This is a genomic window from uncultured Altererythrobacter sp. (assembly GCF_913057185.1).
Lineage (GTDB): Bacteria > Pseudomonadota > Alphaproteobacteria > Sphingomonadales > Sphingomonadaceae > Erythrobacter > Erythrobacter rubellus.
In genome coordinates this window covers 1,189,985-1,244,228 of record NZ_CAJXNK010000001.1, presented here as the reverse complement: position 1 = coordinate 1,244,228, position 54,244 = coordinate 1,189,985, and the positions used below count along the sequence as shown (strand labels likewise).

The following is a 54,244-nucleotide window of genomic DNA, read 5'->3' as shown; positions in this document are numbered from 1 at the left end:
GGCGTGTTCGGATCGCTGATGTCGACCCCGATCATCAATCCGCCGCAGAGCGCTGTGCTGGGCCTGCACCGGATCGAAGACCGCCCCGTCGCGGTCAACGGCCAGGTCGTGATCAAGCCGATGATGTATATCGCGCTGAGCTATGACCACCGCCTGATCGACGGCCGCGAAGCGGTGACCGCACTCAAGATCATCAAGGAAGCGATCGAAGATCCGACACGGATGCTGATCGACCTTTAAGGAATACCCCCAATGGCTGACCATTCTTACGATTACGATGTCCTGATTATCGGCGCTGGCCCGAGTGGCTATGTCGCAGCAATTCGCGCGGCGCAGCTGGGCCTGAAAGTGGCTTGTGCGGAAGGCCGCGCCACACTGGGCGGAACATGCCTGAACGTGGGTTGCATCCCATCAAAAGCGATGCTGCATGCGTCCGAGTTCTATGATGCGGCCGCCAATGGCACTATGGCCAGCATGGGCGTAGACGTGACCCCGAAACTCAACCTTGGAAAAATGCACGAACAGCGGATCGATGCGGTCGATGGTCTGACCAAGGGCATCGAGTTCCTGTTCAAGAAGAACAAGGTCGACTGGAAAAAGGGCTACGCCACGTTCCAGGACGCGCACACGGTAAAAGTCGGCGACGAAACCGTAACCGCCAAAGACATCGTGATTGCCACCGGTTCTTCGGTCACTCCACTGCCGGGTGTAGAGGTCGACAATGACAAGCAAGTCGTGGTCGATTCCACTGGTGCGCTCGAGCTCGCTAAAGTTCCGAAGAAAATGGTCGTCATCGGTGGCGGTGTGATTGGGCTAGAGCTTGGCTCTGTGTGGCGCCGTTTGGGTGCAGAAGTGACTTGTGTGGAATTCCTCGACCAGATCCTGCCCGGAATGGACGGCGATATTCGCAAGGAAGCAAACAAGATCTTCAAGAAGCAAGGGATCGAGTTCAAGCTTTCGACCAAGGTCACTGGCGTATCCGTGAAAGGCAAGAAAGCGACACTGACGCTTGAGCCAGCTGCAGGCGGCGATGAAGAGAAGCTGGAGGCTGATTGCGTGCTGGTGTCGATCGGTCGCAAGCCCAATACCGATAGTTTGGGTCTTGAGAACATCGGTCTGGAAACCAACCAGCGCGGTCAAATCGAAACCGATCACTCCTTCCGGACATCAATCGAGGGCGTGTGGGCGATTGGTGACGTGATTCCCGGCCCGATGCTGGCGCATAAGGCCGAAGATGAAGGCATCGCAGTAGCTGAGAACATCGCGGGTGAGACCGGCATCGTGAACCACGATGTGATCCCGAGCGTAGTCTACACCTGGCCCGAGATCGCCGGTGTTGGACTGACAACCGAGCAAGCCATCGAAAAGGCATGTGGCGACAAGGCCAAAGTCAAAGTCGGCAAGTTCCCAATGATGGCAAACAGCCGCGCGAAAACCAATCACGAGCCTGACGGCTTCGTAAAGGTCATCGCCGATGCAGAAACCGACCGCGTTCTAGGCGTGTGGTCTATCGCCAGCGTTGCCGGCACAATGATTGCCGAAGCTGGCATCGCGATGGAGTTTGGCGCAACATCAGAAGACATCGCCTATACCTGCCATGCGCACCCAACCCATGCTGAGGCGATGAAAGAAGCGGCGATGGCGGTGCAAGGCAAGCCGATCCACATTTGATCGGCTTCGACTATTCGACGCCGAACCGCTGGAAGAAATCCTTACCATTGGCGTCGGGTATTTCTGCGGTGATGCCACATTCGCCTTGCTCAAGCTCGAGTGCAAAATAGCCCGTCGTGCCTTGGGACATGTGATGGATACCTCCGACAAATTTCGCTGCGACAGACGTTTTCTAGCCGCCGGCAGGGAAGAAATCCAGCCACCGCAAGTCGCCAATCCAAATATTGCGACTACCAAAGCCATTGAACGCATCGTTTGCCCCACCCCAAGGTTCATCGACCCGGAAATCATGGTAATTGTGCCTTTGTGCCTCGTCACAACTAGCAATTCGCGTTTGATCAGCCCCTTTCCTCTCCCTAAGAAGCGAGCTGGGAGAGGGAGAATTGTGTGGCCTATCCGAAATTGACCGACAAGCCGGGCGCGCTGGAGACTGCGGCACGCATCCGCAAAGGCGAGATTTCACCGCATGAAGCCGTCGAAGATGCGATTGCGCGGATTGAACATCTCGACGCTCATATCAATGCCATTGCCGTATGCGATTTCGAGCGCGCGATTGCGACCGCCAAGGCTATGGATCGCGATGACCCCAGCGAGCATCAGCCGCTGTTCGGCGTGCCTATGACGATTAAGGAAAGTTTTGATATCGCTGGCCTTCCCACCACGTGGGGGCACAAGTCGCACGAGGATTATGTTGCGCGACGAGATGCCAAGATCGTACGCCAACTCAAGGCGGCAGGCGTGGTCTTTCTGGGCAAAACCAATGTGCCGATCGACCTGAGTGACTGGCAAAGCTTCAACGAAGTCTACGGCCGCACCAATAACCCGCACAATCACGATCGTTCCCCTGGTGGATCATCGGGCGGTTCAGCCGCAGCGGTCGCAAGCGGAATGGTACCGATCGAGTACGGCACAGACATTGGCGGCTCTGTGCGGGTGCCAGCGCATTTTTGCGGCGTCTGGGGCCACAAGACCAGCTGGGGTCTGGTCAGCAAGCATGGCCATGATCACCCGCTGATGGCAGGCAAAGACGCGCATGATGGCGCGCTTTCGATTGCAGGGCCGCTGGCGCGCAATCCCGATGACATCGAGATTATCTTGCGCCTGACAGCAGAATTCCCGCTGTTTGAACGCCAGAAGCCGCTCAAGTCATGCCGCATTCTTGCGATCCTTGATCACCCTGACAGCCCCTTGGATGACAGCGTACGCGGACCGATGGAAGCGGCTTTGAGCGCTCTCGAAGCGGCGGGCGTGCAGATCGACCGGACGAGCGATCTCATCCCCGACCTCGCAGCACAGCAAGCGGATTATCTGCGCATGCTCAATGTCGCGATGGCGCGCGGAGCCCCCTCGCCCGATGGTAAACGCGCGACAGCAACCGACTGGTTCGACCTGCTAGATCTGCAAGCGCGCAACGAATTGGCATGGGCGCATCTGTTTGAAAGCTATGACTTTGTGCTCGCGCCCCCTACCCCTGTATTGGCAGTCCCGCATCGCGACGAAGCAGTTTTTCGCGGCGACATTGACATCAATGGCGAAGCTCATCCGGCCTCTGGCGGGCTAGCCTGGGCGGGTCTCGCGACCTTCCCCAATCTGCCCGCTACCGTGCTGCCCATTGGTTCAGGCTCATATCTCGGTGCAGAGCTGCCATGCGGGATGCAAGTCATGGGGCGGCGTTGGGGCGATCTGGATTGCGTCGCCGCCGCGCGTGAAATCGACACACTTTTGAACGGATAAGCAGTGCCTAAACTGACGATGCTTAAATTTGCCAGGTGGCATATCTGGCTTGGCTGGCTGGTGGATTTTCCCACGCTGATGTGGATGGTGACAGGCCTCTACATGGCGGCCAAGCCGATCGAGGAAGTGCGCGGCAATCACTTGCGTGTAGAGCAAGCGGTCCAGCCGCTGGTACTGCCAGGAAGCGCGCTGGCGAGTGCAGAATTTCCGATCCGCGAAATGCGCGCCGTGATGCAGGATGGCCGCGCCGTGGCGATCCTTACCGGCATGGATGGCAGCACACGCCGGGTCGATATTCAAAGCGGGGCGGCCTTGCCCGCGCTGTCCGCCAATGATGCCCGATTGATTGTGGCCGAACAGATCAAGGGAGGCGACCAGATACGCAGCGTGACTGCGTTCGATGCCGACAATGTCCCGTTCGATTTCCGTCGCGAAATGCCCGTTTGGCAGGTCGCACTGGAAGATGGCGCGCATATCTATATCGGGCGCGATACCGGCCAGATCGAGGCCGTACGCACGCGTTGGTGGCGCGGGTTCGATTTCATGTGGGGCCTGCACATCATGGATTTGAGGACTCGCGAAGATACCAGCCATCCGATCCTGATCCTGTTTGCCGCTCTGGGTGTGATCGGTGCGCTGCTTGGCTGCATTCTGATGTTCCGCCGCCGCAAAGCGAAGGTCTTAGCCGCGTGAACGGCGCTGAAGTGCTCACCCCGGTACTCGATGTGCTCGATATTCTCGGCCTTGCCATTTTTGCGCTGACCGGCGCGTTGCTTGCCGCCAAGCTCAAGCAGACATTCGTTACGCTGGCCTTCTTTGCGTTGGTGACAGGAGTAGGCGGCGGCACCGTACGTGATCTGTTGATCGGCGCGCCGGTGTTCTGGATGACTGACCCGTGGGTCGCGCCGATATGCCTCGGCACTGCTTTGATCGCGTGGTTTACACCCACGCGCTGGTGGGAAGGCAAATTACTCGATTATGCCGATGGCGCGGGTCTTACGGCCTATGCAGTGCTCGGCAGCGCAAAGGCGCTGTCATACGGCATCCCGCCCGTACCGGCTGCACTTATGGGGATCATCACCGGCTGCGTGGGCGGAATTATTCGCGATGTTGTTGCAGGCAGGCCGTCAATCATCATGCGGCCAGAGCTATATGTGACTGCAGCCGCAGCCACCGCAGCTCTAACCGTTGGCGGCATGGCCACGGGTATCGACAACCCCATCGTATGGGGCACGGCATGGATAGCAGGCTTCGCGCTGCGCAGCGCGGCGATCCGATGGCAAATCGCGCTTCCATCCTATGACGAGACGGAAAGCACGACAGATTAGGTTGGCTTAGGTCGCGGGCGCTTGTGCCATTGCATAGCGATCGTCCGAGGGGCTTTCCTCTAGATCGCCATCCACCGGGCCACCGGGATAGGCCGGAACCTGCTGAGAGCGAAGCTCTGCATCGGGATCGACCTGTTCTTCGCGTTCTACTTGCGCCCAGGCCGTGCGATAGCGATCATCGCTAAACTGGTTGTCGCGCACCTGACGTGGTCGAGCAGAGCCAGAGCGATCTTGCGCCGCAAAGCTGTCGCCATAGTTCACGTTCTCGATCCTGCCGTCCGCGCCGATCGTGCAAGTGAAGCGGTCACCGTTGAAAATAGTACCGGTTACACGCCAACCTTCACCAGTCCGATCCACGCTTTCAACTTCGTCTACGCGGACGTCGCGCTCGATTTCCGCCAGGCATTGATCAACCGCGCCATCGATGCCGCGCCCGCTGCCAGACGAACGGCGCGTATCGCGGCGATCATCACGATCACGGCGATAGTCATTGCGGTCCTCGCGATAGTCACGATAGCGCTCGTTGCGTTCGCGGCGCTCTGAATTCGATGCAGCATTGGCAATGGCCGCGATACCACCGATGATCAGCACGCCTGCCAGCACATCACCCGCATCAACGCGGTGGCGATGGCGGTAGCCACGATAACGGTAGCGGCGGTGATGCTCGGCAGTCATCGCGTCCGCGCTGAAAACATCGAACTGCGGCAATTCAGAATGCACCGCTGGTGCAATAGCGGGAATGTCTGCGGCCGCGACTGGTGCTGTCATTAAAGATACTGCGGCAAGCGTGCCGGAAGCGACCGCAAGCTTTACAAATTGGGCCATTATGGTCCCTCCTGCTGTATGCGCCCACCAAACGCGTCGAATCTATGACGAAGAGCTAGGCGGCCCAGGCTTAGCAAAGCCTGAACCGCCCAGTCTGGTGGAGGTTGGAGTCATTCCCGATCAATCGAGGTAGCGTAGACCGCGGTAATTGATGCCGACTACCCGACCGCGCTGAATCTCACATTTGAAACGTCCCTGATCAAGATTCTGGCCGCGATGGTTGTAGGCATATCCGCGATCATCATAGCGGTTGCGATCCCGGTACCGGTCGCCGCGATAACCGCCGCGTCCCTCATCAACCACCAGGCGCCCACGAATTTCCCAACCGCGACGCTCACGATCGACATCGCGGATCTCGGTTACATCGGCGAACCGGTAACCCGCCCGGCGTGCATCGCGCTCTACGGCATTGATACATTTTTGGATCGCACGCTCTGGGTTGCCCTGCGGGCGGTAATCGCGGTCATGATAGCGATAGTTGTCGCGATAGCGGTTATTGTTGTTCGAGCCGCCGAGGATGGCTGCAAGGCCACCAATGATCAGCGCACCGGCGATCACATCGCCTGCATCAATCTTGTCGTCGCGGTTTTTCGCTTGCGCTGGAGCCGCGCCGGCCAATGCCAGTGCGCCCACGGCTGCAGTTGCGATCCCACCCTTCGCGAATGCTTGTGTTGTCTTGCTCATTTGAGGTTCTCCTCATCTGGGCCGTGGCGGGATTGCCTCGGCTGTGATGAGAGAACTAAATGATTCGGGGTGATGGCTCGCTGAACTGGCGTGTCAGCGATTGTTCAGAAAAGTCCTATTTTTCCTGAACAATCGCCAATCCAGTGAAATGCGCAAGGAAAGCAAGCACATCTGCGCCTTCAGCAATCACCTTATCGGTCGGTTTACCCGCCCCATGCCCCGCGCGCGTCTCGATCCGGATCAGCTGCGGCTTGTCGCCCAGTTCAGCTGCTTGCAGCGCTGCGGCGTATTTGAAGCTGTGCCCCGGAACCACGCGATCGTCGGTATCAGCCGTAGTCACAAGGACCGCCGGATAGTCCACTCCATCACGCACGTTGTGATAAGGTGAATAGCTGCGCAGGATACGCCAATCCTCTTCGCGGTCGGGATAGCCATAGTCATCGACCCAGTATCGGCCCGCGGTAAACCGATCGAAACGCAGCATGTCCATCACCCCCACAGCTGCGTGTGCGGCATCGAACAGATCAGGACGCTGATTAGTCACGGCGGCCACCAACAAGCCGCCATTGGAGCGCCCTTCGATCGCCAGGCCGTTCGGCGTGGTGTATCCATTGGATTTCAGGAATTCGCCAGCCGCGATAAAATCATCGAATACATTCTGTTTGTTCGCACGGCGACCGGCATCGTGCCATTCCTTGCCATATTCGCCCCCGCCGCGAATGTTGGCGAGCACGAACACGCCGCCCGCTTCCAACCATGCCATGCGGGTGGCATTGAATCCCGGCGTGATCGAGATATCGAATCCGCCATAGCCATAAAGCAGGGTTGGCGCGGCCTCTCCGCTCTCGGCCAGCTGCTTCTTGCGCACGATGAACATCGGAATGCGCGTGCCGTCTTTTGAAGCATAGAATTTCTGCTCGATGGCATAATCTTCAGGCACGAAGGTCAAATCGGGGCTGGCAAAAGCCTCGGTCTCACCGGTTTCCAAATTCAAGCGATAGATCGAATCCGGACGGTTGAAGCTTTCAAAGCTGTAAAATGTTTCGGGATCACCGGGGGATCCGCCAAATCCGCTTGCGGTACCGAGCCCCGCCAATTCGATCGCACTGGCGCCCTCCCCCTTCAGATCGAGCACAACCGCACGGCTCGCGGCGTCGCGCAGATATTCGACCACCAGTTTGGTACCGACAATGGAAGCGCCAGAGATCGGCTCATCCGTTTCCGGCACAACCAGCCGCCATTCAGGCGCGCGAGCATCCGGATCGATCGAAACGATGCGGAACTTGGGCGCATCGTGATTAGTGGTGAAGTACAACGTCCCATCAAGCGAGGCGATCAGTGACCAGCTATTTTCGAAGCCGGTTACCAATGGCAATGCAGTCCAGCGATCGCGCCCGCGCCTTTTCAGATCGATCAGATGTACTTCATAGACATCATCCGTGCCGAGCGAACTGGTCATCGTGGCCCAGCGCCCGTCATGCGTCGTGCGCGCTGAATGCCCGCGCTCCGGATGATCGGGCGTTGCAAACACCTGCCTGTCATCGCTTTGCTCGGTGCCAATGGCGTGGAAATAGACCGCCTGATTGTAATTGAGCGCCTGGAAATCCTGCCCCTTTTCCGGTTCGGGAAAACGCGAATAGAGAAAGCCTTCGTTGCCAACCCAGGCGATGCCGGTGAATTTGGCCCAGCGGATTTCATCGCCCAGTTGCTCGCCGGTCGCGACATCGATCACGCGAATAATGCGCCAGTCGGTTCCGCCGTCCTGCACGCTGTAAGCGAGCAGCGAGCCATCTGGCGAAGGCTCCCACCCGGCCAGCGCTGTCGCGCCATCATCCGCCCATGCATTAGGATCGATCAGCAGGCGCCGCTCGCCATCGATGCCGGTCTGCACGTAAAGCTGAGACTGGTTCTGCAGCCCGGAATTGCGTGTGTAGAAGTAGTTATCGCCCGCCTTTTCCGGAATTCCAAACCGTTCGAAGTCCATCAGCCCGGCAATCCGCTGCGCAAACCAGTCACGGTTGTCGAGCCGGTTCAGGAACGCATCGGTAACTTCGTTCTGACGTTCAACCCACAGCGCGACTTCAGGGTTGTTGCGAACATCATCTTCGAGCCAGCGATAGGGGTCTGCAACTTCCTCGCCGAAGAACGTCTCGGTCAGATCCTGCGCATAGGTTTCGGGATATTCGGAAACAGTAGGTGTGCCTGCGGCAAGCGGTGCAGCAATAAGGCCGGCTGTAGCTGCCAGCAGTATCGGGCGGATCATTTTCGGTTTACTCCGGTGGGTGCGACCAGGGGTGTCAGGAAAATCTAACTAGGTTGCGCCGCTAATCAAGCGTCGCCAGCACATCGAGCGTAAAGGCTGCAATATCGAAACGATAGCCGGCCGGATCTTCGCCTCGGCGAACGATCACGACGTTGCGGCTGGGCACGATCACGACATACTGACCGCGATTGCCGAGCGCTGCAAATGCATCATCCGGAATGCCATCCTGCTTGTTTAGCAGCCACCAACCGGCGCCATAGCCAAGCGGGCCATCCGGCTGGGGGCCGCTGGGATCGGATACATACTGCCGCCAGTTTTCAGGCAACAGGCGCTCACCATCAGGCAGAGCGCCGTTGTTTAGGTATAGCTGGCCGAGCTTCGCCAGATCGCGAGCGGTCGACCAGACCTGGCTGGAAAGCACATAATTGCCCCGATGGTCGGTCTCAGCAACCGTGTGGTGCATCCCGACCCTCTCGAAGAAGTCCATTGGCCGATAGTAAGACAGATATGACTGGATCGCCTTCACAGCCATCAACGTGTCATTGTTGGCATAGCGATAGACAGTGCCTGGTTTATGCACGAGCGGCCAATGGGTCGCGCTTTCATCCACAGTGGCTCCGCCCCAGTAAAGCAGATCAGTCCTGTTACCGGGCGTGTCTGAATAACGCCCCGAGGCCATGCGCAGCATATGGTCGATCGTTATCGTCCGCCGAGGATCGTCTTGCGTGCGCCAATAAGCCAGCCCGACCGGTTGATCGACCGTTACGTCATCGGCTTGCACCGCCCAACCGACTAGCGTCGCAGCGATAGACTTGGCCACCGACCAGGTGCGCTGCGGGGTCGCAGCGTTGAAACCCTCTGCGTAACGCTCAAGCGCAATGTCGCCATTCTGTACGACCAGGACCGATGTAGTGCGGCTGCCCTCGCCATAGGTCCCGTCGAACGCCTTTGCGCCGAGTTCGCCTGGCAATCCGTTGACGGACACACTGTCAGGAAAGGACCAGCCCGATTCTGAGCTGGAATTGCGCATGCGAAGCGGCTCTCGTGTCTCCAACTCGGGGGAGTCAATGGGCATCAGGTCGCAGCCGAAGCGCGGCTGATGGCGCGCGGTACGCGGACCCATGTCATCGGCCCAAGTGACGCGCACTTGATCAACCGTTCCGGATTCGGGCGTGCGGATGATCTCATAGGGCAAATCGCGCACGATATCATTCAGCGGCGCCTGTATGCCTGTCAGCTCCCACTCGTGGACGCTTTCGGGTGTTCGCATGGTGCCGTTGGCCTCTGCATTCGCGATCGCGCTGCACAGGAACAGAGCTTTGTAACCAGCAGCCAGCGCCCGGTCATAGCGAGCGTCGAGTTGTTCCTGCGCGCCTTGCGCAACGGCTGGGGTTGCGAGGGGAATGGCAGCGAGTAGCGCGAGAGCGCCGAGAGATGTGCGGATCATGCGCGCCACCCTAGCCCGGCGCGGATAAAAGAAAAGGGCCGATGGATCGCTCCACCGGCCCGATCGCTTGCTGCGGTTAAACTAAGGTCGCGCCATACTTGCTTCTTCCATCACCTCGAGGTGGGGAATGCCGCCGGACGAGCATTCCCGAGACCGGCCATCAATCCCGATCCTGCCCGAAACTCGCTTGCGATTGTTCGAGAAATACTTGGACGTCACTACGTCAACGGGCTCCCAGAACTCGAGGGAGATCAGCACCTCTTCTTGCGACAGCCGTGTCGATGCGACAACGCGCGCCTGAAACTCGTGCCCCATGTACCGGCCAGCAACATGTTGTCCGGCCTGAAAACGATCGGGTGTATGCAGGTTTCTGGCCTGTGCAGCCGCAGTGTTCCAATCGAAGAAACCATAACGACGCGCGATCAATTCCAGCGCGCGCGAATGCGAGACATGGCGCCCCTGCGTTTGTTTGATGGAGCGGTATCGCCGCGCCAGCACCTTCATATTCGCCAGATTGGGAAGGTGTTGCGAAATCATATCAATCTCCTGCTCTCAAGCCGATTACGATGGAGTCCGCATTGCCATCCCGGCTAGCCTGAAGATGAGTTGTGATATCGTGAGAGTGTTCACCCTGGCTTGCGCCCGCGGACGGCAGGCCGCTCTCAGCCTTGGGCGCCTGTTATGGGAAAGGTTGAAGTGTGTCAAACACATCAAAAAAGGGCCGGAAGGTTACCCTTCCAGCCCTTGCTTGTTCGGATATGAAGTCGCTTACGCTACTTCCATGTCTTCTTCGTTCTGGACCGGACCAGAGTCCTGGCCCTTCGCGTCTTCGTCACGCTCGACAAACTCGATGATCGCCATTTGCGCAGCGTCGCTGCCGCGATAGCCGGCCTTGATGATGCGCGTGTAACCGCCTTCACGGTCGCTGTAGCGCTCTGCCAGAGTGTCAAACAGCTTCTTCAGCTGGGTTTCGTCCTGCAGACGGCTCATCGCCAGGCGACGGTTCGACAGGCCGCCACGCTTTGCCAGCGTGATCAGCTTCTCGACGTAAGGACGCAGTTCCTTCGCCTTTGGCAATGTGGTCTGGATCTGCTCGTGCTTGATCAGAGCCGCTGCCATGTTGCGGAACAGGGCCGTACGGTGGCCCGATTTACGGCTCAGCTTACGCTGTGAAATTCCGTGACGCATTGTTTATCTCTTTCTGGCTGACCCCTCCGGGCGGAAAACCGGTTCCGACTTTTCCTGAGGGGATCAGCGCTTCGTTCGTAATGGGCCCGTGCAAGGTAGCCCGTTCCTGGTGGCAAGTTGTGGCCGCCACCTTCGCCAATCTTAGCCGAGAAGTTCCTGTTCGAGCTTCTTGGCCATTTCTTCGATGTTCTCTGGTGGCCAGCCCGGGATATCCATGCCGAGGCGCAGACCCATGCTGGAGAGCACTTCCTTGATCTCATTGAGCGACTTGCGGCCGAAGTTCGGCGTACGCAGCATCTCGGCTTCGGTCTTCTGGACCAGATCGCCAATGTAGATGATGTTGTCGTTCTTGAGGCAGTTAGCCGAACGAACCGACAGTTCAAGCTCGTCAACCTTCTTGAGAAGGTAGCGGTTAAGCTGGTTCGCATCGTCTTCTTGCGGAGTCGCTGCCTGACCGATCATTGCGGCCTGTGGCTGCGGAATGCCGTCTTCGAAGTGTACGAACAGCGTCAGCTGATCCTGCAGGATGCGCGCCGCGTAAGCGATCGCATCTTCAGGGGTGACTGTGCCGTCGGTTTCGATGGTGAGGCTGAGCTTGTCATAGTCCAGCTCTTGGCCAACACGTGCGTTCTCAACCTTGTAGCTCACCTGGCGAACCGGTGAATACAGGCTGTCGACCGGGATCAGGCCGATCGGCGCATCTGCCGGGCGATTGGCAATTGCGGGCGAATAGCCCTTACCTACGTCAGCGGTCAGCTCCATGTTGAGCGTTGCGCCTTCGTCCAAGTGACAGATCACTAGATCTTTGTTCATGACTTCAATGTCGCCGGAAACAGCGATATCGCCGGCTTTCACTTCAGCTGGGCCGGTTGCAGAAAGCTGCAGACGCTTGGCGCCTTCGCCTTCCATCTTCAATGCGATCTGCTTCACGTTCAGAACGATGTCGGTCACGTCTTCGCGAACACCCGCAAGCGAGCTGAACTCGTGCAGAACGTTCTCGATCTTGATCGATGTGATCGCGGCACCTTGAAGCGAGCTCAGAAGGACGCGACGCAGCGCGTTACCGAGTGTAAGACCGAAACCACGCTCCAGCGGTTCTGCAACGAAAGTCGCCTTGCGACCTTTGTCTCCGCCTTCTTTGATCTCGAGAGTGTTGGGCTTCTTAAGTTCCTGCCAGTTCTTCATATTGACGGACATGGATTTCCCCTAATTCGCTAAGCAGCGTTTTCAAATGCGGACTGGACCGGAGCGCTGGTTATAGCGCGTCCGGTCCGAAACTCTGTTTGGGCGGCCCGAAAGCCGCCAATCAGCAACGGATCAGACGCGGCGACGCTTCGACGGCCGCACACCATTGTGCGGGATCGGCGTCACGTCCCTGATCGATGTGATGTTGAAACCGACAGCGGCGAGACCGCGCAGCGCGCTCTCACGACCCGAGCCCGGGCCCTTCACTTCGACTTCCAACGTACGCACACCGTGCTCGGCAGCTTTCTTGCCGGCATCGTCCGCAGCAACCTGTGCAGCATATGGTGTCGACTTACGGCTACCCTTGAAGCCCATCATGCCTGCGCTGGACCAGCTGATAGCATTGCCCTGTGCGTCGGTGATGGTGATCATGGTGTTGTTGAAGCTGGCGTTGATATGCGCAACGCCGCTGCTGATATTCTTTTTGTCACGGCGCCTGATTTTGACGGGTTCGCGTGCCATGGTTCGTATTCCTCTTTATTCGTCCAAAGAAGGGAAAAGCATCTCGGGTCCGAAGACCGCGATCCGCTTACTTCTTCTTACCGGCGATCGGCTTCGCCTTACCCTTGCGGGTGCGGGCGTTGGTGTGGGTACGCTGGCCGCGAACGGGCAGCTGGTTACGGTGACGAAGACCGCGATATGAACGCAGGTCCATCAGGCGCTTGATGTTCATCGCGGTATTGCGACGTAGGTCGCCTTCCACGGTGTAATCAGCGTCGATCGTCTCACGAATACGCAGAACTTCTTCATCAGAAAGATCCTGCACACGTTTGGTGTGATCGATGCCCAGCTTGTCAGTAATCTGGACGGCCGTTGTGCGGCCAATTCCGTGAATATATGTCAGCGCGATAATCACGCGCTTGTTTGTGGGGATGTTCACCCCGGCAATACGAGCCACTTACTTCTCCATGCTCCACAGGGCCAAGACAGAACAGTCCGCCTCCCTATCTCATCGCTACAAATCGACATGCGCAAACCTGAGCAAGCTGACGCTTAAACGGCAAAAAGCCCGATAGGGGCGCATTCGTCTGCCGCCTGCCGGACTTATTTCGAACATGTCGAATGATGAGCGCGCTTAATGTGATTCTGTTGAGTCGTCAACAGGCAAGCACGCGCAAACGACAACGCAGCCTTATATGGGCCCTCATCGCTAAATTTCAACCTCATACCAGCTAGCACCCGATATCCAAAATCGGCAATCCGCTAGCTTGGTGAAAACTAGTTGTCGCTGAGATCGCTGAAGGCTTCATCGACCGACGGACGGGGCTCCCCGCCGTCAACTTCAGGGGCGGATTCTTCAACCGGAGCCCCTTCAGCTTCAGGTTCGACATCTTCCGACGGAGCGTCCGGCACATCAAGACGGCCCAGCAAATCGGCGAGACCATTCAGCTGCTGCGTCATGACACCGTCCACCGCGATCGAGATCACCGGCACTTCATAGCGCATGAAACCGCCCACGATGTATTCCCAGACGATCTGCGTGCCATTCTCGGCCTCGCTGATCACTACCGTCAAAACGCCGCCAGCCGGCTCGCTCTGGAGCGGGCCCAGTCCGCCGCGCATGCGCAGCGCCCTTTCGGGAAAGGCCTGTACCACGCGCATATGCTCGACGCTGCCTTCCAGCGTCACACGGTCTGCATCGACATCTTCAGGAATCCGTTCGCAAAAGCACCCGCCCGCTTGCGGCTTGAGCGTCATATTCGCTGCATCGCCCGACCAGGTATGCGCATCGTTCCACCATTTGCCTGGAGAGATCAGGGCGAGCCAGACTTCCATCGGGGTGGCATCAACCACCGCACTGTCTCGCGTGACAAATCCGTCGTCGCTGCTCGCGACAACTTCCGCTTGCGCAGCGCCAGACACTGCAAGCCATGCCGCACCGGCGAAAACAGTCAGGAATCTCATGGTGGCCCTCTCCTCTTGGACTTTGGTCTAAGCAACCACGGCCTCAAGGGAAAGGACTATTCGCCGCGCGGGGCTTTAGCCAAGGATCGCGTCGATCTTTGCAGTTAATTCGTCGATGGACGCCATGCCATCAACCCGCCGCACAATGCCGCGCGCTTCATAGCCGGGCAGGATCGGCGCGGTCTTGGCCCGATATTCCTGCATCCGCGTACGCACGGTTTCCTCATTGTCATCCGGTCGGCGCTTGAACTCGGTGGAACCGCAAGTGTCGCACACGCCTTCTTTCGAGGGTGGATTTGCTGTGTCGTGATACAGCGCGCCGCAATTGGCGCAGCTGAAACGGCCCGTGATACGCTCTACCAGAGCATCCACATCGACCTCGAGCTCGATCACATAGTCCAGCGTGCGGCCATGCTTGGTCAGCAGCTCATCCAGGCTTTCCGCCTGCGCTTCAGTGCGCGGATATCCGTCAAAGATTGCGCCGGTTGCATCGTCCAGCTCAGCCAATTCGGCATCGATCAGGTCAGAGACGATCTCGTCCGAGACCAGCTCGCCTGCATCCATAACCGCCTTGGCCTTGATGCCCACCGGGGTCTGCGCCTTGACCGCTTCGCGCAGCATATCTCCGGTGGAGAGCTGCTTCATCCCGCGATTGGCGACAAGGCGGCCGCTTTGGGTGCCTTTACCAGCGCCCGGAGGGCCAAGAAGAATAATGTTCACTGGTCGCCTACCCCCGAATGAAAAGCTTAGCGCTTACGGCCCTTCAACTTGGCCTTCTTGATAAGATCGCCATACTGGTGTGCCAACAGGTGGGATTGCACCTGGCTGATCGTATCCACTGTCACATTGACCACAATCAACAGACTGGTGCCGCCAAGGAACAGCGGAATGCCTGTCTGCGCGATCATATATTCCGGAACCACACAGACCGCGGTGAGATAGATTGCGCCCACCACAGTGATACGGGTTAGCACATAGTCGAGATAATCCGCGGTGCGTTTGCCCGGGCGGATACCCGGAATGAAGCCGCCGTTTTTCTTCAGATTGTCTGCCGTCTCTTCCGGGTTGAACACAACCGCTGTGTAGAAGAACGCGAAGAACATGATCAGAATAGCATAGAGCGTCATGTAGAGCGGCTGGCCATGCTGCAGATACTGCACGATCGACTGGATTGTCTGGCCACCGGTGCTTGTAGGATCAAGCGAATTGCCCGCGAACTGAGTAATCGTCAGCGGCAGCAAGAGCAGCGAGCTGGCGAAAATCGGCGGGATAACGCCGGCTGTGTTGAGCTTGAGCGGCAAGTGAGAGCTGTCCGCTTGCATCATGCCGCGCTGCGTCGCACGTTTCGGATACTGGATCAGCAGGCGGCGCTGTGCGCGCTCAACGAAGCTGATCATGAGGATAAGCACAACGACCATCACGATAAAGCCGATGATGACGCCTGGCGCAATGGAACCGGTGCGGCCGCCTTCGAACAGGTTCGAGGTAAACATCGGGAACTGCGCCACGATGCCAGCCATAATGATCAGCGAAACGCCATTGCCAATACCGCGACTGGTGATCTGTTCACCCAGCCACAGCAGGAACATCGTGCCGCCGACAAGGCTGATCACAGCGCCAACACGGAACATATAGCCCGGATCGACCACAGCCTGCAGACCAGCAGAGTTAGCAAAGCTTTCCAGGCCCGCAGCCAGGAACCAGCCCTGGATCGAACACAGGAACACTGTGCCATAGCGCGTGTATTGGTTCAGCTTCTGGCGACCAGTCGTACCCTCTTTCTTGAGGGCTGCGAGCGTCGGGTGGAGCGCAGATGCCATCTGCACCACAATCGAAGCGGTAATGTAAGGCATGACTCCAAGCGCGATCAGGCTCATCCGCTCCAGGCTGCCGCCTGTGAACATGTTGAACATGTCCAGAATGCCGCCCTGGGTCTGCTCTGCAAGCTGTGACAGCGCCAACGGGTTGATACCCGGCAGCGGCACGAAGCTCAAAAAGCGGAACACGATGAGCGCGCCGAGCGTGAACCAGATGCGCTGACGCAACTCGGTGGCTTTGGAGAAATTGGCGAGGTTTAGATTGCTCGCAATGCTGTCGGCGCGTGATGCCATTGTATCAGATCAATCCTGGTCTTGCGCCGGCCCGTGTCCGGCTCAGATAGCTCAGAACGGTTAGATAGGGAGCGGATGGCCCAATGTCGAACCCCCGCTCCCCAATTTATTTGATTACTTGGCCTTCGCCGCCTTGTTGGCTTCGTGGCGGGCAGCCTTTTTCTCGTGCTCGGGCTGAGCCGCAGCGATCACTTCGACGCTGCCACCAGCCTTTTCAACCGCTGCAATCGCACCTTTGGTGGCACCAGCAACGATGAATTTCGCCTTGGCCTTGATCTCGCCTTTGCCGAGCAGACGAACACCGTCCTTGCCACCACGCACGAGGCCAGCAGCACGAAGCGCTTCTTCAGTAATGTCTTTTTTGCCGTCGAGCTTCTTCGCGTCGATGAACTTCTGAACCATGCCGATATTCACTTCAGCAAAGTCCTTGCCAAACGGGTTGTTGAACCCGCGCTTTGGCAAACGCATGTGCAGCGGCATCTGGCCGCCTTCAAAGCCCTTGATCGCTACGCCAGAACGGCTCTTCTGACCCTTTTGGCCACGACCAGAGGTCTTGCCTTTGCCAGAGCCGATGCCACGGCCAACACGCATGCGGCCCTTGCGGGCGCCTTCGTTGTCACGGATGTCGTTGAGTTTCATTGTTGCACTCGCTTTCGCTTTCTATGCCCCGATCCGGGGTTCGCGCTAAAAAAGTGACCCCCGCCGAAGCAGGGTCACGTGATTGGTTTAGTCGACCACTTCAACCAGATGCGGGATCTTGGCGATCGCGCCGCGAACTTCAGGGGTATCCTGACGCTCTACGACCTTGTGCATCTTGTTAAGCCCAAGACCGATCAGGATCTTGCGCTGGCTTTCCGGACGACGGATCGGCGAACCGATCTGCTTGATTTTTACGGTTTTCTTGGCAGCCATTGATCTTACTCCACAACTGCAGCAGCGTCAGCTTCTGCTTCCGCTTCGGTAGCGCCACCACGGCCAAGCAGGTCTGCAACCTTCTTGCCACGACGCTGAGCCACAGACTTCGGCGAAGACTGGTTGGTCAGCGCATCGAATGTAGCGCGAATCATGTTGTACGGGTTCGACGTACCGACGGATTTGGTCACAACGTCTGCAACGCCCAGGCTTTCGAACACAGCACGCATCGGACCACCGGCGATGATGCCAGTACCCGGAGGCGCCGTACGAACGGTTACCTTGCCGGCACCGAAACGGCCCTTGCCGTCGTGGTGCAGCGTGCGGCCTTCTTTCAAAGGAACGCGAACCATCTTCTTGCGCGCAGCAGCCGAAGCTTTCGAAATTGCCTCTGGAACTTCGCGAGCCTTGCCGTGGCCGAAGCCGACGCGGCCCGATCCGTCACCCACAACAACCAATGCTGCGAAACCGAAGCGCTTACCGCCCTTCACTGTTTTCGACACGCGGTTGATGTGAACCAGCTTCTCAATGATGCCGTCATCTTCTTCTTCGCGGCGTCCACCACGACGGTTGTCACGGCCGCCACGGCCACGATTTCCGCCATCACGGTTGCCGCCACGACCGCGACCGCGCCCTTGACGCTGGTCATCAGCAACAGGAGCCGCTTCTTCAGCAGGAGCCGCTTCTTCAACAGGAGCCGCTTCTTCAACAGGAGCCGCTTCTTCAGCAGGAGCAGCTTCTTCAGCAGGAGCAGCTTCTTCAGCAGGAGCAGCTTCTTCCGTCGCTGCTTCTACCTTGGTTTCTTCAGCAGCCGCGGTTTCTTCAACCTTCGGTGCTTCAGTTTCGGCTTCTGGTGTTTTCTTTTCGTCAGCCATCATCAGAACTCCAGCCCGCCTTCGCGAGCGGCATCAGCCAACGCTTTCACGCGGCCGTGGAAAAGGAAACCGCCGCGATCGAACACGACAGTCGTTACGCCAGCCTTCTTGGCAGCAGCTGCAATGTCCTTGCCAACCTTTGTGGCGGCATCGACATTGGCACCTGAAGCCTTCGCACCGAGCGTCGAAGCGGCAGCAAGCGTCTTGCCGTCTGCATCATCGATGATCTGCGCGTAGATATGCTTGCCGGTGCGGTGCACGGACAGGCGCGGCTTACCACCAGCACGGCTGCGAAGCGCGGTGCGCACGCGGCGGCGGCGGCGTTCAAAGAGAGAAAGCTTTGCCATCTTACTTCTTCTTCCCTTCCTTACGGAAGACATACTCGCCCTGGTACTTGATACCCTTGCCCTTGTAAGGCTCGGGCTTGCGCCAGCGGCGGATTTCAGCGGCGAGCTGGCCAACGGCCTGCTTGTCCATTCCGCTTACAATCACAGTTGTCTGATCAGGTGTCTTCACGTCGATGCCTTCTGGCACGTCGATGTCGACATCGTGGCTGAAACCGAGCTGCAGCTTGAGCTTGTTGCCCTGCGCCTGAGCACGATAACCGACACCTGAAATTTCAAGTGTCTTGGTGAAACCGTCGGTCACACCTTCAACCAGGTTCGATACCAGCGTGCGATGCATGCCCCAGAAAGAGCGCGCCTGCTTGGTGTCGTTGGCCGGGTTGACCTGGATCTCTTCACCTTCGACCTTGTAGTCGATCAGGTCACTGAGACCCATGGAAAGGGTGCCTTTCGGGCCCTTCACGGTCATCGTACCGTTTTCGATGGTAGCCGTTACGCCGCTAGGGATCGCAACCGCTTTCTTACCAATACGGCTCATTAGAACACCTCCGCCAGCACTTCGCCACCGACGTTCTCGTTGCGAGCTTCGCTGTCCGAAAGCACGCCGCGAGGGGTCGAAACGATGGTGATACCAAGGCCGTTGCGCACAGTCGGAAGCTCTTTCGAACCCGAATAAACGCGGCGGCCAGGCTTGGAGACACGAGCGACATGCTTGATAGCCGGTTCACCCTCGAAATATTTCAGTTCGATCCGCAGCGCAGGGTGTTTGCCAGATGCGTCTTCGCTGTAGCCACGGATGTAGCCTTCACGCTGAAGCACTTCGAGCACATTCGCACGCAGCTTTGACGCAGGTGACAGGACAGAGTCCTTCTTCGCCTGCTGGCCGTTGCGGATACGGGTGAGCATATCACCCAATGGATCGGTCATTGCCATTGTCTAATTCCTCACCAGCTCGACTTGGTCAGACCAGGGATCATGCCCCGGTTGCCGAGTTGACGCAGTTCGATACGGTTGATGCCGAACTTACGGTAATAGCCGCGTGGGCGGCCGGTGGTGGCGCAGCGGTTGCGGACCCGGGTCGGGTTCGCATTGCGCGGGATTTCCGCCATCTTCAGACGTGCAATCAGACGTTCGCTCTCATCGAGAGACTCGTCCGCAGCAATCGCCTTAAGCTTGGCGTACTTGTTTGCGTACTTCTGAACGAGCTTCTTGCGCTTCTCGTTCTTGTTGATGGAACTCAGTTTCGCCATTGGACTTAAGCTCTCCTAAGCGGCTTACGCCGCTTCCTTATCTTCATCTGATGCTTCGGCGGGGAAAGGGAAGCCAAACAGCTTCAGCAATTCACGTGCTTCGTCATCGGTTTTTGCGGTAGTGGTGACGATGATATCCATGCCACGCACCTTTTCGATTTGATCATAGCTGATCTCAGGGAACACGATCTGTTCCTTGAGGCCCATTGCATAGTTGCCACGGCCATCGAATGACTTCGGGTTCAGACCACGAAAGTCACGAATGCGAGGCATTGCAACAGTCACCAGACGATCCATGAATTCGTACATACGGTCACGGCGCAGGGTTACCTTGCAACCGATCGGCATGCCTTCGCGCAGCTTGAACTGAGCGATCGACTTCTTGGCTTTAGTGATGACCGGCTTCTGGCCGGCGATCAGCGCCATTTCCTCAGCAGCGATCGTTACCTTCTTCTTGTCCTGGCTTGCTTCGCCCACACCCATGTTGAGTGTGACTTTCTCAAGCTTCGGAACTTCAAGACGATTCCTGTAACCGAACTTCTCGGTCATCGCCTTGACGATCTGGTCTTCGAACTTCTGCTTTAGACGAGGAGTGTAATCAGCCATCGATGGTCTCCCCACTCTTTACGGCAACGCGCACTTTGGAACCGTCCTTCTTCACATCGAAGCGGACGCGGGTGGGCTTGCCATCCTTCGGATCAGCCACTGCAACCTTGCTGATGTGCATCGGAGCCTCACGGCGCTCAATGCCACCTTGCGGGTTGGCCTGGCTCGGTTTGCGGTGACGGGTTGCGACATTCATGCCTTCAACCACGACTTTGCCTTCCTTTGGCATGACTTGAGTGACCGTACCGGTCTTACCCTTGTCCTTGCCAGACAGAACGACAACGCTGTCACCCTTCTTGATCTTTGCAGCACCCATCACAGCACCTCCGGCGCAAGCGAGATGATCTTCATGAAGCCGCGGCCACGCAGTTCACGAACAACTGGGCCAAAGATACGGGTGCCAATTGGCTCTTCGCTCTTGTTCACGAGCACTGCAGCGTTGCTGTCAAAGCGGATCACGCTGCCGTCTTTGCGGCGCACTTCCTTCTTTGTTCGCACGATCACTGCGCGGTGCACGTCGCCCTTCTTAACTTTGGCACGTGGTTGGGCTTCCTTAACGGAAACCACGATCACGTCTCCGACACTCGCAGTGCGACGCTTTGAGCCACCCAGTACTTTAATGCACTGGACGCGCTTTGCGCCGCTATTGTCTGCGACGTCGAGATTGGACTGCATCTGGATCATTGATCCGGTTCCTTCTCTTGGCTTGTTGGGACGCCCGATACCAACCGGGGCTCAACAGTTCCTTCGTCTAACTCAGTTACCGGCGGCTTCGACTTCGAGGTCAGCTTCCACTGCCTGAGTTCCACCAGCCACAACCCGATCCTTCACGGTCCAGGTCTTGGTTTTCGAAATCGGCTTGGTCTCTTCAATGCGGACCACGTCACCAATCGCGTATTCGTTGTTTTCGTCGTGAGCGTGATACTTCTTCGAACGACGGATGATCTTCCCGTAAAGCGGGTGCTTCACCTTGCGTTCGACCAGTACGGTCACGGTTTTGTCGGTCTTGTCGGAGGTGACAGATCCGATCAGGATACGTTTCGGCATGGTCTACTCCTTAAGCCTTCACAGCCGCAGCTGCGCGCTCGTTTTGCAGCGTTTTGATCTGAGCGATCGAACGGCGCACTTCCCGAACCCGAGCAGGACGCTCGAGTTGGTTGGTGGCAGCCTGAAAACGCAGGTTAAACTGTTCGCGCTTCAGCTCGGTCAGTTCAGCGGAAAGCTGATCATCAGTCTTAGTGCGCAGATCTTCTACCTTGCTCATTTGTCGCCTCCCAGGTGAGAGGTATCACCCAGACGGGCAACAACCTTGGTTTTGATCGGCAGTTTCATCGCAGCGCGTTCAAATGCGAGCGCAGCCAGCGGGCCAGGTACACCGTCGAGTTCGAACAGGATACGGCCCGGCTTTACGCGCGCAGCCCAGTATTCAACTGAACCCTTACCTTTACCCTGACGGACCTCGGCAGGCTTCTTCGAAACCGGCACGTCCGGGAATACACGGATCCAGAGACGGCCCTGACGCTTCATCGCACGGGTAATCGCACGACGCGCAGCTTCGATCTGGCGTGCAGTGATACGCTCTGGCTCAAGTGCCTTGAGACCATAAGAGCCGAAGTTCAGCGTAGTGCCACCCTTTGCGTCGCCCTTGATCCGGCCCTTGAAAGCCTTGCGGTATTTGGATTTCTTCGGTTGCAACATTGTCTGTCTCTATCTTCCAATCAGCGCGGCGCCATCAACGAGCGGGGCGCACGCCGGAAGTCTGAGCTTCCATCATCAAACGGTCTTGCGCAGTCGGATCATGTGCCAGGATCTCGCCTTTGAAGATCCAGACCTTGATACCGATGATGCCATAAGCAGTCAGCGCTTCGGTTTCGGCGTAGTCGATGTTGGCACGCAGCGTGTGCAGCGGAACGCGGCCTTCGCGGTACCATTCAACGCGGGCGATTTCCGCACCGCCCAAACGACCACCACAGGTGATCTTGATGCCTTCTGCACCAAGACGCAGAGCCGACTGAACCGCACGCTTCATAGCGCGACGGAAAGCGACACGGCGGATCAGCTGGTCAGCGATACCTTGTGCAACAAGCTTCGCGTCGATTTCCGGCTTGCGGATTTCAACGATGTTCAGCTTCACTTCGCTATCAGTCATCGATGCAAGCTTCGAACGAAGCTTCTCGATGTCTGCGCCTTTCTTGCCGATGATCACGCCTGGGCGTGCAGCATAGATAGAAACGCGGCAAAGTTTCGCCGGACGCTCGATCACCACCTTCGAAATCGCAGCCTGTGGCACGGTTTCGAAGATGTATTTGCGGATCTCGATGTCTTCCTTGAGAAGCTTCGCATAGTCACGCCCTTCAGCGTACCAGCGACTGTCCCAGGTGCGGTTGATCTGCAGGCGCAGACCGATCGGATTGCTCTTCTGGCCCATCTTACGCCTCTTCCTCGTCGTGCTCGCGAACCACGATGCGCAGCTTGCTGAACGGCTTCAGGATACGGGTCGACTTGCCGCGGCCACGTGTGTGGAAACGCTTCATCGTAATCGACTTGCCCACTGAAGCCTCGGCAACGACCAACGCGTCGACGTCGAGATTATGGTTGTTTTCCGCATTGGCAATCGCCGAAGCGAGCACCTTGCTGGCGTCACGCGCCATCGCCTTCTTGGAGAAGGAGAGGATGTTCAAAGCCTCTTCGGCCTTTTTGCCGCGGATCAGCTGTGCAACGAGGTTCAGCTTCTGCGCCGAACCACGGATCGTGGTGCCGACAGCCAATGCCTCGTTATCACCAACACGGCGCGGTGATTTTGCCTTGCCCATTAGCGCTTACCCTTCTTGTCGGCAGCATGGCCGGGGAATGTGCGCGTCGGCGCGAATTCACCAAGCTTGTGGCCAACCATCTCTTCCGAAACAGAGACGGGAATGAACTTGTGCCCGTTGTAGACATTGAATGTCAGACCAACGAACTGCGGGAGAATGGTCGAGCGACGCGACCAGGTCTTGATCGGCTTGCTGTTGCTCGCCTCTTGTGCGTCCTCCGCCTTCTTCAGAAGGCTGAGTTCGACAAACGGACCTTTCCAGACGGAACGTGCCATGTGTCCTTACCTCTTCTTCTTGGCGTGGCGCGAACGGATGATCATCTTGTCCGTCTGCTTGTTGTTACGAGTGCGAGCACCCTTGGTCGGCTTGCCCCAAGGGGTAACCGGGTGACGGCCACCTGAGGTACGGCCTTCGCCACCGCCGTGTGGGTGATCGACCGGGTTCTTCGCAACACCACGTGTGAGAGGGCGCTTGCCCTTCCAGCGTGTGCGACCGGCTTTCGCAAAGTTCTGGTTCTGGTTGTCGGGGTTAGACACCGCGCCAACCGTGCCCATGCAATCGCTGCGAATGTAACGCTGTTCGCCAGAGTTCAAACGAACGATCACCATGCCGCGGTCACGGCCAACCAGCTGAACGTAAGCGCCAGCAGAGCGAGCGATCTGACCGCCCTTGCCCGGCTTCATCTCTACGTTGTGGCAGATCGTGCCAACCGGCATCTGACCCAGAAGCATGGCATTGCCTGGCTTCGTGTCGGTCTTTTCGCCAGCAATGATGGTGTCACCAACAGCAACACGCTGCGGACAGATGATGTATGCCTGCTCACCGTCTTCATATTTGAGAAGCGCGATGAAAGCCGTACGGTTCGGGTCATACTCGATCCGCTCGACAGTCGCAGGAACATCCCACTTACGACGCTTGAAGTCGATAAAGCGGTACTTCTGCTTGTGACCACCGCCGATGCCACGCGACGTGACATGACCTTTGTTGTTACGGCCACCGGTCTTGCGCTTGCCTTCTGTCAGCGACTTGACCGGCTTGCCTTTGTACAGGCCGGACTTGTCGACAAGAATCAGGCCGCGGCGCGCGGGGCTTGTCGGTTTGTAGTTCTTGAGTGCCATGATCCGCCTCAGATACCGCTAGTGATATCGATCATTTCACCCTCGGCGAGGGTGACGATCGCTTTTTTCACGTCATTGCGCTTGTAAGGTTTACCCTTCCAGCGCTTGGTCTTGCCTTTGACGTTGATGGTGTTCACGTTCACGACTTTCTTGTCGTAGATCGCTTCAACCGCCTCTTTGATCTGTGGCTTCGTCGCATCGCCCGAAACCTTGAAAACAACAGCGTTGTTCTCGGAAGCCATCGTGGACTTCTCGGTGATGTGCGGAGCCAGGATCACGTCATAGTGACGCGCATCGATTTCTTGCTTTTTAGCCATTGAAGCGCGCCTCCAGCTTTTCGACCGCTTCCTTGGTCAGGACAAGCGTGTCGTGGTTGAGAATGTCATAGACGTTCGCACCCATCGCCGGCATCACGTTGACACCCGGCAGGTTGCCTGCGGCTTTCTTGAAGCCTTCGTCTACGCTTTCGCCGTCGATCACGAGGACCTTGCCGTTCCAGCCAGCCTTGTCGAAGTGACCTTTAAGCACCTTGGTCTTGGCATCCTTGAGCGAAAGGTTGTCAACAACCACCAGGCCGTCTTTCGCCTTGCTCGACAGAGCCATTTTCAGGCCAAGCGAACGGATCTTCTTGTTCAGCGACTGATCGAAATCACGCTTGCGAGCACCGTGCGCTTTACCACCACCGATGAAGATAGGCGCGCCGCGGTCACCGTGACGTGCACCACCTGAACCTTTTTGCGGGCCAAACTTCTTGCCAGTGCGTGCAATGTCTGAACGCTCACGCGTCGGACGTGCGGTGGCACGGCGGTTTTCCAGCTGCCAGGTGACCACGCGGTGCAGAATGTCTGCGCGCGGCTCTACACCGAACACATCCTTATTCAGTTCTACGTCGCCAGCTGCCTTGCCGTCGATTTTCTGGACCTTCACCTTCATGGCTTAGCCCTCCTTATTTTCGTCGCTGGAAGGCGCATCGCCTACAGCTGCCGGAGTTTCAGCAGGTGCTTCCGCTGGAGCCCCAGCCGGAGCCGCTGCTTCTTCTGCTGCCACTGCATCAACCTGTTGCTCTTCAACTGCCGGAGCTTCTGCTTCCGGAGCCGGTGCATTCGTGTCGATGATAGCGCCCGGGAACGGAAGATCGTCTGGCAGAGCCAGCTTCACAGCGTCACGGACCAGCAACCAGCCATTCTTCGAACCAGGGACCGAACCCTTCACGAAGATGAGACCACGATCAGCGTCGGTGCGAACCACTTCGAGGTTCTGCTGCGTCCGCTGACGGTCACCCATGTGACCAGCCATCTTCTTGCCCTTGAACACGCGGCCCGGATCCTGACGGTTACCCGTCGAACCGTGCGAACGGTGAGAGAGCGAGACACCGTGCGTTGCACGAAGACCACCGAAGCCCCAGCGCTTCATGGCGCCAGCAAAACCCTTACCCTGGGTATGCCCGGTGATGTCGACCTTTTGGCCAGCCACAAAATGCTCTGCGCTGATTGTGGCGCCGACCGGTACAAGACCGTCTTCGCTCTCAACGCGGAACTCGGCAACGCGCTTCTTCAGACCGACTTGGGCCTTCGCGAAGTGCTCGCGCTGCGGCTTGGCTACATTTTTCTGTTTCGCTTCACCTGCACCCAGCTGAACAGCAAAATAGCCGTCCGTTTCTGCGGTGCGGTGTGAGACAACCTGACAGTCTTCCAAAGACAGAACAGTCACAGGTACGTGACGTCCGTCCTCCTGGAACAGGCGGGTCATCCCGACTTTCTTTGCGATCACGCCTGTGCGCATCGTCAAAACTCCTAACACAGAGGCACAACGGGCCCATCCCGAGGTGCTTGTCAGCCCAAATTGTTGTGCATCGCCCCGTCCGGGCTGAGTGCCACCCATGCCGGTTGGCTCGGGAAGCTAGACGGGGGACGCAGACCCGGACATGTCCGGCGGTATCCCAATGTCTTGCTGATACGCCCATCAGTCTGGGCAGATCAGCGGGGCCGTTGGAGCCCCGAATTTCTCGGTGGGTTTAAGGTCCCTACCGACGGACCCGGATCAGATGGCTTAAGCCAGTTTGATCTCTACGTTTACGCCAGCGGCCAGATCGAGCTTCATCAGCGCGTCGACCGTCTGTGCGTTCGGCTGCACGATGTCGAGCAACCGCTTGTAAGTGCGCACCTCGAACTGCTCGCGCGACTTCTTGTCGACGTGCGGGCCACGGTTCACGGTGAACTTCTCGATACGCGTCGGCATGGGAATGGGGCCACGAATAAGAGCACCCGTACGACGTGCTGTTTCTGCAATCTCGCCAGTTGCCTGGTCAAGAACGCGGTGGTCGAACGCCTTAAGGCGAATACGGATATTCTGTGCTTCCATTACCTATACCAATGCGAAAGAGCCAAAGAGGTGTTTCCACCTCTCAAAACAAAAAAGGCCCGCCCTGCTTCCGCTTCCTTCCGCAGGCGACCTCTACAATTTTCGTTACAACGGAAACGAATCTCCGTTGGAGTTGGCAGGCCTATATCGGGAGCACAGGATTCTGGCAACCCCGAATGCCCTAAAATTATGCCTGCCGATCAACCCTGTTCCCCGCAGGTGCGGTGAAAAGGGCCTTTCATAAATTAGGGGCCGGATCACTTTCGCGATCCAGCCCCCGAATTTGCTAAGCTCCTTTAATGGAGCAGCGGCTTACTTGGTGATCTTGGCTACAACGCCTGAACCAACAGTACGGCCACCTTCGCGGATAGCGAAACGCAGACCTTCGTCCATAGCGATCGGTGCGATCAGCTTGACGTTGATCGATACGTTATCGCCAGGCATGACCATTTCAGTGCCTTCAGGAAGGATCACTTCGCCGGTCACGTCAGTTGTACGGAAGTAGAACTGCGGACGGTAGTTCGCGAAGAACGGCGTGTGACGGCCACCCTCGTCTTTCGAGAGAACGTAAACTTCTGCAGAGAACTCGGTGTGCGGGTTCACAGAACCTGGCTTCGCCAGAACCTGGCCACGCTCAACTTCTTCACGGCCAACGCCGCGGATCAGCGCACCGATGTTGTCGCCAGCTTCACCGCGATCAAGCAGCTTACGGAACATTTCAACGCCGGTAACAGTCGTCTTCGTGGTGTCCTTGATACCAACGATTTCAACTTCGTCGCCAACGTTCACAACGCCGGTCTCAACGCGGCCGGTAACAACCGTACCACGACCAGAGATCGAGAACACGTCTTCGATCGGCATCAGGAAGTCCTGATCAACCGGACGGTCGGGCTGCGGGATGTGCTCGTCAACGGCCTTCATCAGCTCGAGGATCGAGTTCTTGCCGATTTCGTCGTCACGACCTTCGAGAGCCGCCAGAGCCGAACCCTTGACGATTGCGATATTGTCGCCGTCAAAGTCGTACGCGCTCAGCAATTCGCGAATCTCCAGTTCGACGAGTTCGAGGATTTCCTCGTCGTCAACCTGGTCAACCTTGTTCATGTATACAACCAGAGCTGGCACGCCGACCTGACGAGCAAGCAGGATGTGCTCACGCGTTTGCGGCATCGGGCCGTCAGCTGCGTTCACAACCAGGATCGCGCCGTCCATCTGCGCAGCACCGGTGATCATGTTCTTAACATAGTCAGCGTGACCTGGGCAGTCGACGTGTGCGTAGTGACGAGCTTCGGTTTCGTATTCGACGTGTGCGGTCGAGATAGTGATGCCGCGCTCGCGCTCTTCGGGGGCTTTGTCGATGTTTGCAAAATCGACTGCTGCACCGCCGTAAGATTCAGCCATCACCTTGGTGATTGCCGCTGTCAGCGTGGTTTTGCCGTGGTCAACGTGGCCGATGGTGCCGATGTTGCAGTGCGGCTTATTGCGCTCAAATTTTTCCTTAGCCATTTCTCAAATAACCTCTGCTAAAATTGAATTTCTGCGGGAGAAGGCGGCACCCGCTGAATCAGGCGCCGCCCCTAGACTGTGTCGCTCGCTTACGCAAGCTTCTCCTTGACTTCCTGTGCAACACTTGCCGGAACTTCGTCATAGTGGCTGAACTGCATCGTGTACTGGGCGCGGCCCTGTGTGAACGAACGCAGCTCGTTGACGTAACCGAACATGTTGGCCAGCGGCACGAATGCTTCAACCGCCTGCGCGTTGCCGCGAGTGTCGGTTCCCTGGATCTGACCACGGCGGCTGTTCAAGTCGCCGATTACATCCCCGAGGTAGTCTTCCGGTGTCACGACTTCAACCTTCATGACCGGCTCAAGCAGCTTGATACCGGCCTTACTGGCCACTTCGCGCATTGCACCGCGTCCGCAGATTTCGAACGCGATCGCCGAAGAGTCGACATCGTGGTAAGCACCATCGGTCAGGCGGATCGTGAAGTCGATGATCGGGAAGCCGACCAGGTGACCACTTTCAGCTTGCTCGCGCATACCCTTCTCAAGAGCCGGGATATATTCGCGCGGGATGTTACCGCCCTTGATCTCGTCTTCGAACAGGATGCCCTGGCCGCGTTCACCCGGGGTGACGACAACCTTGGCACGACCGAACTGACCGGAACCACCCGACTGTTTCTTGTGAGTGTAGTCAACTTCGACTTCACGGCCGAGCGATTCACGATAGGCCACCTGCGGTGCACCAACGTTGGCCTCAACCTTGAATTCGCGCTTCATGCGGTCAACAAGAATGTCGAGGTGAAGTTCGCCCATGCCCTTGATGATCGTCTGACCGCTTTCGTGGTCAGTCGTCACGCGGAAGCTTGGATCTTCAGCAGCCAGACGGTTGAGCGCTACGCCCATCTTTTCCTGGTCAGCCTTCGTCTTCGGTTCCACCGACAGTTCGATCACCGGTTCCGGGAACTCCATCCGCTCAAGAATGATCGGCTTGGATGAATCGCACAGCGTGTCACCGGTTGTGGTGTCCTTCATGCCGGCAAGCGCCACGATGTCGCCTGCAAACGCTTCCTCGATATCTTCGCGATTGTTGGAGTGCATCAGCAGCATACGGCCGATCTTTTCCTTCTTGTCCTTAACACTGTTGAGGACTGTGCCCTTGGAGAGCTTGCCGGAATAGATGCGGGTGAAGGTCAGCGAGCCAACGAATGGATCGTTCATGATCTTGAACGCCAGTGCCGAGAATGGCGCGTTATCATCCGACGGACGTGATTCTTCGACATCACTGTCAGGCAGAACGCCCTTGATCGCAGGAACATCGAGCGGCGAAGGCATGTAGTCAACCACTGCGTCGAGCAGCGGCTGTACGCCCTTGTTCTTGAACGCCGAACCACACAGAACCGGAACGAATGCACGGTCCATAGTGCCCTTGCGGATAAGGCGCTTCAGCGTTGCCGCGTCAGGCTCGTTGCCCTCAAGGTAAGCTTCCATCACGTCATCGTCCTGCTCGACCGCAGTTTCGACGAGCTTTTCGCGATACTCAGCAGCCTTGTCAGCAAGATCGGCAGGAATTTCGACGAATTCGTACTTCGCGCCCAGATCTTCGGCCTGCCATACGATGCCGCGCATGTTGACGAGGTCTACGACACCCTTGAGATCGCTTTCCGCGCCGATCGGCAGGTAAAGCACCAGCGGGTTCGCACCCAGACGATCGATGATCGACTGTACGCAGTAATAAAAGTCTGCGCCGGTACGGTCGAGCTTGTTGATGAAACACATCCGCGGAACGCCGTATTTGTCAGCCTGACGCCATACGGTTTCGGATTGCGGCTCAACGCCGGCAACACCGTCAAACACAGCCACTGCACCGTCGAGCACGCGCAGCGAACGTTCAACTTCAATCGTGAAGTCAACGTGGCCTGGTGTGTCGATGATGTTGATGCGGTGCTTCGGCATGTTTGCGCGCAGCGCTTCCGGGTCCGACATCGGATCCATGGTCGCATCTTCGGCGGTCCAGAACGTAGTCGTCGCAGCAGACGTGATCGTGATGCCGCGCTCCTGCTCCTGCTCCATCCAGTCCATCGTCGCAGCGCCATCATGCACTTCGCCGATCTTGTAAGACTTGCCGGTGTAGTAAAGGATACGTTCGGTAGTCGTGGTTTTACCAGCATCGATGTGGGCCATGATGCCGATATTGCGGTAACGCTCTAGCGGATACTCGCGTGCCATTTTCAATTCTCCATCAGGGGCTCAGCCCCTTGAACTAGTGTTACCAGCGGTAATGCGAGAACGCGCGGTTGGCATCAGCCATACGGTGCGTATCTTCACGTTTTTTGACAGCATTGCCGCGGTTGTTCGCAGCATCCATCAGCTCACCCGACAGGCGCGCTGCCATAGTGGTTTCCGCACGGCCGCGAGCCGCACCGATCAACCAGCGGATCGCGAGAGCCTGAGCGCGCTCGGGGCGCACTTCAACCGGAACCTGATACGTTGCACCACCAACACGGCGGCTACGCACTTCGACCTGCGGAGCGACGTTGTTGAGCGCTTCGTGGAACAGCTGAACCGGATCGGCTTTCGCCTTGGTTTCAACGGTTTCCAGTGCGCCATAAACGATACGCTCTGCAGTGGACTTCTTACCGTCCAGCATGAGGTTGTTCATGAACTTCGACAAAACCTGATCACCAAACTTGGGATCTGGAAGGATAACCCGCTTTTCGGGTCTACGACGACGTGACATTTTCTCTAAACTCCTTCGGAGTGCGGGTCAGGCATCCGCCCGCCCCTTGCGGCACCGGCCCTCTCCCCCGCCCTTCCACCCGGGAAATATCCCTGGGGGTGGACCGTCGCGGGAGAAGACCGTCGCCGCGCCTAAATTACTTCGGCCGCTTCGCGCCGTATTTCGAACGGCTCTGCTTACGGTCCTTAACACCCTGCGTGTCGAGCACGCCGCGCAGCACGTGGTAACGCACACCGGGAAGGTCGCGCACACGGCCACCACGGATCAGGACAACACTGTGCTCTTGCAGGTTGTGGCCTTCGCCCGGGATGTAGCTGATGACTTCACGCTGGTTGGTCAGGCGCACCTTGGCAACCTTACGCAGAGCGGAGTTCGGCTTCTTCGGCGTCGTGGTATAGACGCGGGTGCAAACACCGCGCTTCTGCGGGTTCTGCTCCATCGCAGGGACCTTTGACTTGGCCTTCTGCGGGGTGCGGCCCTTGCGGACCAGCTGGTTAATAGTAGGCATATGTACCCTTCGTTACTCGTTGCGCGCCCCATCCGGGCGGGCGGATTGTTTCTGTCACCTCATCCGGGCGTAAAAGTGGTGACCACTTTTACATGATGAGGTTCCAACCGGTTCCCACTTTTGCTGATGGGAGAGCGGCATATAGCCACAAGCCCAGGCGCGAGGTCGAAACAATTTGACAGTTCGATCAGAAGATGAAGGGGATGCAGTGCCGTGGAAAGTCGCAAGCGCCGCTGGTTCAGCGGGCTGGCGAGTACCACGAGACTGAAAACGCTCCACCCTTTGGCCAAAGCCGCCGGATTACTTTGCCGGTTGTCACTCCATATGAGGAGCAGCGAGACCGCCAATGTTCAGCTCAATAATTATGTTTGTCGACGAGTCACCTCACCGATAGACCGTGCGCCTTTAGCGGGGGAGAGTGTGGGGGTCAAGGGGAGTTGGATCCTTTAGACTCAATATGCAAATTCCTTCTCCTCTCAGGACATTGTTCCATCCTGTAGGAAAAGAATGGCCTACTCGACTGATAACTCCAGGGCGTAAACACCCTCGTTCAACGCTCGCGGGTCCAGCCGGAAACTGTCGAGCCAATCACCCTCGGCATGCCCGAAACATCCAGCTCCAGCCGTGAGTTCAAACGCCTGCGCAAGGCATCAGCCTCGTCGGCCAGGTCGTCAAGCCCGAACAGCGCCGCGCGCGCATTTCCGTGTCGCGCGCTGGTCCACGCTGGAGCGCGCGACCACTTGCGCAGAACTATCCGGTGCGCATTTCGCTGCGCCGGCAGAGCGAGGACTAACTCTTGGATATTGCGCTGCTCTGGCCAGCAGCACTGACCTTGCTCCTGCTTGTCGGGGCGATCGGTGATATTCGCGATCGACGGCTGCCAAATTGGCTGGCGCTGGCGTTGCTATTGCTGGGGTTGCCCCATGCCTACTATCTCGGTGGCCTAGGCATGACTGGTTGGCATTTCGCACATGCCTTGATTGCCATGGTGGTTGGCGCGGGGATATTTGCCGCTGGCATCATGGGTGGCGGTGATGCGAAATTCTGCGCTGGATTGGCGGCCTTTTTCCCATTGAGCGAGGGGTTGAACCTGCTTCTTTGGGTTTCGATCGCCGGGATTATCTCGATCTTGAGCTGGATGGTGTTGCGGCGCGTATTACCCTTGAAGAAACCCGAAGATGGCAGCCTGCACGCAAAGTTTCCCTATGGCGTCTCGATCGCCATCGGCGGCGTATTCGTTGCCTGGACAGGTTTGGTAGGTTGATTGTCGAATGTCCGCGCACTCACTCTCAATTGACGACTACTTAATCGAAGATCGTGATTGGCTTGACCGGTTGCTAGATCGTGCGCCGCGGTTGGCATTGCTGGCACTGATTGCAGTTGCATGGGCCATGACACTGGCGTGGCCCCTACCCAAGAGTGACAAACTTTTGGTCGAAGGTGGTGCAAGCGCGCAAATTTCCGAGATTTATCCATTGCAAATGTCGCGGCCAGAAGTCGCGGGCGAAATCTCGCTAGAGCAATTGGCTCAATTGTCTGCCACGCATCCCGCCATTGCCGCGCTCGACTTGCTTCCCGAGCCGGAAGTCGCAGCCAATGTGCAAGTGCCTGGCGCGATCGAACCGGCTATTTCCAAACCGCTCGCTCCACCTTCGGAAAGCCGCGATTTTGCGAGCGCATTTGCAGGTTTCACCTCTTCACTGCCTGCATCTCAGCGTTCTGACGCCCGCGCGGCGGCCGCACTGGCGGTAGCAGAAGGGCTCGAACCCGGAGCTTTCCTGAATTTAAGCTATGATCTGGCCAAGCTCTTACCAAGCCAGCCTGCCAGTGGCAGTAGCGCCTCTGCCAATTACAATGCATCGGACGCCAGCCTGACAGTGAACAAGGCCTTGTTGGTTGACGGAGAAAGCAAAGGGCGTGCGGCCATCCGTATCGAGGAAAGTGCGCAGCTTTATATCGCAACCGCTGCTGTGGCGGATGCTCTGGGTCCGCGCGCGCAAGCCCTTCCAAGACGGATCGTCAGCGCGCTTGAAATCGGAAGCGGATTCATACCGTATCATGAGCTTCGCGGAGCGGGTGTTGCGGTAGAATATGACCCGGTTACTGACCGCGTTTCGCTATCAATGCCTTCCTAGCGCTATCGATTGCGCTTGAGCCATTCGCTTTTGAGCATGCCCCAATAGTATTCGTCGCACCACCCGATATGCGTTTTGATATTTTCAACAAAATGCGCTTCGCGACGGAAGCCGAGCTTCTCGATCAACCGGTTTGAGTTCAAATTACGCGGATCCGTAACAGCGAAAACTCGATGGTGATTTTCCACTTCGTACAGCTGCTTCAGCAAGCGCTGCGTGCACTCAAATGCTATGCCTTCCCCTTGGCGGTGCTTAACGGTGATGTAGCCCAGCTCGGCTGTTTCATGCTCACACGGCACAGCGACAATCCGCGCCACCAGCTCTCCTGTCGAACGCTCGATCGTGCTCCAACTGCGGCCATTCCAATCGGGATCACATAGCCAATCGCCAAGCTTCTCCTCCGTCTCGAACGCAGCGCTCAGCATGAATTTGCATTGTTCGGGATCAGATAGGGTCGGGAAGAGAGCCTGAGTGTCGTTGCGCACAAGCTTGCGCATTGTGAATCGCGTGGTTTCCAATGTGGGTGTTGGCAGTGAAGCGGTCACTTTGCGGTCAGATGCGCGACCAGCGCCTTCACTTTCTTTTGGCGCCATTGCGGCAGCGGTGCGACCAGCCAATAGGCGCGGCGACCCTCGTCAGGACCTTCGAGAATCTCAAGCTTCCCGGCAGCTACTGCTTCTTCCACGAGAGGGTAAGGCAATATGGCCTTGCCAAGGCCTGAGATAGCTGAGCTTAGCGCTTGGCCGGGATTCCCGGTGGTAACGCAGGGCTTGGCGCCATCCGGCAAAGGGGCACCTGGCCAGCTGATCCAGCTATCCTGAGAATTGGGCGCAGCCACAACAACACGCCGCGCCTCTGCCAATTGTGCGCCCTCCAGATCTCCAGGTCCGTCTACAAGACGCACCGCAAGGTCCAGATTCGCTTCGGTGAAATCCGCGTTCTCGTCAGCGACGATATGAAACTGAATATGGGGATTCTCGGCTTTAAACTCGGCCAACTTCACGCCAAGCCATTGCGCATAGAACTCTCTAGGTACAGCAATAGTGTAGCGATCGGACGCTTGTCCGGCCTGCATTGCCTGCACGCTTTCTTCAAACTTCAGAAAACCTTCGCGCAACGCGTCGAGCCCGGCAGAACCCTCGCCCGTCAACTCTAGCCCCTTGCTGGTGCGGCGAAAAAGGACCACGCCCAAATGATCTTCCAACGCCCGGATTTGCTGCCCCACGGCAGCAGGGGTTACCGCGAGCTCGTCTGCTGCGCGTGTGAACGACAGATGCCGTGCAGCCGCGTCATACACGCGCAAGGCATTTAAAGGCAGGTGGGTCCGCTTCATAGTGTGGGCGATTTAGGGTGGTCCAAGCAGGACCGCAAGCACCGCTTAGCGTTCGGCGGTTTCGGGCGCCGCAAGCGGGAAGAACGGAATAAGTACTTCTAGCGGCGTTCCATCCTCGCGATGGAAGACATAAAAGCCCTCCATTGAGCCATGCGGCGTTGTCAGCGGGCAGCCCGACACATAATCGTGACTTTCGCCGGGTTTAAGTAAGGGCTGCTCCCCTACCACACCCTCACCATCGACATGGTTCACCATGCCGCGCGAGTCGGTAATGCGCCAATGGCGGGTGCGCAATTGAACCGCCTCGTGAGAGCCATTCTCCAAGCGGATATGATAAACCCAGAACCACTTGCCCGCATCGGGCTGTGATTGCTCGGGAAGAAAGTTGACCGCCACCCGCACGGTAATCCCGTCGGTGATTGCAGCATGTTGGAAAAGCTCTTTCATGACAAACTGAAGGTAGCGATTAAGGCGAAGGCCTCAAGAGCCGATCCACGATTATTCCACGCTGATCTACCGAAATCCGCAAAATTTCCGATTGCGCCTGGAGCTGAGTGAAACTCGGCGTCGCAGATGCGTGGATTGACACTATAGATGATCAACATAATCTAAATGACATCGATTGCTTCCAGAGCCAAAGTCTGGCCTTCGGTTCTCGCGTATTCCGAAAGCCTTTCTTATTCGCCGATCCGGGTCCCTTGATGCCTCCTGCAGCAAAGCCAGCCGTGGTGGCACGTGCTCCAAACCTTACCACGGTCGATTTGGATGGCGGCACGCACTATTTGCAGGAAGACCATCCGCACACAATTGGCGAAAATCTGGCCACATGGATCAATGGCTTGCCAGCACAGCCCTGATGTTGGCTATGGTCAGGCTTACTTATTCAATTCGTCTTCGATTTGATCGAGCCGCTCTTTACCGAAGAACATTTCGCCTGCGCCCTTGGGTCCAACGAACATAGTCGGGATGCCAAATGCGCCGCGCGCCACCACATTATCGGTATTGGCGGCAAGCCCCTGCTTGACCTCGTCTGTTTGGCTGCGCTCGTAAAGGTCCTTCGCATCAAACCCGGCCGCAGTCACCGCCGCACCCAGGCACGCGGGATCAAGCACATCCACGCCTTCTTCCCAGATCGCAGGCAGCATTGCCTCTGCGAACTGAACCCCGCGCCCATCTTGGTCAGCGGCGAACAGCATGCGTTGAAGCGTGATCGAGTTGAACGGAAATTGCGGATGCAGCTTGTATTTGGTCAAATTGTGCTTGGCGATGAAGCGATGCATCTCCAGCATGGAATACTCGACTTTGCCTTTCACATCAGCGTCACGGATCATCGGAGGTGCATTGCCGGTCAGTTTGTGCATGCCGCCAAGAAACACCGGGATCACATCCAGCTCTGCCCCTGTTCGCCGCACCAGATCGCGCAGCGGCCACCAGATCAAATAGGCATTGGGGCTGACGAAATCGAAAACCAGTTCAACGCGTTTGGACATGCAACTTTCTCCTAGATGCCTGCTGCCTGAAGAGCTTGGTCGAGATCCTCTTTCAGATCATCGATATCTTCCAGCCCGACATTGATACGCAACAACCCTTCGGTCACGCCCATTGCAGCGCGGTCATCGGCTTCCATGCCTGCATGAGTGGTTGAAGCCGGATGGCACATCAGCGATCGAGCATCACCAATATTATTTGAGATATCAATCAGTTGTAGCGCATCGAGGATCGCGAATGCCCGCTCACGCGTGCCAACATCGAATGCAAAAATCGGTCCGGTTGATCGCATCTGGCGCCTGGCAAGCTCATAGCGAGGATGACTCGCGAGACCGGGATGCAGCAAGCGTCCACCAGCTGTATCAATGCGCGGTTCCAGGAATCCGCCGAGCTCCACCGCATTTTGGCTCTGCCGCATGGCGCGCAGTTCCAGCGTCTCGAGTCCTTTCAGAACAACCCATGCGTTGAAGGGCGAGATGTTTGGCCCCGTGTTGCGCTGGAAGGGAAGCAAGACTTCATTGATCCACTGCTCACTACCGCAGATCGCGCCAGCCAATACACGGCCTTGTCCGTCCATCAGCTTTGTTGCCGAATAGGCCACAACATCCGCACCGAAATCCATTGGGCGTTGCAGCGCGCTGGTGGCGAAAGCGTTGTCTACAACCGTAATGATGTTGTGCGCACGAGCGACATCGCAAACATGCTGCAGGTTCACAACGTCAAGCGTCGGATTGGCCGGCGTTTCGAAGAAGAAGACCTTTGTGTTGGGGCGGATCGCCGCTTCCCATTGCGCATCATCTGCGCTGTCGATCACTGTTGTTTCGATCCCGAATCGTGGGAGCAGGTGATCGACGAGCCAGCGACACGATCCGAATGCAGCACGCGCGGCAACGCAGTGATCGCCAGCAGAGAGTTGACACAAGAGCGCCGCAGTCATCGCAGCCATTCCGCTCGCCTGCGCGCGGCAGGCTTCAGCACTTTCGAGCAGAGCAATGCGTTCTTCCAGCATCGCAACGGTCGGGTTCTGCAAACGCGAATAGGTCATGCCTTGCGCATCACCTGCAAACCGGTCTGCCACGGTCTGCGCGTCATCATAGGTGTAACCGGATGTGAGGAACAGCGCTTCGCTGGTCTCTCCGTGCTCGCTGCGCCAGGTTCCACCACGCACAGCCTGTGTCGCGGCGCGCCAATTGCGCGTAGTCGCGCGGTCCATGCCTGTTGTTTTCTTCATTGCCTTGCGGGGTTAGTCGCTCACGTCACCATCAGGCAATAAAAAAGCGGGGCACCGGGCCCCGCTCTTCAAATTCGATTTTGTGCAAGCAGCTTATGGGCTGACTGGCTCATCATCATCAGAAGCAGTGATAACGATGAAACCGACCAGAATTGCACCTGCAATAGCTGCTATCAAACCGTTTGAACCGCCGCCAAGCTCTTGCTCACCTTCAACAGGAGCAATCACGCGCTCGCTAGCTTGCAGAGCGATCGGCGCGCCAACCAGTGCAACGGCACCAGCAGCAAGACCAATTTTCTTCAACATAAAGTTATTCCCCTTGGACTTCCAAAATACTGTAAATTCTCAGTAGTTATCGGCGAAAACTGCTTGAATGTCAATCTTAACGGGTGCGGGCAAACTGCCCCAATTCAGCGATAAAGCGTTATTTCAAGCTCTTGTTGCGGAGATATCACAAGCGAGCCGCCGCAATCCCGCCTCGCCCGCCATATCACAGCCGTTCGCAGACCGCCTTTCCAATCGCTTCGCAGCCCATGTCTCCACCCAGATCGCCGCCGCGAATGCCGTTCTTCAAGGCGCGCGCGACGGCGTCCTCGATACGTTTCGCCTCATCTTCCAAACCAAATGAATGGCGCAGCATCATGGCCGCGGACAGGATTGTGGCCATGGGGTTGGCCTTGCCCTGCCCCGCGATATCGGGCGCACTGCCGTGGATCGGCTCATAAAGGCCAAATGTGCCATGCGCGGTTTGCCGGTCACCCAGTGAAGCACTCGCCAGCAGACCAATCGAGCCAACGCACATGCTCGCCAGATCGGACAGAATATCGCCGAACAGATTACCGGTCAGAACCACGTCGAACGCGCCTGGCGCCTTCACCAATTGCATCGCGGCGTTGTCGACATACATGTGCTCAAGCGCAACGTCCGGATACTCGACGGCGACTTCGATCACGACATCACGCCAAAGCTGGCTCGTCTCGAGCACATTCGCCTTGTCCACGCTGGTTAAGCGATTTTGGCGTGTTTGCGCCGCGCGAAAAGCGGTGTGGGCAATGCGGCGCACTTCACTTTCGGAATAGGACATCATGTCCCACCCCTCTCGCTCGCCACTATCAGTCGTGCGCGTTCCTTTGTCGCCAAAATAGACATCACCCGTCAGTTCACGCACGATCAACAAGTCGATCTGCCGCGCAATCTCGGGCCTTAGTCCGCTCAGTTCTTCCAGCCCGGAAAACATTGTCGCAGGGCGCAGATTCGCGAACAGTTGCAATTCCTTGCGTAGACCCAGCACCGCTTGCTCGGGGCGCAAATGCCGCTCTAGATCGTCGCATGACGGATCACCCACCGCACCGAACAGGATGGCATCCGCCTCGCGGGCCATTTGTAGTGTCTCGGGCGGCAAAGGATGGCCATGGTCGCGGTATCCCGCCGCGCCCACATCGCCTTCGAACAGTGTGAGCCCAGGCAGTCTCAACGCATCCAGCACCCGCAAGGCTTCGTGCGTTACTTCGGGGCCGATCCCGTCACCTGGCAGAACTGCAATCTTCATTGTGTCAGCATGCGGCCAAGCCGCTCCCTCAATAGCTTTCGCGATGCCATAACATCGCCGCGCTTGTCTGCAAGCAGGTAGCGCGCAAGAGGTTGTTCGAGCCGGTCAAACGCAGCTACCAATGCTGACAGATCAGTGTCCACATCCGGACGCGCGCCGCCATAACCTAGCTCGCGCAATAGCAGCGTTTCATATCCGATCATCGCGGGCAGCCAGCCCCGCGCCGAAGGGGCCTGACACACCGCACTCAACAACGCATCAAGCGCGCCGAACAGAGCGGAATAGGCATTTCGTTCAGGCAACGCAGTTGCTGTCAAAGCACAAGCCCATGTGATTGCAGCAGCGGGCAACGGCTCGGTCATCCATGGCCCGCGACTTTCCGTTAGTTCAATCTTTGCAAAAGGTAGCTGGCTGTCCGATTTGGCGCGCAGGTCGATCTCGACCCGATTGCCCGGGATCATAACAGGTCGCAAATGCCGGCCTCGTCCGCCCGCGATATAGGCGGCGACCAGGCCAAAATCTTCTGTGAGAAGCCGCGCAATACTGGCGGTTTCGCCGTGGCTACGGGAGGCTACAAGAATGGCTGGCGCGCGCAGGTTCATCGCGCGCAGTCATTACTTGGAAGCGAGCTTCGCTTCCAGCTCTTCCAACCGCGCTCTCAGCGCTTCATTCTCTTCGCGCGCCTTCTGAGTCATCATCTTGACCGTTTCGAACTCTTCACGAGAGACGAAATCCATGCCCGCCATGCTTTCTTTCAAGCGTTCGCGTGCGCTCTCGCGCGCTTCACGGGTCATGCCGGCAAATGTGCCCGCAGCACTGTTTGCCATCTTTACAAAATCGGCGATCATCGGATTCTTGCTTTGCATCGTCCGGGAAATGGGGTCGGAGGCCGCAAAAGGCAAGAAATTCCTACAACTGGATGCGCTGGGTTGCGTTGCTCGGGATCGATTGCCCACCGTCAGGATTTGCTTCGAGGAATTCGTAGTTGAGCAAGGTCGCAAAGCCAACCCATGCGAGATAGGGCAGCAGCAGCAAGGCCGCCAATTTGCGCACCTTCCAGAATGCAACAATGACAGCCAGCAGCGTCAGCAGCACGATTGCGATGACTATAAGCCCGCCTTCGATGTTCTGATTTCCGAAGAAAACCGGCGTCCACGCGAGATTGAACAGGAAATGCACTGCGAAAATTCCAATCGCGACCCCGCGCCCGCGTGCTCCCCAAGAGCTGCAAACCAGCGCCAATGCGATACCGATCATCACATAAAGGATCGACCAGACGATACCGAAAGCCGCGGGTGGCGGAAAAATGTCTGGCTTGACGAGGCTTTGAAACCACAAGGTATTCGGACTGCCTAACTGGCCAGCGACAAAGCCCAACAGAACAATCAATGGCACAGTGAAAAGCGCCCAGCGAAAGAAGCTGGCGCGCAATTGGCTGCGTGAGGCAATGACGTTCATGTGATCTCCCGGCAAAAGGTAGGGCGAATCGCCCATCTTGCGTCCTGCCACGCGATACACTTTGGGCAATTGCACGCCAAATGCTGTCTCAAACAGAGAAAAGGTCAAAAAAACCTCAACGGCGTGTCTCATGAAAGAAGTGGAAAAAGAATTTGAGCGAAAAGGAAATCTTCTGCTAAGCTCCCTGTTTCCGCGTCGTGCGATTGGGCGCACAGCGGCGTGGGGTCGTCATTTGGGGCGCCCAACCCACAAGGGGAATTTGGTAATGAGAAAGAATCTGGCATCGATGCTGGCAGTTGCAGGCGGCCTCGCTGTAGCTACTGCTGCATGTTCGGCTCCAGCTGAAGAAGCTCCTGCTGAAGAAGCAGCTGTTGAAGAAGCTGCAGCTGAAGGTTGCTGTGCAGCTGCTGAAGAAGGCTGCTGTGCAGCTGAAGGTTGCTGTGCCGCTGCTGAAGAAGAAGCAGCAGCTGAATAAGCTCTAGCTGTTCAAAACAGACAATTCGGCCGACGGTGACTGTGTTGCCGTCGGCCGTTTCGTTTTCTAGGCAAGCGAGTATGAACGCCACGGACGCCGCCTACACCGTCATCGAAACCGTTACGCAGATGGCGCAAGAACAGCGCCCGCTGATGCTGCGCGTGTTACCAGAGGGTGGCGAGAGCAACTTCTGGACACATTACCCGAAAGGCGATGCGCGCGATGCCAAAACCAAGTCGCGCTGGTACTACCATGTACACGCGCCGGGATCGCGAGATGAAGGCGAACACGGACATTTTCACCTGTTCCTGCACCGCACTCAGCTGCCAAAGGGTTTTGAGCCCACGGTCTGGCCGCCGCAGGGCGAAGATTGCAAAGCGCATGTTACGCATTTGGTAGGGCTGTCGATCGATACCATAGGCATCCCGCGTGCCTGGTTCACCGTAAACCGCTTTGTCACGAACGAGTTTCTCTTTCCGGCCGATGTGATGATCGAGCATCTGCCCGACTTCAATGTCGACCAGACGAAGGAGGACGATCTCGTCAATCGCTTCGTGACGGCCATGGTCGCGCTTTACCGCGAAGAAATTGCGGAGCTTCTGCGCCAGCGCGATCTCCGCCATGCCGAACTTGTCGTCGAGCATGGCGATAAGGCTTATGAGAAACAAAGCGGCGTCGAAGTGCTCTCACAGATCCCGATCGATCTGGATGCGAAAATCAGCAGTCTGGATTTGGAATAGACCGCTAAGTGCGCGTCGCGGAAACTAGGAACTCCACATTGCCTTGCGGGCCGGTGATCGGGCTTTCAACAATACCTTCGACATTCCAACCACCGCTTTCCAGCCAATCGCGCACTTCATCGCATACGCGCGCGTGCAAGGCGGGATCGCTGACCACGCCTTTCTTGCCTACTTCCTCGCGACCGACTTCAAACTGCGGCTTGATTAGCCCAACCAGCTGACATTTCGGTGCCGCCAGCTCCAAAGGCCGCTCAAGCACTTTGGCAAGTCCGATAAAACTCGCATCGCACACCACCCAATTGCATGGACGGTCGATCATGTCTGGTGTCAGAATGCGCGCGCTGGTCTGCTCCAGCACGGTCACGCGCTCATCCTGGCGCAGCTTCCATGCGAGCTGGTTAGTGCCGCTATCGACTGCAAAGACATGCGCTGCCCCGCCCTGCAGCAGCACGTCGGTGAAGCCGCCGGTTGAACTGCCGATATCCATTGCGACCGCGCCCGATGGATCAAGCCCGAAGTGTTCGATCGCGTGGGCAAGCTTGATCCCGCCCCGACTGACCCATGGGTGATCGCGTCCGCGCACCTCAAGCGGCACGTCTTGGGCCAACTGCTGACCGGGCTTGGCGATTTTGGTGTCCCCGCTGAAGACAAGCCCCGCCATCACCAGTGCTTGAGCGCGCGCGCGGCTCTCCGCGAGCCCGCGCTCGACAAGCATTTGATCGATCCGTTGTTTTTTGCTCATAGCGTTATCTTGGTCATGGACGAGACAGCCACTAGCGCGCAATATGCGCACATGAAACACATCTATTTGCAAATGGCCGCAGGGCTAGCGGCGACCTTTACGATCGGATCAAGCACCGCCTGCGCTCAGCAGCAGGAAAATGAAACGCCTCTGGTTCAAATCGAGATGGCAGATGATGGCAGCTGGAACGACCAGCCACAAACGCCCGGCACTTGGGTCTATGTTTCCGAACCGGGTGAGGCCTTTGCCTATTTTGGTGATCGCGCCATGCCGGATAACCGACATTTCATGATCCGCTGCGACAGACCAACGCGCCAAGTTTGGCTCGCTCGTTCCTCGGAACAGGTGGGCGATGTCTTGATGCGTGTAAGAGCAGAGACACAAGACCAGCTGTTTACCGCAGAGCCGGTTCCAATGACCGGCCTGATCGCGGTTGAGCTGGCACCAAACAACCGCCTCCTTGATGCAATGGCCATTACCAAAGGGCGCTTCGCCGTCGAAGTCGAGGGCATGGAGCCGCTCTATCTTCCGGCATGGGCCGAAGTGACCCGCGTAATCGAGGATTGTAGGTAAATACTCTTAAGCAGAGCGCTCTTGGCGAAGACGATCTATTCTGACGTGGGAAAACTAAAATTCAAGTCTTGTTTTCGTGATTCACATGAATCAGATTGACACCTGAGGCCAGCGGCGAACGCGGCTCTCGGCCCCCGGTGATACGGTCTGGGTCTTGGCTTACAAGCGCGAAAGGAGGTGATCCGATGTCTCATGGTTCAGTAGAGAGGTCGGCAAGTTTCCGCACGAGGTACTATAGGTAAGTTCGGAACCTATAGAGACTTCGTGAGCGGCGCTTACCGCCGCTGACCATGAAAGGGCGGTTCACCCCGACCGGCGGTGACCGCCCTTTTCATATCTTGCCCTCGTTCCTCCATCTCACTATTCGCAACTTCCATGTTGTTCGACTACATCACCCACCCTTCGCCAACGCCCGAAGCAGAACGCCTCGCGGCAATCGCTGACCCTGGCTTTGGAAAGTGTTTTTCCGACCACATGGTAGTGATCGATTATGACGAAGCGAAAGGCGGCTGGTTTTCCGCGGCGCTCGGGCCCCGCAAGCCGATCCCGCTCGATCCGGCGGCCAGCGTGCTGCACTACGCGCAGGAAATCTTCGAAGGCATGAAGGCCTATAAACTGGACGGCGGCACCATGGCCCTGTTCCGGCCCGAAGAAAACGCGCGGCGTTTTAATGCCTCAGCGCGGCGTATGGCGATGCCCGAACTGCCAGAGAAACTGTTCCTTGAGAGCATCCGCAAGCTGGTGGAGCAGGACAAGAGCTGGTTCCCGCCAGTCGAAGGCGGCTCGTTTTATCTGCGCCCCTTCATGTTCGCATCCGAAGCTTTCCTTGGTGTGCGCCCGGCCAAACAATACAAATTCGTTGTGATTATCAGCCCGTCCGGCAGTTACTTTAAACGCGGCCCTGCCCCGGTGAAAATCTGGGTCAGCCAGGATTATGTTCGCGCGGCCCCCGGCGGCACTGGCGCGGCCAAGACCGGCGGCAATTACGCTGCATCACTCGTGCCCCAAGCCGAAGCGATCGAGCAAGGCTGCGATCAGGTTGTGTTTCTCGATGCGGTCGAGCGCAAATGGATCGAAGAACTGGGCGGCATGAACCTGTTCTACGTGTTCGATGATGGCAGCGTGGTGACACCGCCGCTAACGGGAACAATCCTGCCCGGTATAACGCGTGACAGCCTGATCCAATTGATCCGCGAAGAGGGACTGGAGCTGCGCGAAGAGCCCTACAGCATCGATCAATGGCGCGCGGATGCGGAAAGCGGCAAACTGCTGGAGACTATGGCTTGCGGCACCGCGGCTGTGGTGACGCCTGTCGGCACGGTTGCCAGCCATGATGGCGAGTTCACAATCGGCAGCGGCGGCCCCGGTCAGCTGACCATGAAGCTCCGCGAGAAGCTGGTCGCGATTCAACGCGGCGCAATGGAAGACACCCATGGCTGGGTGATGAAGCTGGATTGACCACAGTGGCGAATGCCCCCATCACCGTTGCCGCGCTATACCAGTTCACGCGTTTTGAGGAGACCGCGTCCTTGCGCGAGCCGCTGCTCGCCAAATGCGAGGAAGTGGGCACGATGGGCACGCTGTTGCTGGCCAAGGAAGGCATCAACGGCACCATCGCTGGCAGCGAGAACGCTATCGCACAAGTGCTTGGCCATATCCGCGCCATGCCCGGATGCGCAGAGCTGGACGTCAAGTTTTCGCATGCCGAGAGCATGCCGTTCAACCGCATGAAAGTGCGTCTAAAGCGCGAGATCGTGACCATGGGAGAGCCCGACATCGACCCGCGCCAAAGCGTTGGCCGCTATGTCGCGCCCGAAGACTGGAACGAACTGATCAGCGATCCCGACACTATCGTGATCGATACGCGCAATGACTATGAAGTCGCGATTGGCACATTCGAAGGTGCGGTTGATCCGGAAACCGCGAGCTTCCGCGACTTTCCGCAATGGTTTCGCGAACACCGCGACGAGCTGCTGGAAGCCAAGAAGAAGGTCGCGATGTTCTGCACCGGCGGGATCCGCTGCGAGAAATCGACCAGTTTCCTGCGCAGCGAAGGCATCGACGATGTCTTTCACCTGAAAGGCGGCATCCTGAAATATCTCGAAACCGTGCCGCAGGACGAAAGCCTATGGCACGGTGAATGCTTCGTGTTCGATCAACGTGTGTCGGTAAAGCATGGGCTAGAGCTCGGCTCTTACGGGCAATGCTTTGCCTGCCGCATGCCGCTTTCTGACGAAGAAATGGCTTCACCCGCTTATGCGGAGGGGGTCAGCTGCCCGCATTGCATCGACGCGCGCAATGAAGAACAGCGCGCGCGTTATGCCGAGCGGCAAAAGCAGCAGAAACTGGCGCGCAAGCGGGGTGAAGAACATATCGGCAAGCGGCTGGAGCGAGACGCAAAAGAAACCGCCGATGACTGAGCATCCCCCGGTCCTCTATTCCTTTCGCCGGTGCCCTTATGCGATGCGCGCAAGGATGTCCCTGTGGAGCGCCAGAATCAGCGTGATCCTGCGCGAAGTGAAGCTTTCCGCCAAACCGCAAGCGCTGCGTGAAATTTCGCCCAAAGCGACAGTGCCGGTGCTGATATCAGCCGATGGCCCGCTGCTCGAAGAGAGTATCGATATCATGCGCTGGGCACTCGGCAAGAATGACCCGGAAGGATGGCTTGCCGGAGATGATCGCGAGCTGATCGAGCGCAATGACGGCCCGTTCAAGCGTCACCTGGACCGCTACAAATATCCCACGCGCTATCCCGATGAAGCGAACGGCGATGAAGAAACCTTCCGTTACGATCACCGTTCAGGCGGCTTGGCCATTCTGACCGATCTCGACACACGATTGGGTGGTCAGAAATACCTCTGCGGCGACACGCGTACGCTAGCCGATATCGCGCTGTTTCCCTTTGTCCGGCAATTCGCCAACACCGACCGCGACTGGTTTGACGTACAAGGCCTGCCGCATTTGCAGCAATGGCTGGAACAGCACCTCGCCTCGGACCTGTTCAAGTCGATCATGCCGAAATTCGTGCCCTGGAAGGCCGGTGACGACCGGATCCTTTTCGGGCCCGATCAAGCCACATAACTAGTCCGGACACTGTGCCAAGGCATCGCGCATGGCATCGATCACCCAGCTGGTCGCCGCGTTTGGACCGGGCCGTTTCAGTCTGGATCGCGGATAAAGGACCAAGGCCCTTCGGCTCGCATACTAGGGTTATCGGGTGTCGGGGAGCTTCTCGCTCTCCGGCACTTTATCGCGCAATTCCTTCAGCCAGACATCGGCCACCGCATCGCTTGGCGCGCGCCAATCACCACGCGGTGAAAGAGCGCCACCCGCGCTCACCTTGGGGCCGTTGGGAATGGCGCTGCGTTTGAACTGGCTGAACGCAAAGAAACGCTTGATGAATTTCTCAAGCCACTCGCGAATGGTCGCCAGATCATATTCGTTCTTCTTTGCTTCAGGAAATTCAGCCGGCCACAGCCCAGCCTTGGCATCCTTCCACGCATGCCAGGCAAGGAAGGCAATCTTGCTGGGCCGCTGCCCCCAGCGGATGGTCTGATGCAGGAAAAAGTCATTCAGTTCATAGGGGCCAATGATGCTTTCCGTGCTCTGGATCTCACCGCCCTCGCCCGGCGGCACTAGTTCAGGCGAAATCTCCGTATCGAGGATAGACAGCAAAACTTCATCGGTTGTCGGATCGAACTGCTCGGTGCTGACAGCCCATCGTATCAGATACTGGATCAAGGTCTTCGGCACGCCCGAATTGACGGCGTAATGGCTCATCTGGTCGCCAACGCCATAGGTGCACCAGCCAAGCGCGAGCTCTGACAGATCGCCCGTCCCGATCACAAAGCCCGAATGGTGCCCCGCCAACCGGAACAGATAATCGGTGCGCAGCCCGGCTTGGACATTCTCGAACGTCACGTCGTGGACCGGCTCCCCGTCAGCGAAGGGGTGCTGCATGTCTTCGAGCATCCGCGTCGCTGCCGGCCGGATATCGATCTCTTCCGCTGTGATCCCCAGCGCCTTCATCAGCTTCCATGCGTTCGACTTGGTGTGATCAGAGGTTGCAAATCCGGGCATGGTGTAGCCACGGATAAAGCTGCGCGGCAGACCCAGCCGATCACAACATTTAGCGGCAACAATCAGCGCGTGGGTGGAATCAAGACCACCCGATATGCCGATCACCATGCTCTTGGCATGGGTCGCCTCCAACCGCCGCATAAGGCCATCGACCTGAATGTTGAAAGCTTCGTAGCAATCTTCATCAAGTTTGTGCTGGCGATTGGGCACAAAGGGGAACCGCCGGACCGGGCGCACCAGACCGCGATCACCATCGCTGGGCGCGAATGCGAAACTGATTGTGCGAAAACTGTCCTCTGGGCGCCCTGCCGCCTCAGCGGCGTCGTTGAACGTCTGCATCCGTGCACGCTCTGCAAGAATACGTTCGCAATCCACATCCGCGATGCACAGCTCTGCATTGAGGCTGAAACGTTCGCTTTCTGCCAACAGGTCGCCCAATTCGTAGATCATCCCCTGCCCGTCCCACGCGAGATCCGTGGTGCTTTCGCCATACCCGCTGGCACAATAGAGATAGGCCGCGACCGCGCGCGAACTTTGCGCCCTTGCCAACAGATGGCGCTCATCCGACTTACCGATGGTGATGTTGCTGGCAGAGAGGTTAGCGAGCACGGTTGCACCTGCCAGCGCCCCTTGCGTCGATGGCGGCGTTGGCGCCCAGTAATCCTCGCAAATTTCGACATGCAGCATGAACCCGGACAAGTTCGATGCCGCAAAAATCAGGTCAACACCGAAAGGCACGGCCTGCCCCGCCACGGCGATCTCCATCCCCCTGATCTCTCGCCCATGCGCAAACCACCGCTTCTCGTAATATTCGCGATAGTTGGGCAGGAAGCTTTTCGGCACAACGCCCAGCAATTGCCCGCGCGCGACAACCGCTGCACAGTTATAGACACGTCCATTGTGCCGCAGCGGCGCGCCGATCAGCAGCACAGGATCAATGTCGGCACTCGCGGCGACAATGCGAGCAACACCAGCTTCCGCTGCATCCAGCAAAGCGGACTGCAAATGCAGATCATCGATTGCATAGGATGACACGCAAAGCTCTGGGTAAACGACAAGATCGACCCTCGCCTCGTGCGCGCGTTCGGCCTCGGCCAGAATTCCATCTACGTTGTAATCAATGTCCGCAGTGCGCGTTTTCGGCGTACTCGTCGCGACACGAACCATCCCGTGCTGGTGCAGGTCGAAGAAGGGGTGACCGCCAGTATCCCGATCTGATTGATCATTTCTTGATACCATTAGGGAATTGTCAGTATCCTGCTCGGGAGCTGGCTCAAGCCAGTCTTCGGGTGAACATATGCCCAGATCGGCCAAGCGTCTTTGGACCGGTGGACGGGCAACTTTCCCCTTGGATTCCCAGCCATAAACAGTCCTGCTTGGCCAGGGATCGCCAAACCGAATGCCAAATTCCTCCGCTGACAGCGGCGGCTTGTACGCGTCACGCCAGGTGCGAATCTTGTATCCAGCCAAATGCATATCGAATTTAGTATCCTTTTGTGATACATTTGGCAAGTTTCGCTACTGCTCTGGAAAGCAATTGGCGACGGACGCTTGGGGACATGCGCCTTGCACTCGTAGCGTCGATGCCCCACCTCTCGAGTTCAGAGAGAGCTTCAAGAGACAGGACACCAAGAAATATGGCCGATCCCACCTACACCCCACCCAAAGTATGGTCAGCAGATACCGAAAGCGGCGGCCGCTTTGCCAACATCAACCGCCCCACTTCCGGCGCGCGCGAAGAGAAGGACTTGCCGGTCGGCGATAACCCCTTCCAGCTCTACTCGCTCGCTACGCCGAACGGCGTGAAAGTCACCATCATGCTGGAAGAATTGCTCGAGTTGGGCCACAAAGGCGCGGAATACGATGCCTACACGGTCAACATCAGCCAGGGCGAACAATTCACGAGCGGGTTCGTGGCTCTCAACCCCAACTCGAAAATCCCAACAATGGAAGATCGCAGCGGTGACAAGCCATTTCGCGTTTTTGAATCGGCCGCAATCCTGATCCATCTGGCCGAGAAATTCGGCGAATTCCTGCCAACCGATCCCGCCGCTCGCGCTGAAACGCTGAGTTGGGTGGCATGGCAAGTCGGCACAGGCCCGTTCATCGGCGGCGGCTTCGGACACTTCTATGCTTATGCGCCGGAGAAATATGAGTACCCGATCAATCGCTATGCGATGGAGACAAAGCGCATCTTTGATGTCGCGGACAAGCGCCTGGCGGAAAGCCGCTTCCTGGCAGGTGACGAATACACCATCGCAGACATGGCCAACCTCCCTTGGCTCGCGCCTTTCACCACGGGCGATATCTACAACGATGCCAAGACCTTCCTCTCGATCGACGAGTATAAAAACGTTGGCCGCTGGGTGAAGGAAATTTCTGCACGCCCCGCAGTGAAGCGTGGCCGCATCGTCAACAAAACCTGGGGCGAAGAGAACCAGCAACTTCGTGAACGCCACTCGGCAGCGGATTTTGAAGGCAAGGATATTTGATCCGGGATATTTGACGTAGTCAGTGCGTTAGGGTTTCGTGGCACAGGGTTTTTGCCTGGGCCGCCAAGCCGTTATTGGAGTGCTGATTGGACCACGTCCCGCCTGAGCGCATCAAGCTGAAAGAGAAGCTGGGCTACGGCGTGGGAGACCTTGCCTCCGGGCTCTATCTCAATTTTTTCGGCTTTTTCCTGTTCTATTTTCTGGTCGATCTGAACGGTCTGGCGCCTGCCGCGATCAGCTTGATGTTGCTCCTGACCAAGCTAGTCGACGCGGTGACTGACCCGATGATGGGCGCAATTTCCGACCGCACGCGCAGCCGCTGGGGCCGATACCGGCCATACATGCTGTTTGGAGCGGTGCCGTTTGGCTTTTTTGGCGTATTGGTGTTTGCAGCGCCAGATTTGAGCCCAACCGGCCTGCTGATCTGGGCCTATGTCACCTACACGCTCGCGATGCTGGTCTACACCTTCGTGAACGTGCCCTACGGCGGTCTGCTGGGTGTGATATCTCCCAGCGCCGAACAACGTGGCAGCGTTACCGCATACCGTATGTTCTTCTCGGCAATGTCGGGGATCTTGATTGGTGTTCTTGGAACTACGCTGGTGCGCGAACTGGGTGGCGGAGACGAGGCAAGCGGCATTATGTGGACAATGGCGTGCATTGCAGGCGTTTCATTCTTTTGCCTCTTGGCAACGTTCTTCACCACCAAAGAACGGATCGAGCCGAACCAGGAAAACGGATCTATTCTGGGTGATTGCAAGGAACTGGTCGTGACCGGCCCGTGGATCGCGGTGGCAATAGCCGCGATCTTGGGCGTCACAGCAATTGCCGCCCGACAAGCCAGCGCGCTGTTCTTTTTCGAGTATGTTGCAGGCGACGATGGCTCGCCGGTCCTCGCGTTTCTTGATCGCCCCGCGCTTTTCCTGACTGCTTTGGCGATAGGTCAGATTACAGGCGTGATCTTCGCCAATTTCCTGCAGCGGCGGTTTGAAAAATCGCATCTCGTGATCTTTGCCGGGGCACTAAAAGCTTCGACGATCATGCTGTTCCACTCCATGCCGCTGGACGCTGTATGGCTGCAAACATTTGCACAATTTGGAGTTGGGATCGGCTTCGGCATGCTGATGGTTCTGGCCTACGCGATGTTCACGGATATCGCGGAATATGTCGACTGGCGTTCGCGTAAGCAGATGACAGCTCTGGTGGTCGCCGCATCAATCTTCGCTGTGAAGACCGGCGTTGCATTTGGTCTCGCTCTACCCGGTCTAATCATCAGTATGACCGGCTTTGTCGCGGGGGAGCAGCAATCCGAAAGCGCCATAATGGGAATCAACCTCGCTTTCGCGATTATCCCGGCGATTGTTCTGGTTCCTGGCGGGATCGCGATGCTGTTTTACAACATCGATCGACGCACTTTGGCGGCAATAGAAAGCGAATTGGCTCAGCGCCGCGCGAGGCCTGCATAGACACTCAGACAAAGGCCTGCATAAAACAGCGCGTTTGCACTTCACATCCGCGCACAAGCCGTTATAGACCGCCCCTCTGCTGGGGTGTAGCCAAGTGGTAAGGCACTGGTTTTTGGTACCGGCATGCGCAGGTTCGAATCCTGCCACCCCAGCCAACCTAATCAAAAATATTTTTGATCATTCCCAAATGCGGACCCAGTCTACTTCCATACTGATTTCATTAGCCTTAATTGCCTCTACTGTGGCCGCAGGCAAGCCAGGATAAGGTGAATTCACTCCATTAACGCCTTGAGGATAATTTCCTCCCAGAGCAAAATTCAAAATTAAATGTTGAGCTCTATCAAATCTCCATTCACCTCGCTCCTCAACCTCCGCTCTTGTAACTCTAAAAAATTCTTCTTCGTCTACAAAAAATCTTACATCTTCAGTACGCCGCTCGACCGTATATATATGCCAATCAGATACTTCTGCACCGTCTTCAAAATTATTTCGCGCCCCAATGCTCTCTCCGCCAGAATATCCAGGGCCATGCAAAGCCGAACTCGTCCACTCCTTTTCACCAACATATTCCATGATATCGGTTTCGCCAGAATTAGGCCAACTACCATATCCGAGAAGCCAAAACGCGGGCCAAACTCCTTGGGCATCAGGCATCCGAATTCGAGCTGAAACCTTTGCATACGTAACATCAAGTTTGTTGCGAGAGTTAATACGGCCAGAAACAAAATCCACTATACGACCAGTTGGTGTTGGATAACCCTCGCGCCATTCAGGTTTGAGAACCAACACTGCATCATCTTCAGAACCTGTTGCAGCTTCAAAGAATATTGTGTCCGAAGAGTCTATATAGGCTTGCTGTTCGTTATTTACCCAAAAATCCGGCCCGACAACATTCCATATACTTCTATCCAGTGAGCCATTCGCAAACTGATCTTCAAAAACCAAGGTATCAAAGGAAGCAGGAGAAGACACGGGTGGCGATGGTGGCAGAACACCCCCTCCTCCAACCGTATTTGGTGGCATTTGTTGCCCTTCGTCTCCACAAGAAACTAAAGTCGAAACCAAGAAAATTGTAATGATGTTTGTAAGAATTTTCATACTGATGATTGAATTTACTACGGTTAATTTACCCTTCCCAAAATCCTCATTAAATTGAACGAAATATTAATAGCGTATTGAATAGATATGAAAATTTAGAAAACATTTGGCCCTGATTGATAACATTCAGTAGGCTTTTAACGCCGACCAAGGGTCAGTAGACCGAGTGCTATACCGTTCCAGCAACACAAAGGCATTGACCCGTGACCCACTCTCCTGATTCCCCGACAAGGTATAGCACACAAGCTGCAATATCACGCGGTGTCCCAAGCCTTCCAGCCGGAAGATTAAGCTGTTCAAGCAGAGGCCCGAAATCCGCGTCTGTCATGTCAAGTGCCTTCTTCACTGTATCTGTCGGCACAAACCCGGGCAAGATCGCGTTGATACGAATCTTTTGTGGCCCCAACTCCAGAGCAAGTGTTTTGGTGAGCATATTCACGCCGGCCTTGGCCGCGCTATAATGCCCGCTTCCGGGAAACGGATCGCGCCCCGCCATCGATGACGTGTTCACAATCGAGCCGCCGTCTTTCATGTGTTTGGCCGCCGCACGTACGCCCCAGAAAACCGACGTCAGATTGACGGCCAGTGTCTTGTCCCATTCTGCCGGATCAAGCTCAGTCAGAGGTGCGGAAACCAGCGATCCACCGGCATTGTTAATCCAGATATCTAGCCGCCCGAATTCATCGACCGCGCGCTGAGCCAGCGCTTCCATATCTTCCGCGCTCGATACATCGGTCTTTTGCGCGACCGCACGCCCGCCGGAATTGCTTTCATTGATCAGCTTGGCGGTATGTTCGATCTGGTCGGTAGAGCGCGCCGCGCAAACCACATCAGCGCCAGCATCTGCCAGCAGCGTGGCGATACCTTCTCCAATGCCGCGGCCTGCTCCCGTAACAACGGCAACCTTTCCAGTAAGATCAAACAGTTCTTTCATGCGCGCTCTCCTACGATCATCGCGGTAAGGGCTAGCTGGGCATAGAGATACGATCCACTAGTGAAATGTCGGTCGATCAGTGAGGGTGGGCGGCTGGCCAAAAGCGAGGTACTTGGGGGGCTGACCAGCCGCCCGGATCGCTACGCAAGCTTGCGCGCGATTTGAAAGTAGGTGCGATTGTCGCCCTGATTGAATTCTTCCAGACTAGCAAATCCACGGTCTGCGATCTCGCTGCGCAATTCTTCCACGAACAGGAACTGGACTTTGGGTATCAGGCCCAATGCTGCGCCGACCGGAGCAATCATGCCGAACCAGCGCATACTATCACCAAGGCACGCTGTGCTGGTGATCAGCAAGCCGCCAGGTTTGAGAAGCCGGTGCGCCTTGTCCAGCGCAGCGCGGGGATTCTCCAGCAAATGCAGTAGGCTTAGCATCAATACAGCATCATAGCTGCCATCAGCGGCCTCAAAACTTTCGATTGAGGTAGCCCTGAATGTCACATCGTCGACGTTAGCTTCCGCCGCATTTATCTTCGCGAATTCCAGCATCTTCTCTGAAACATCGACTGCCGTGACGTGGGAAACGTGGCGTGCATGGGCATTGGCGTAAACTCCGAGTCCCGCGGCGATGGTGAACCCGGCGTTGAACGCGCCGCCCCGTTTATGCCTGGATTTGCTTACCAGCTCTGGCTTGTCTCGCACCGCGAACTGAAGACAAGCCGCCGCATCCGACTGGTATTCGACTTCCTTGCAGAACGGATTTCCGCCCTGCCACAGCCTCTGCCTCCCTTGCCTGGCTAGCGCTGATCAGATTCGGGCTGCGGATTATTAGGCACCAAAATCATGTTGTTGCCCTCAACGCGCCATGACGCGAGCCGCGATAGCAAATTCATCCCGACAACATTGGTCTGACCAAGAGACGGCGCGATTACTACGTCGAGCCCGCGGGCGGCCACACTGCCAAAGCGCATTTCGCCAATGGTAGACAGTTCAGCTGAGACTGGGCCGTTGGCGGTGTTGATGGTAA

The 54,244-nt window shown here is 57.2% G+C and carries 69 protein-coding genes and 1 tRNA gene (2 of these 70 cut by a window edge); 17 read left to right on the top strand and 53 right to left on the bottom strand.

Annotated elements, in window-relative coordinates; genetic code table 11:
* The 5 genes from odhB to QZ487_RS06270 form a co-directional block, all read left to right on the top strand.
* Window positions 1-240, top strand: the end of a protein-coding gene (gene odhB, locus QZ487_RS06290; protein ID WP_285976897.1) for a 2-oxoglutarate dehydrogenase complex dihydrolipoyllysine-residue succinyltransferase. It extends 981 nt beyond the left edge of the window; 240 of the gene's 1,221 nt are visible here — the last part of the coding sequence; its start codon lies off the left edge, out of view; its stop codon occupies window positions 238-240.
* Between the two features lie 12 nt (window positions 241-252).
* Window positions 253-1,671: a dihydrolipoyl dehydrogenase gene (gene lpdA / locus QZ487_RS06285; protein WP_285976896.1), complete on the top strand. Its 1,419-nt coding sequence runs from the start codon at window positions 253-255 to the stop codon at window positions 1,669-1,671.
* Between the two features lie 387 nt (window positions 1,672-2,058).
* On the top strand, window positions 2,059-3,405 hold the full coding sequence (locus QZ487_RS06280; RefSeq protein WP_296023819.1) for an amidase family protein: 1,347 nt from the start codon (window positions 2,059-2,061) through the stop codon (window positions 3,403-3,405).
* 3 nt (window positions 3,406-3,408) lie between these two features.
* Window positions 3,409-4,098, top strand: coding sequence for a hypothetical protein (locus tag QZ487_RS06275; RefSeq protein WP_296023818.1), 690 nt, complete (start codon window positions 3,409-3,411; stop codon window positions 4,096-4,098).
* The gene (locus tag QZ487_RS06270) at window positions 4,095-4,733 is read left to right on the top strand and encodes a trimeric intracellular cation channel family protein (protein ID WP_285976893.1); all 639 of its coding nucleotides are present in this window, start codon (window positions 4,095-4,097) and stop codon (window positions 4,731-4,733) included. The genes QZ487_RS06275 and QZ487_RS06270 overlap by 4 nt, the downstream gene beginning before the upstream one ends.
* 6 nt (window positions 4,734-4,739) lie before the next feature.
* Here QZ487_RS06270 and QZ487_RS06265 read toward each other — a convergent pair whose 3' ends face one another.
* The 37 genes from QZ487_RS06265 to rpsL form a co-directional block, all read right to left on the bottom strand.
* A complete protein-coding gene (locus tag QZ487_RS06265; protein WP_296023817.1) occupies window positions 4,740-5,558 on the bottom strand; it encodes a hypothetical protein in 819 nt (272 codons plus the stop codon).
* 120 nt (window positions 5,559-5,678) lie between these two features.
* The gene (locus QZ487_RS06260; RefSeq protein WP_296023815.1) at window positions 5,679-6,242 is read right to left on the bottom strand and encodes a hypothetical protein; all 564 of its coding nucleotides are present in this window, start codon (window positions 6,240-6,242) and stop codon (window positions 5,679-5,681) included.
* A gap of 115 nt (window positions 6,243-6,357) precedes the next feature.
* The gene (locus QZ487_RS06255) at window positions 6,358-8,505 is read right to left on the bottom strand and encodes a prolyl oligopeptidase family serine peptidase (protein ID WP_296023814.1); all 2,148 of its coding nucleotides are present in this window, start codon (window positions 8,503-8,505) and stop codon (window positions 6,358-6,360) included.
* Window positions 8,506-8,566: 61 nt separating this feature from the next.
* A complete protein-coding gene (locus tag QZ487_RS06250) occupies window positions 8,567-9,952 on the bottom strand; it encodes a serine hydrolase (protein WP_296023813.1) in 1,386 nt (461 codons plus the stop codon).
* A gap of 81 nt (window positions 9,953-10,033) precedes the next feature.
* Window positions 10,034-10,489, bottom strand: a complete 456-nt coding sequence (locus QZ487_RS06245; RefSeq protein WP_296023812.1) for a glyoxalase superfamily protein — start codon at window positions 10,487-10,489, stop codon at window positions 10,034-10,036.
* 231 nt (window positions 10,490-10,720) lie between these two features.
* Entirely contained in the window at window positions 10,721-11,140 is a 420-nt protein-coding gene (gene rplQ / locus QZ487_RS06240; protein ID WP_296023811.1) for a 50S ribosomal protein L17, read from the bottom strand.
* Window positions 11,141-11,281: 141 nt separating this feature from the next.
* Complete coding sequence (locus QZ487_RS06235) at window positions 11,282-12,337, bottom strand: DNA-directed RNA polymerase subunit alpha (RefSeq protein ID WP_285976886.1); 1,056 nt, start codon at window positions 12,335-12,337, stop codon at window positions 11,282-11,284.
* A 120-nt stretch (window positions 12,338-12,457) separates the two neighbouring features.
* Window positions 12,458-12,847: a 30S ribosomal protein S11 gene (gene rpsK, locus QZ487_RS06230; protein ID WP_285976885.1), complete on the bottom strand. Its 390-nt coding sequence runs from the start codon at window positions 12,845-12,847 to the stop codon at window positions 12,458-12,460.
* 67 nt (window positions 12,848-12,914) lie between these two features.
* On the bottom strand, window positions 12,915-13,283 hold the full coding sequence (rpsM, locus tag QZ487_RS06225) for a 30S ribosomal protein S13 (RefSeq protein WP_285976884.1): 369 nt from the start codon (window positions 13,281-13,283) through the stop codon (window positions 12,915-12,917).
* A gap of 320 nt (window positions 13,284-13,603) precedes the next feature.
* Window positions 13,604-14,290 carry an SRPBCC family protein gene (locus QZ487_RS06220; protein WP_285976883.1) on the bottom strand — a complete coding sequence of 229 codons (687 nt, stop codon included), beginning with the start codon at window positions 14,288-14,290 and terminating at the stop codon, window positions 13,604-13,606.
* Between the two features lie 75 nt (window positions 14,291-14,365).
* Window positions 14,366-15,010, bottom strand: a complete 645-nt coding sequence (locus tag QZ487_RS06215) for an adenylate kinase (protein WP_285976882.1) — start codon at window positions 15,008-15,010, stop codon at window positions 14,366-14,368.
* A gap of 26 nt (window positions 15,011-15,036) precedes the next feature.
* Entirely contained in the window at window positions 15,037-16,401 is a 1,365-nt protein-coding gene (gene secY, locus QZ487_RS06210) for a preprotein translocase subunit SecY (protein ID WP_285976881.1), read from the bottom strand.
* A 114-nt stretch (window positions 16,402-16,515) separates the two neighbouring features.
* Complete coding sequence (rplO, locus tag QZ487_RS06205; protein WP_285976880.1) at window positions 16,516-17,040, bottom strand: 50S ribosomal protein L15; 525 nt, start codon at window positions 17,038-17,040, stop codon at window positions 16,516-16,518.
* A gap of 87 nt (window positions 17,041-17,127) precedes the next feature.
* On the bottom strand, window positions 17,128-17,313 hold the full coding sequence (gene rpmD, locus QZ487_RS06200; RefSeq protein WP_152434960.1) for a 50S ribosomal protein L30: 186 nt from the start codon (window positions 17,311-17,313) through the stop codon (window positions 17,128-17,130).
* Window positions 17,314-17,318: 5 nt separating this feature from the next.
* A complete protein-coding gene (gene rpsE / locus QZ487_RS06195; protein WP_296023807.1) occupies window positions 17,319-18,191 on the bottom strand; it encodes a 30S ribosomal protein S5 in 873 nt (290 codons plus the stop codon).
* Window positions 18,191-18,535 (bottom strand): 50S ribosomal protein L18, encoded by a 345-nt coding sequence (gene rplR / locus QZ487_RS06190; protein ID WP_285976878.1) that lies wholly within the window; start codon window positions 18,533-18,535, stop codon window positions 18,191-18,193. Before rplR ends, rpsE begins: the two co-directional genes overlap by 1 nt.
* Window position 18,536: 1 nt before the next feature.
* Complete coding sequence (rplF, locus tag QZ487_RS06185; RefSeq protein ID WP_285976877.1) at window positions 18,537-19,070, bottom strand: 50S ribosomal protein L6; 534 nt, start codon at window positions 19,068-19,070, stop codon at window positions 18,537-18,539.
* Entirely contained in the window at window positions 19,070-19,465 is a 396-nt protein-coding gene (rpsH, locus tag QZ487_RS06180; RefSeq protein WP_285976876.1) for a 30S ribosomal protein S8, read from the bottom strand. The genes rplF and rpsH overlap by 1 nt, the downstream gene beginning before the upstream one ends.
* An 11-nt stretch (window positions 19,466-19,476) precedes the next feature.
* Window positions 19,477-19,782, bottom strand: a complete 306-nt coding sequence (rpsN, locus tag QZ487_RS06175) for a 30S ribosomal protein S14 (protein ID WP_285976875.1) — start codon at window positions 19,780-19,782, stop codon at window positions 19,477-19,479.
* Window positions 19,783-19,806: 24 nt separating this feature from the next.
* Entirely contained in the window at window positions 19,807-20,388 is a 582-nt protein-coding gene (rplE, locus tag QZ487_RS06170; protein ID WP_285976874.1) for a 50S ribosomal protein L5, read from the bottom strand.
* A complete protein-coding gene (gene rplX, locus QZ487_RS06165; RefSeq protein ID WP_285976873.1) occupies window positions 20,381-20,704 on the bottom strand; it encodes a 50S ribosomal protein L24 in 324 nt (107 codons plus the stop codon). The genes rplE and rplX overlap by 8 nt, the downstream gene beginning before the upstream one ends.
* Window positions 20,704-21,072: a 50S ribosomal protein L14 gene (gene rplN / locus QZ487_RS06160; protein ID WP_067598881.1), complete on the bottom strand. Its 369-nt coding sequence runs from the start codon at window positions 21,070-21,072 to the stop codon at window positions 20,704-20,706. Before rplN ends, rplX begins: the two co-directional genes overlap by 1 nt.
* A gap of 72 nt (window positions 21,073-21,144) precedes the next feature.
* Window positions 21,145-21,435, bottom strand: coding sequence for a 30S ribosomal protein S17 (rpsQ, locus tag QZ487_RS06155; protein WP_285976872.1), 291 nt, complete (start codon window positions 21,433-21,435; stop codon window positions 21,145-21,147).
* Window positions 21,436-21,445: 10 nt separating this feature from the next.
* Complete coding sequence (rpmC, locus tag QZ487_RS06150) at window positions 21,446-21,652, bottom strand: 50S ribosomal protein L29 (protein WP_285976871.1); 207 nt, start codon at window positions 21,650-21,652, stop codon at window positions 21,446-21,448.
* Window positions 21,649-22,086 (bottom strand): 50S ribosomal protein L16, encoded by a 438-nt coding sequence (gene rplP, locus QZ487_RS06145; RefSeq protein WP_285976870.1) that lies wholly within the window; start codon window positions 22,084-22,086, stop codon window positions 21,649-21,651. Before rplP ends, rpmC begins: the two co-directional genes overlap by 4 nt.
* A 34-nt stretch (window positions 22,087-22,120) precedes the next feature.
* Window positions 22,121-22,816, bottom strand: coding sequence for a 30S ribosomal protein S3 (rpsC, locus tag QZ487_RS06140; protein WP_285976869.1), 696 nt, complete (start codon window positions 22,814-22,816; stop codon window positions 22,121-22,123).
* Between the two features lies 1 nt (window position 22,817).
* On the bottom strand, window positions 22,818-23,201 hold the full coding sequence (gene rplV, locus QZ487_RS06135) for a 50S ribosomal protein L22 (protein WP_285976868.1): 384 nt from the start codon (window positions 23,199-23,201) through the stop codon (window positions 22,818-22,820).
* Complete coding sequence (gene rpsS / locus QZ487_RS06130; RefSeq protein ID WP_285976867.1) at window positions 23,201-23,476, bottom strand: 30S ribosomal protein S19; 276 nt, start codon at window positions 23,474-23,476, stop codon at window positions 23,201-23,203. Before rpsS ends, rplV begins: the two co-directional genes overlap by 1 nt.
* A 6-nt stretch (window positions 23,477-23,482) precedes the next feature.
* The gene (rplB, locus tag QZ487_RS06125; protein ID WP_296023804.1) at window positions 23,483-24,319 is read right to left on the bottom strand and encodes a 50S ribosomal protein L2; all 837 of its coding nucleotides are present in this window, start codon (window positions 24,317-24,319) and stop codon (window positions 23,483-23,485) included.
* Window positions 24,320-24,327: 8 nt separating this feature from the next.
* Window positions 24,328-24,636 carry a 50S ribosomal protein L23 gene (locus QZ487_RS06120; RefSeq protein WP_285976865.1) on the bottom strand — a complete coding sequence of 103 codons (309 nt, stop codon included), beginning with the start codon at window positions 24,634-24,636 and terminating at the stop codon, window positions 24,328-24,330.
* A complete protein-coding gene (rplD, locus tag QZ487_RS06115) occupies window positions 24,629-25,252 on the bottom strand; it encodes a 50S ribosomal protein L4 (RefSeq protein WP_296023802.1) in 624 nt (207 codons plus the stop codon). Before rplD ends, QZ487_RS06120 begins: the two co-directional genes overlap by 8 nt.
* 3 nt (window positions 25,253-25,255) lie before the next feature.
* Window positions 25,256-26,101 carry a 50S ribosomal protein L3 gene (rplC, locus tag QZ487_RS06110; protein WP_296023801.1) on the bottom strand — a complete coding sequence of 282 codons (846 nt, stop codon included), beginning with the start codon at window positions 26,099-26,101 and terminating at the stop codon, window positions 25,256-25,258.
* Between the two features lie 267 nt (window positions 26,102-26,368).
* Window positions 26,369-26,680, bottom strand: coding sequence for a 30S ribosomal protein S10 (gene rpsJ, locus QZ487_RS06105; protein ID WP_285976862.1), 312 nt, complete (start codon window positions 26,678-26,680; stop codon window positions 26,369-26,371).
* Between the two features lie 312 nt (window positions 26,681-26,992).
* The gene (gene tuf, locus QZ487_RS06100) at window positions 26,993-28,183 is read right to left on the bottom strand and encodes an elongation factor Tu (protein ID WP_285976861.1); all 1,191 of its coding nucleotides are present in this window, start codon (window positions 28,181-28,183) and stop codon (window positions 26,993-26,995) included.
* 89 nt (window positions 28,184-28,272) lie between these two features.
* A complete protein-coding gene (fusA, locus tag QZ487_RS06095; RefSeq protein ID WP_285976860.1) occupies window positions 28,273-30,405 on the bottom strand; it encodes an elongation factor G in 2,133 nt (710 codons plus the stop codon).
* Window positions 30,406-30,445: 40 nt separating this feature from the next.
* The gene (rpsG, locus tag QZ487_RS06090) at window positions 30,446-30,916 is read right to left on the bottom strand and encodes a 30S ribosomal protein S7 (RefSeq protein WP_285976859.1); all 471 of its coding nucleotides are present in this window, start codon (window positions 30,914-30,916) and stop codon (window positions 30,446-30,448) included.
* 136 nt (window positions 30,917-31,052) lie between these two features.
* Entirely contained in the window at window positions 31,053-31,424 is a 372-nt protein-coding gene (gene rpsL / locus QZ487_RS06085; protein WP_007164630.1) for a 30S ribosomal protein S12, read from the bottom strand.
* Between the two features lie 796 nt (window positions 31,425-32,220).
* Here rpsL and QZ487_RS06080 point away from each other — a divergent pair.
* Window positions 32,221-32,688 (top strand): prepilin peptidase, encoded by a 468-nt coding sequence (locus tag QZ487_RS06080; RefSeq protein WP_296023797.1) that lies wholly within the window; start codon window positions 32,221-32,223, stop codon window positions 32,686-32,688.
* Window positions 32,689-32,695: 7 nt separating this feature from the next.
* A complete protein-coding gene (locus QZ487_RS06075) occupies window positions 32,696-33,559 on the top strand; it encodes a hypothetical protein (protein WP_296023795.1) in 864 nt (287 codons plus the stop codon).
* Between the two features lie 2 nt (window positions 33,560-33,561).
* On the opposite strand, the gene QZ487_RS06070 is transcribed toward QZ487_RS06075, so the two are convergent.
* The 3 genes from QZ487_RS06070 to apaG are packed head-to-tail and all read right to left on the bottom strand — an operon-like array spanning window position 33,562 to window position 35,339.
* Window positions 33,562-34,152: a GNAT family protein gene (locus QZ487_RS06070; protein WP_296023793.1), complete on the bottom strand. Its 591-nt coding sequence runs from the start codon at window positions 34,150-34,152 to the stop codon at window positions 33,562-33,564.
* Window positions 34,101-34,892 carry a LysR family transcriptional regulator gene (locus QZ487_RS06065; RefSeq protein ID WP_285976856.1) on the bottom strand — a complete coding sequence of 264 codons (792 nt, stop codon included), beginning with the start codon at window positions 34,890-34,892 and terminating at the stop codon, window positions 34,101-34,103. The genes QZ487_RS06070 and QZ487_RS06065 overlap by 52 nt, the downstream gene beginning before the upstream one ends.
* Window positions 34,893-34,937: 45 nt before the next feature.
* Window positions 34,938-35,339 (bottom strand): Co2+/Mg2+ efflux protein ApaG, encoded by a 402-nt coding sequence (gene apaG / locus QZ487_RS06060; protein ID WP_285976855.1) that lies wholly within the window; start codon window positions 35,337-35,339, stop codon window positions 34,938-34,940.
* Between the two features lie 254 nt (window positions 35,340-35,593).
* Here apaG and QZ487_RS06055 point away from each other — a divergent pair, with 254 nt between their 5' ends.
* Complete coding sequence (locus tag QZ487_RS06055; RefSeq protein ID WP_285976854.1) at window positions 35,594-35,749, top strand: hypothetical protein; 156 nt, start codon at window positions 35,594-35,596, stop codon at window positions 35,747-35,749.
* 18 nt (window positions 35,750-35,767) lie between these two features.
* Here the strand turns inward: QZ487_RS06055 and QZ487_RS06050 are convergent, their stop codons facing one another.
* From QZ487_RS06050 to QZ487_RS06020, 7 genes are all read right to left on the bottom strand, one after another.
* Window positions 35,768-36,382, bottom strand: a complete 615-nt coding sequence (locus QZ487_RS06050; RefSeq protein ID WP_296023792.1) for a 2-hydroxychromene-2-carboxylate isomerase — start codon at window positions 36,380-36,382, stop codon at window positions 35,768-35,770.
* 11 nt (window positions 36,383-36,393) lie between these two features.
* The gene (locus QZ487_RS06045) at window positions 36,394-37,611 is read right to left on the bottom strand and encodes an aminotransferase class I/II-fold pyridoxal phosphate-dependent enzyme (protein WP_296023790.1); all 1,218 of its coding nucleotides are present in this window, start codon (window positions 37,609-37,611) and stop codon (window positions 36,394-36,396) included.
* Between the two features lie 93 nt (window positions 37,612-37,704).
* Window positions 37,705-37,917 (bottom strand): hypothetical protein, encoded by a 213-nt coding sequence (locus QZ487_RS06040; protein ID WP_285976851.1) that lies wholly within the window; start codon window positions 37,915-37,917, stop codon window positions 37,705-37,707.
* 184 nt (window positions 37,918-38,101) lie between these two features.
* Window positions 38,102-39,160, bottom strand: a complete 1,059-nt coding sequence (gene leuB / locus QZ487_RS06035) for a 3-isopropylmalate dehydrogenase (protein ID WP_285976849.1) — start codon at window positions 39,158-39,160, stop codon at window positions 38,102-38,104.
* Window positions 39,157-39,762: a recombination protein O N-terminal domain-containing protein gene (locus QZ487_RS06030; RefSeq protein WP_285976848.1), complete on the bottom strand. Its 606-nt coding sequence runs from the start codon at window positions 39,760-39,762 to the stop codon at window positions 39,157-39,159. Before QZ487_RS06030 ends, leuB begins: the two co-directional genes overlap by 4 nt.
* A gap of 12 nt (window positions 39,763-39,774) precedes the next feature.
* A complete protein-coding gene (locus tag QZ487_RS06025; protein WP_285976847.1) occupies window positions 39,775-40,026 on the bottom strand; it encodes an accessory factor UbiK family protein in 252 nt (83 codons plus the stop codon).
* A 43-nt stretch (window positions 40,027-40,069) separates the two neighbouring features.
* The gene (locus tag QZ487_RS06020) at window positions 40,070-40,750 is read right to left on the bottom strand and encodes a TspO/MBR family protein (RefSeq protein ID WP_349665855.1); all 681 of its coding nucleotides are present in this window, start codon (window positions 40,748-40,750) and stop codon (window positions 40,070-40,072) included.
* 133 nt (window positions 40,751-40,883) lie between these two features.
* Here QZ487_RS06020 and QZ487_RS06015 point away from each other — a divergent pair, with 133 nt between their 5' ends.
* Window positions 40,884-41,093, top strand: coding sequence for a hypothetical protein (locus QZ487_RS06015; RefSeq protein WP_285976846.1), 210 nt, complete (start codon window positions 40,884-40,886; stop codon window positions 41,091-41,093).
* Between the two features lie 80 nt (window positions 41,094-41,173).
* Window positions 41,174-41,833: a hypothetical protein gene (locus QZ487_RS06010; RefSeq protein WP_285976845.1), complete on the top strand. Its 660-nt coding sequence runs from the start codon at window positions 41,174-41,176 to the stop codon at window positions 41,831-41,833.
* Between the two features lie 4 nt (window positions 41,834-41,837).
* Here the strand turns inward: QZ487_RS06010 and QZ487_RS06005 are convergent, their stop codons facing one another.
* Window positions 41,838-42,575, bottom strand: a complete 738-nt coding sequence (locus QZ487_RS06005; RefSeq protein ID WP_296023786.1) for a TlyA family RNA methyltransferase — start codon at window positions 42,573-42,575, stop codon at window positions 41,838-41,840.
* 15 nt (window positions 42,576-42,590) lie between these two features.
* Here QZ487_RS06005 and QZ487_RS06000 point away from each other — a divergent pair, with 15 nt between their 5' ends.
* From QZ487_RS06000 to QZ487_RS05985, 4 genes are all read left to right on the top strand, one after another.
* Window positions 42,591-43,148, top strand: a complete 558-nt coding sequence (locus QZ487_RS06000; protein WP_296023785.1) for a hypothetical protein — start codon at window positions 42,591-42,593, stop codon at window positions 43,146-43,148.
* 375 nt (window positions 43,149-43,523) lie between these two features.
* Window positions 43,524-44,606, top strand: coding sequence for a branched-chain amino acid aminotransferase (locus QZ487_RS05995; protein WP_285976842.1), 1,083 nt, complete (start codon window positions 43,524-43,526; stop codon window positions 44,604-44,606).
* Complete coding sequence (locus tag QZ487_RS05990; protein WP_296023783.1) at window positions 44,603-45,568, top strand: rhodanese-related sulfurtransferase; 966 nt, start codon at window positions 44,603-44,605, stop codon at window positions 45,566-45,568. The genes QZ487_RS05995 and QZ487_RS05990 overlap by 4 nt, the downstream gene beginning before the upstream one ends.
* On the top strand, window positions 45,561-46,229 hold the full coding sequence (locus tag QZ487_RS05985) for a glutathione S-transferase (RefSeq protein WP_296023782.1): 669 nt from the start codon (window positions 45,561-45,563) through the stop codon (window positions 46,227-46,229). Before QZ487_RS05990 ends, QZ487_RS05985 begins: the two co-directional genes overlap by 8 nt.
* 129 nt (window positions 46,230-46,358) lie before the next feature.
* On the opposite strand, the gene QZ487_RS05980 is transcribed toward QZ487_RS05985, so the two are convergent.
* On the bottom strand, window positions 46,359-48,467 hold the full coding sequence (locus QZ487_RS05980) for an NAD(+) synthase (protein ID WP_296024120.1): 2,109 nt from the start codon (window positions 48,465-48,467) through the stop codon (window positions 46,359-46,361).
* 398 nt (window positions 48,468-48,865) lie between these two features.
* On the opposite strand from QZ487_RS05980, the gene yghU reads away from it, so the two are divergent.
* The 3 genes from yghU (at window position 48,866) to QZ487_RS05965 (ending at window position 51,341) form a co-directional block, all read left to right on the top strand.
* Window positions 48,866-49,720 carry a glutathione-dependent disulfide-bond oxidoreductase gene (gene yghU, locus QZ487_RS05975; RefSeq protein ID WP_296023781.1) on the top strand — a complete coding sequence of 285 codons (855 nt, stop codon included), beginning with the start codon at window positions 48,866-48,868 and terminating at the stop codon, window positions 49,718-49,720.
* Between the two features lie 86 nt (window positions 49,721-49,806).
* Window positions 49,807-51,186, top strand: coding sequence for an MFS transporter (locus tag QZ487_RS05970; RefSeq protein ID WP_285976838.1), 1,380 nt, complete (start codon window positions 49,807-49,809; stop codon window positions 51,184-51,186).
* 80 nt (window positions 51,187-51,266) lie between these two features.
* Window positions 51,267-51,341: transfer RNA gene (locus QZ487_RS05965), tRNA-Gln, on the top strand.
* A 22-nt stretch (window positions 51,342-51,363) separates the two neighbouring features.
* Here the strand turns inward: QZ487_RS05965 and QZ487_RS05960 are convergent.
* From QZ487_RS05960 to QZ487_RS05945, 4 genes are all read right to left on the bottom strand, one after another.
* Window positions 51,364-52,284 carry a glycoside hydrolase family 16 protein gene (locus tag QZ487_RS05960; protein ID WP_296023779.1) on the bottom strand — a complete coding sequence of 307 codons (921 nt, stop codon included), beginning with the start codon at window positions 52,282-52,284 and terminating at the stop codon, window positions 51,364-51,366.
* Between the two features lie 169 nt (window positions 52,285-52,453).
* A complete protein-coding gene (locus QZ487_RS05955; protein ID WP_296023778.1) occupies window positions 52,454-53,218 on the bottom strand; it encodes an SDR family NAD(P)-dependent oxidoreductase in 765 nt (254 codons plus the stop codon).
* A 140-nt stretch (window positions 53,219-53,358) separates the two neighbouring features.
* On the bottom strand, window positions 53,359-53,919 hold the full coding sequence (locus QZ487_RS05950; protein WP_296023777.1) for a class I SAM-dependent methyltransferase: 561 nt from the start codon (window positions 53,917-53,919) through the stop codon (window positions 53,359-53,361).
* Between the two features lie 95 nt (window positions 53,920-54,014).
* Window positions 54,015-54,244 carry the end of a TIGR02281 family clan AA aspartic protease gene (locus QZ487_RS05945; protein WP_296023776.1) on the bottom strand. 442 nt of this gene lie beyond the right edge of the window, so only the last 230 of its 672 coding nucleotides appear in the window; the start codon falls outside the window, past its right edge; the stop codon is at window positions 54,015-54,017.

Bases quoted from the DNA above. Each gene is read 5' to 3' on its own strand.
- lpdA (WP_285976896.1), top strand. From the start codon at position 253: ATGGCTGACCATTCTTACGATTACGATGTCCTGATTATCGGCGCTGGC.
- QZ487_RS06265 (WP_296023817.1), bottom strand. From the start codon at position 5,558: ATGGCCCAATTTGTAAAGCTTGCGGTCGCTTCCGGCACGCTTGCCGCA.
- QZ487_RS06260 (WP_296023815.1), bottom strand. From the start codon at position 6,242: ATGAGCAAGACAACACAAGCATTCGCGAAGGGTGGGATCGCAACTGCA.
- QZ487_RS06255 (WP_296023814.1), bottom strand. From the start codon at position 8,505: ATGATCCGCCCGATACTGCTGGCAGCTACAGCCGGCCTTATTGCTGCA.
- QZ487_RS06250 (WP_296023813.1), bottom strand. From the start codon at position 9,952: ATGATCCGCACATCTCTCGGCGCTCTCGCGCTACTCGCTGCCATTCCC.
- QZ487_RS06245 (WP_296023812.1), bottom strand. From the start codon at position 10,489: ATGATTTCGCAACACCTTCCCAATCTGGCGAATATGAAGGTGCTGGCG.
- rplQ (WP_296023811.1), bottom strand. From the start codon at position 11,140: ATGCGTCACGGAATTTCACAGCGTAAGCTGAGCCGTAAATCGGGCCAC.
- QZ487_RS06235 (WP_285976886.1), bottom strand. From the start codon at position 12,337: ATGTCCGTCAATATGAAGAACTGGCAGGAACTTAAGAAGCCCAACACT.
- rpsK (WP_285976885.1), bottom strand. From the start codon at position 12,847: ATGGCACGCGAACCCGTCAAAATCAGGCGCCGTGACAAAAAGAATATC.
- QZ487_RS06220 (WP_285976883.1), bottom strand. From the start codon at position 14,290: ATGAGATTCCTGACTGTTTTCGCCGGTGCGGCATGGCTTGCAGTGTCT.
- secY (WP_285976881.1), bottom strand. From the start codon at position 16,401: ATGGCATCACGCGCCGACAGCATTGCGAGCAATCTAAACCTCGCCAAT.
- rplO (WP_285976880.1), bottom strand. From the start codon at position 17,040: ATGAAACTCAACGACATCCGTGACAACGAAGGCGCCCGCAAGGGCCGC.
- rpmD (WP_152434960.1), bottom strand. From the start codon at position 17,313: ATGGCTGCCAAGAAAACCGTAAAAATCAAGCAGATCGGTTCGCCGATC.
- rpsE (WP_296023807.1), bottom strand. From the start codon at position 18,191: ATGATGGCTGACGAAAAGAAAACACCAGAAGCCGAAACTGAAGCACCG.
- rplR (WP_285976878.1), bottom strand. From the start codon at position 18,535: ATGGCAAAGCTTTCTCTCTTTGAACGCCGCCGCCGCCGCGTGCGCACC.
- rplF (WP_285976877.1), bottom strand. From the start codon at position 19,070: ATGAGCCGTATTGGTAAGAAAGCGGTTGCGATCCCTAGCGGCGTAACG.
- rpsH (WP_285976876.1), bottom strand. From the start codon at position 19,465: ATGGCAATGACCGATCCATTGGGTGATATGCTCACCCGTATCCGCAAC.
- rpsN (WP_285976875.1), bottom strand. From the start codon at position 19,782: ATGGCGAAACTGAGTTCCATCAACAAGAACGAGAAGCGCAAGAAGCTC.
- rplE (WP_285976874.1), bottom strand. From the start codon at position 20,388: ATGGCTGATTACACTCCTCGTCTAAAGCAGAAGTTCGAAGACCAGATC.
- rplX (WP_285976873.1), bottom strand. From the start codon at position 20,704: ATGGGTGCTGCAAAGATCAAGAAGGGTGACAGCGTTGTCGTTCTGTCT.
- rplN (WP_067598881.1), bottom strand. From the start codon at position 21,072: ATGATCCAGATGCAGTCCAATCTCGACGTCGCAGACAATAGCGGCGCA.
- rpsQ (WP_285976872.1), bottom strand. From the start codon at position 21,435: ATGCCGAAACGTATCCTGATCGGATCTGTCACCTCCGACAAGACCGAC.
- rpmC (WP_285976871.1), bottom strand. From the start codon at position 21,652: ATGAGCAAGGTAGAAGATCTGCGCACTAAGACTGATGATCAGCTTTCC.
- rplP (WP_285976870.1), bottom strand. From the start codon at position 22,086: ATGTTGCAACCGAAGAAATCCAAATACCGCAAGGCTTTCAAGGGCCGG.
- rpsC (WP_285976869.1), bottom strand. From the start codon at position 22,816: ATGGGCCAGAAGAGCAATCCGATCGGTCTGCGCCTGCAGATCAACCGC.
- rplV (WP_285976868.1), bottom strand. From the start codon at position 23,201: ATGGGCAAGGCAAAATCACCGCGCCGTGTTGGTGATAACGAGGCATTG.
- rpsS (WP_285976867.1), bottom strand. From the start codon at position 23,476: ATGGCACGTTCCGTCTGGAAAGGTCCGTTTGTCGAACTCAGCCTTCTG.
- rplB (WP_296023804.1), bottom strand. From the start codon at position 24,319: ATGGCACTCAAGAACTACAAACCGACAAGCCCCGCGCGCCGCGGCCTG.
- QZ487_RS06120 (WP_285976865.1), bottom strand. From the start codon at position 24,636: ATGGCTAAAAAGCAAGAAATCGATGCGCGTCACTATGACGTGATCCTG.
- rplD (WP_296023802.1), bottom strand. From the start codon at position 25,252: ATGAAGGTGAAGGTCCAGAAAATCGACGGCAAGGCAGCTGGCGACGTA.
- rplC (WP_296023801.1), bottom strand. From the start codon at position 26,101: ATGCGCACAGGCGTGATCGCAAAGAAAGTCGGGATGACCCGCCTGTTC.
- rpsJ (WP_285976862.1), bottom strand. From the start codon at position 26,680: ATGGAAGCACAGAATATCCGTATTCGCCTTAAGGCGTTCGACCACCGC.
- tuf (WP_285976861.1), bottom strand. From the start codon at position 28,183: ATGGCTAAGGAAAAATTTGAGCGCAATAAGCCGCACTGCAACATCGGC.
- fusA (WP_285976860.1), bottom strand. From the start codon at position 30,405: ATGGCACGCGAGTATCCGCTAGAGCGTTACCGCAATATCGGCATCATG.
- rpsG (WP_285976859.1), bottom strand. From the start codon at position 30,916: ATGTCACGTCGTCGTAGACCCGAAAAGCGGGTTATCCTTCCAGATCCC.
- rpsL (WP_007164630.1), bottom strand. From the start codon at position 31,424: ATGCCTACTATTAACCAGCTGGTCCGCAAGGGCCGCACCCCGCAGAAG.
- QZ487_RS06075 (WP_296023795.1), top strand. From the start codon at position 32,696: ATGTCCGCGCACTCACTCTCAATTGACGACTACTTAATCGAAGATCGT.
- QZ487_RS06070 (WP_296023793.1), bottom strand. From the start codon at position 34,152: ATGGCGCCAAAAGAAAGTGAAGGCGCTGGTCGCGCATCTGACCGCAAA.
- QZ487_RS06065 (WP_285976856.1), bottom strand. From the start codon at position 34,892: ATGAAGCGGACCCACCTGCCTTTAAATGCCTTGCGCGTGTATGACGCG.
- apaG (WP_285976855.1), bottom strand. From the start codon at position 35,339: ATGAAAGAGCTTTTCCAACATGCTGCAATCACCGACGGGATTACCGTG.
- QZ487_RS06055 (WP_285976854.1), top strand. From the start codon at position 35,594: ATGCCTCCTGCAGCAAAGCCAGCCGTGGTGGCACGTGCTCCAAACCTT.
- QZ487_RS06050 (WP_296023792.1), bottom strand. From the start codon at position 36,382: ATGTCCAAACGCGTTGAACTGGTTTTCGATTTCGTCAGCCCCAATGCC.
- QZ487_RS06045 (WP_296023790.1), bottom strand. From the start codon at position 37,611: ATGAAGAAAACAACAGGCATGGACCGCGCGACTACGCGCAATTGGCGC.
- QZ487_RS06040 (WP_285976851.1), bottom strand. From the start codon at position 37,917: ATGTTGAAGAAAATTGGTCTTGCTGCTGGTGCCGTTGCACTGGTTGGC.
- leuB (WP_285976849.1), bottom strand. From the start codon at position 39,160: ATGAAGATTGCAGTTCTGCCAGGTGACGGGATCGGCCCCGAAGTAACG.
- QZ487_RS06030 (WP_285976848.1), bottom strand. From the start codon at position 39,762: ATGAACCTGCGCGCGCCAGCCATTCTTGTAGCCTCCCGTAGCCACGGC.
- QZ487_RS06025 (WP_285976847.1), bottom strand. From the start codon at position 40,026: ATGCAAAGCAAGAATCCGATGATCGCCGATTTTGTAAAGATGGCAAAC.
- QZ487_RS06020 (WP_349665855.1), bottom strand. From the start codon at position 40,750: ATGAGACACGCCGTTGAGGTTTTTTTGACCTTTTCTCTGTTTGAGACA.
- QZ487_RS06015 (WP_285976846.1), top strand. From the start codon at position 40,884: ATGAGAAAGAATCTGGCATCGATGCTGGCAGTTGCAGGCGGCCTCGCT.
- QZ487_RS06010 (WP_285976845.1), top strand. From the start codon at position 41,174: ATGAACGCCACGGACGCCGCCTACACCGTCATCGAAACCGTTACGCAG.
- QZ487_RS06005 (WP_296023786.1), bottom strand. From the start codon at position 42,575: ATGAGCAAAAAACAACGGATCGATCAAATGCTTGTCGAGCGCGGGCTC.
- QZ487_RS06000 (WP_296023785.1), top strand. From the start codon at position 42,591: ATGGACGAGACAGCCACTAGCGCGCAATATGCGCACATGAAACACATC.
- QZ487_RS05995 (WP_285976842.1), top strand. From the start codon at position 43,524: ATGTTGTTCGACTACATCACCCACCCTTCGCCAACGCCCGAAGCAGAA.
- QZ487_RS05985 (WP_296023782.1), top strand. From the start codon at position 45,561: ATGACTGAGCATCCCCCGGTCCTCTATTCCTTTCGCCGGTGCCCTTAT.
- QZ487_RS05980 (WP_296024120.1), bottom strand. From the start codon at position 48,467: ATGGTATCAAGAAATGATCAATCAGATCGGGATACTGGCGGTCACCCC.
- yghU (WP_296023781.1), top strand. From the start codon at position 48,866: ATGGCCGATCCCACCTACACCCCACCCAAAGTATGGTCAGCAGATACC.
- QZ487_RS05960 (WP_296023779.1), bottom strand. From the start codon at position 52,284: ATGAAAATTCTTACAAACATCATTACAATTTTCTTGGTTTCGACTTTA.
- QZ487_RS05955 (WP_296023778.1), bottom strand. From the start codon at position 53,218: ATGAAAGAACTGTTTGATCTTACTGGAAAGGTTGCCGTTGTTACGGGA.